Annotated in this window: 45 protein-coding genes and 1 riboswitch (1 of these 46 only partly in view); of the genes, 20 read left to right on the top strand and 25 right to left on the bottom strand. The window is 73.0% G+C overall.

Annotated elements, in window-relative coordinates; translation table 11 throughout:
• The 3 genes from RZ50_RS20395 to RZ50_RS20385 all read right to left on the bottom strand — a co-directional run.
• A protein-coding gene (locus RZ50_RS20395; RefSeq protein WP_196949025.1) for a YoaK family protein crosses the window boundary here: on the bottom strand, window positions 1-648 show its 5' portion. 30 nt of this gene lie to the left of the window's left edge; the window shows 648 of its 678 coding nt (coding positions 1-648); its start codon is at window positions 646-648; its stop codon lies beyond the left edge, outside the window.
• A gap of 46 nt (window positions 649-694) precedes the next feature.
• Window positions 695-1,429: an MgtC/SapB family protein gene (locus tag RZ50_RS20390; RefSeq protein WP_196949026.1), complete on the bottom strand. Its 735-nt coding sequence runs from the start codon at window positions 1,427-1,429 to the stop codon at window positions 695-697.
• Between the two features lie 85 nt (window positions 1,430-1,514).
• Complete coding sequence (locus RZ50_RS20385; protein ID WP_217680675.1) at window positions 1,515-3,185, bottom strand: NRAMP family divalent metal transporter; 1,671 nt, start codon at window positions 3,183-3,185, stop codon at window positions 1,515-1,517.
• A 356-nt stretch (window positions 3,186-3,541) separates the two neighbouring features.
• Window positions 3,542-3,719: riboswitch (M-box (ykoK) riboswitch) on the bottom strand.
• 168 nt (window positions 3,720-3,887) lie between these two features.
• Here RZ50_RS20385 and RZ50_RS20380 point away from each other — a divergent pair.
• The 4 genes from RZ50_RS20380 (at window position 3,888) to RZ50_RS20365 (ending at window position 8,842) form a co-directional block, all read left to right on the top strand.
• Window positions 3,888-4,652 carry an ABC transporter ATP-binding protein gene (locus tag RZ50_RS20380; RefSeq protein ID WP_308271938.1) on the top strand — a complete coding sequence of 255 codons (765 nt, stop codon included), beginning with the start codon at window positions 3,888-3,890 and terminating at the stop codon, window positions 4,650-4,652.
• Window positions 4,649-7,384, top strand: a complete 2,736-nt coding sequence (locus RZ50_RS20375) for an FtsX-like permease family protein (protein ID WP_196951953.1) — start codon at window positions 4,649-4,651, stop codon at window positions 7,382-7,384. Before RZ50_RS20380 ends, RZ50_RS20375 begins: the two co-directional genes overlap by 4 nt.
• 193 nt (window positions 7,385-7,577) lie before the next feature.
• A complete protein-coding gene (locus tag RZ50_RS20370; RefSeq protein WP_196951954.1) occupies window positions 7,578-7,949 on the top strand; it encodes a BlaI/MecI/CopY family transcriptional regulator in 372 nt (123 codons plus the stop codon).
• On the top strand, window positions 7,946-8,842 hold the full coding sequence (locus RZ50_RS20365) for a M56 family metallopeptidase (RefSeq protein ID WP_196951955.1): 897 nt from the start codon (window positions 7,946-7,948) through the stop codon (window positions 8,840-8,842). Before RZ50_RS20370 ends, RZ50_RS20365 begins: the two co-directional genes overlap by 4 nt.
• 18 nt (window positions 8,843-8,860) lie before the next feature.
• Here RZ50_RS20365 and RZ50_RS20360 read toward each other — a convergent pair whose 3' ends face one another.
• The 3 genes from RZ50_RS20360 to RZ50_RS20350 all read right to left on the bottom strand — a co-directional run bounded on the left by RZ50_RS20360 (window position 8,861) and on the right by RZ50_RS20350 (window position 12,570).
• The gene (locus tag RZ50_RS20360) at window positions 8,861-9,880 is read right to left on the bottom strand and encodes an acetamidase/formamidase family protein (protein WP_196951956.1); all 1,020 of its coding nucleotides are present in this window, start codon (window positions 9,878-9,880) and stop codon (window positions 8,861-8,863) included.
• Window positions 9,877-11,322 carry an APC family permease gene (locus RZ50_RS20355; protein WP_196951957.1) on the bottom strand — a complete coding sequence of 482 codons (1,446 nt, stop codon included), beginning with the start codon at window positions 11,320-11,322 and terminating at the stop codon, window positions 9,877-9,879. Before RZ50_RS20355 ends, RZ50_RS20360 begins: the two co-directional genes overlap by 4 nt.
• 174 nt (window positions 11,323-11,496) lie before the next feature.
• Window positions 11,497-12,570, bottom strand: a complete 1,074-nt coding sequence (locus RZ50_RS20350) for an ABC transporter substrate-binding protein (protein WP_196951958.1) — start codon at window positions 12,568-12,570, stop codon at window positions 11,497-11,499.
• 76 nt (window positions 12,571-12,646) lie between these two features.
• On the opposite strand from RZ50_RS20350, the gene RZ50_RS29935 reads away from it, so the two are divergent.
• Window positions 12,647-13,078 carry a MarR family winged helix-turn-helix transcriptional regulator gene (locus RZ50_RS29935; protein ID WP_196951959.1) on the top strand — a complete coding sequence of 144 codons (432 nt, stop codon included), beginning with the start codon at window positions 12,647-12,649 and terminating at the stop codon, window positions 13,076-13,078.
• A 78-nt stretch (window positions 13,079-13,156) separates the two neighbouring features.
• Here the strand turns inward: RZ50_RS29935 and RZ50_RS20340 are convergent, their stop codons facing one another.
• Complete coding sequence (locus RZ50_RS20340; protein WP_196951960.1) at window positions 13,157-14,239, bottom strand: C40 family peptidase; 1,083 nt, start codon at window positions 14,237-14,239, stop codon at window positions 13,157-13,159.
• A gap of 426 nt (window positions 14,240-14,665) precedes the next feature.
• Here RZ50_RS20340 and RZ50_RS20335 point away from each other — a divergent pair, with 426 nt between their 5' ends.
• From RZ50_RS20335 to RZ50_RS20320, 4 genes are all read left to right on the top strand, one after another.
• Window positions 14,666-16,534, top strand: coding sequence for a methylmalonyl-CoA mutase family protein (locus RZ50_RS20335; protein WP_196951961.1), 1,869 nt, complete (start codon window positions 14,666-14,668; stop codon window positions 16,532-16,534).
• Entirely contained in the window at window positions 16,531-18,732 is a 2,202-nt protein-coding gene (gene scpA / locus RZ50_RS20330) for a methylmalonyl-CoA mutase (RefSeq protein ID WP_196951962.1), read from the top strand. Before RZ50_RS20335 ends, scpA begins: the two co-directional genes overlap by 4 nt.
• 12 nt (window positions 18,733-18,744) lie before the next feature.
• On the top strand, window positions 18,745-19,737 hold the full coding sequence (gene meaB / locus RZ50_RS20325; RefSeq protein WP_196951963.1) for a methylmalonyl Co-A mutase-associated GTPase MeaB: 993 nt from the start codon (window positions 18,745-18,747) through the stop codon (window positions 19,735-19,737).
• Between the two features lie 236 nt (window positions 19,738-19,973).
• Window positions 19,974-21,179: an alpha/beta hydrolase family protein gene (locus RZ50_RS20320; protein WP_196951964.1), complete on the top strand. Its 1,206-nt coding sequence runs from the start codon at window positions 19,974-19,976 to the stop codon at window positions 21,177-21,179.
• Window positions 21,180-21,299: 120 nt separating this feature from the next.
• Here the strand turns inward: RZ50_RS20320 and RZ50_RS20315 are convergent, their stop codons facing one another.
• Together RZ50_RS20315 and RZ50_RS20310 are read right to left on the bottom strand one after the other, a co-directional pair.
• Complete coding sequence (locus tag RZ50_RS20315; protein ID WP_196951965.1) at window positions 21,300-22,331, bottom strand: glycosyltransferase family 2 protein; 1,032 nt, start codon at window positions 22,329-22,331, stop codon at window positions 21,300-21,302.
• 243 nt (window positions 22,332-22,574) lie between these two features.
• Entirely contained in the window at window positions 22,575-23,177 is a 603-nt protein-coding gene (locus tag RZ50_RS20310; protein WP_196951966.1) for a superoxide dismutase, read from the bottom strand.
• Between the two features lie 163 nt (window positions 23,178-23,340).
• Here RZ50_RS20310 and tsaD point away from each other — a divergent pair, with 163 nt between their 5' ends.
• Both tsaD and RZ50_RS20300 read left to right on the top strand, forming a co-directional pair.
• Window positions 23,341-24,393 (top strand): tRNA (adenosine(37)-N6)-threonylcarbamoyltransferase complex transferase subunit TsaD, encoded by a 1,053-nt coding sequence (gene tsaD, locus RZ50_RS20305; protein WP_196951967.1) that lies wholly within the window; start codon window positions 23,341-23,343, stop codon window positions 24,391-24,393.
• Between the two features lie 176 nt (window positions 24,394-24,569).
• A complete protein-coding gene (locus RZ50_RS20300; protein ID WP_196951968.1) occupies window positions 24,570-26,825 on the top strand; it encodes a M9 family metallopeptidase in 2,256 nt (751 codons plus the stop codon).
• Window positions 26,826-26,924: 99 nt separating this feature from the next.
• Here the strand turns inward: RZ50_RS20300 and RZ50_RS20295 are convergent, their stop codons facing one another.
• From RZ50_RS20295 to RZ50_RS20280, 4 genes are all read right to left on the bottom strand, one after another.
• Window positions 26,925-27,878: a hypothetical protein gene (locus RZ50_RS20295; protein ID WP_196951969.1), complete on the bottom strand. Its 954-nt coding sequence runs from the start codon at window positions 27,876-27,878 to the stop codon at window positions 26,925-26,927.
• 96 nt (window positions 27,879-27,974) lie between these two features.
• Entirely contained in the window at window positions 27,975-28,490 is a 516-nt protein-coding gene (locus RZ50_RS20290) for a hypothetical protein (protein ID WP_196951970.1), read from the bottom strand.
• Between the two features lie 427 nt (window positions 28,491-28,917).
• Window positions 28,918-31,302: an ABC transporter permease gene (locus tag RZ50_RS20285; RefSeq protein ID WP_196951971.1), complete on the bottom strand. Its 2,385-nt coding sequence runs from the start codon at window positions 31,300-31,302 to the stop codon at window positions 28,918-28,920.
• Window positions 31,299-32,009: an ABC transporter ATP-binding protein gene (locus RZ50_RS20280; protein WP_196951972.1), complete on the bottom strand. Its 711-nt coding sequence runs from the start codon at window positions 32,007-32,009 to the stop codon at window positions 31,299-31,301. The genes RZ50_RS20285 and RZ50_RS20280 overlap by 4 nt, the downstream gene beginning before the upstream one ends.
• Window positions 32,010-32,215: 206 nt before the next feature.
• Here RZ50_RS20280 and RZ50_RS20275 point away from each other — a divergent pair, with 206 nt between their 5' ends.
• Both RZ50_RS20275 and RZ50_RS20270 read left to right on the top strand, forming a co-directional pair.
• On the top strand, window positions 32,216-33,457 hold the full coding sequence (locus RZ50_RS20275) for a sensor histidine kinase (protein ID WP_308271935.1): 1,242 nt from the start codon (window positions 32,216-32,218) through the stop codon (window positions 33,455-33,457).
• The gene (locus tag RZ50_RS20270; RefSeq protein WP_196952556.1) at window positions 33,454-34,137 is read left to right on the top strand and encodes a response regulator transcription factor; all 684 of its coding nucleotides are present in this window, start codon (window positions 33,454-33,456) and stop codon (window positions 34,135-34,137) included. Before RZ50_RS20275 ends, RZ50_RS20270 begins: the two co-directional genes overlap by 4 nt.
• Before the next feature lie 65 nt (window positions 34,138-34,202).
• Here RZ50_RS20270 and katG read toward each other — a convergent pair whose 3' ends face one another.
• On the bottom strand, window positions 34,203-36,419 hold the full coding sequence (gene katG, locus RZ50_RS20265) for a catalase/peroxidase HPI (protein ID WP_196952555.1): 2,217 nt from the start codon (window positions 36,417-36,419) through the stop codon (window positions 34,203-34,205).
• A 218-nt stretch (window positions 36,420-36,637) separates the two neighbouring features.
• Between katG and RZ50_RS20260 the strand changes: the two genes are divergently transcribed.
• The 3 genes from RZ50_RS20260 (at window position 36,638) to RZ50_RS20250 (ending at window position 38,892) form a co-directional block, all read left to right on the top strand.
• Window positions 36,638-37,060: a Fur family transcriptional regulator gene (locus RZ50_RS20260; RefSeq protein ID WP_196952554.1), complete on the top strand. Its 423-nt coding sequence runs from the start codon at window positions 36,638-36,640 to the stop codon at window positions 37,058-37,060.
• A gap of 63 nt (window positions 37,061-37,123) precedes the next feature.
• Window positions 37,124-37,603: an Rrf2 family transcriptional regulator gene (locus RZ50_RS20255; RefSeq protein ID WP_196952553.1), complete on the top strand. Its 480-nt coding sequence runs from the start codon at window positions 37,124-37,126 to the stop codon at window positions 37,601-37,603.
• A gap of 71 nt (window positions 37,604-37,674) precedes the next feature.
• The gene (locus RZ50_RS20250; RefSeq protein ID WP_196952552.1) at window positions 37,675-38,892 is read left to right on the top strand and encodes an MFS transporter; all 1,218 of its coding nucleotides are present in this window, start codon (window positions 37,675-37,677) and stop codon (window positions 38,890-38,892) included.
• Between the two features lie 131 nt (window positions 38,893-39,023).
• Here RZ50_RS20250 and RZ50_RS20245 read toward each other — a convergent pair whose 3' ends face one another.
• The 6 genes from RZ50_RS20245 to RZ50_RS20220 all read right to left on the bottom strand — a co-directional run bounded on the left by RZ50_RS20245 (window position 39,024) and on the right by RZ50_RS20220 (window position 47,394).
• A complete protein-coding gene (locus tag RZ50_RS20245; RefSeq protein WP_196952551.1) occupies window positions 39,024-39,698 on the bottom strand; it encodes a CBS domain-containing protein in 675 nt (224 codons plus the stop codon).
• A gap of 37 nt (window positions 39,699-39,735) precedes the next feature.
• Window positions 39,736-40,197, bottom strand: a complete 462-nt coding sequence (locus RZ50_RS20240) for a universal stress protein (protein WP_196952550.1) — start codon at window positions 40,195-40,197, stop codon at window positions 39,736-39,738.
• A gap of 157 nt (window positions 40,198-40,354) precedes the next feature.
• Window positions 40,355-41,176, bottom strand: coding sequence for a pyruvate formate-lyase-activating protein (gene pflA / locus RZ50_RS20235; protein ID WP_196952549.1), 822 nt, complete (start codon window positions 41,174-41,176; stop codon window positions 40,355-40,357).
• An 88-nt stretch (window positions 41,177-41,264) separates the two neighbouring features.
• Entirely contained in the window at window positions 41,265-43,577 is a 2,313-nt protein-coding gene (gene pflB / locus RZ50_RS20230) for a formate C-acetyltransferase (protein WP_196952548.1), read from the bottom strand.
• A 14-nt stretch (window positions 43,578-43,591) separates the two neighbouring features.
• The gene (gene adhE, locus RZ50_RS20225) at window positions 43,592-46,228 is read right to left on the bottom strand and encodes a bifunctional acetaldehyde-CoA/alcohol dehydrogenase (protein WP_196952547.1); all 2,637 of its coding nucleotides are present in this window, start codon (window positions 46,226-46,228) and stop codon (window positions 43,592-43,594) included.
• Between the two features lie 305 nt (window positions 46,229-46,533).
• Window positions 46,534-47,394: a universal stress protein gene (locus RZ50_RS20220; protein ID WP_196952546.1), complete on the bottom strand. Its 861-nt coding sequence runs from the start codon at window positions 47,392-47,394 to the stop codon at window positions 46,534-46,536.
• Window positions 47,395-47,805: 411 nt separating this feature from the next.
• Here RZ50_RS20220 and RZ50_RS20215 point away from each other — a divergent pair, with 411 nt between their 5' ends.
• Both RZ50_RS20215 and RZ50_RS20210 read left to right on the top strand, forming a co-directional pair.
• A complete protein-coding gene (locus RZ50_RS20215) occupies window positions 47,806-48,684 on the top strand; it encodes a universal stress protein (protein ID WP_196952545.1) in 879 nt (292 codons plus the stop codon).
• Between the two features lie 122 nt (window positions 48,685-48,806).
• Window positions 48,807-49,505 (top strand): response regulator transcription factor, encoded by a 699-nt coding sequence (locus tag RZ50_RS20210; RefSeq protein WP_196952544.1) that lies wholly within the window; start codon window positions 48,807-48,809, stop codon window positions 49,503-49,505.
• 28 nt (window positions 49,506-49,533) lie between these two features.
• On the opposite strand, the gene RZ50_RS20205 is transcribed toward RZ50_RS20210, so the two are convergent.
• From RZ50_RS20205 to RZ50_RS20195, 3 genes are all read right to left on the bottom strand, one after another.
• Complete coding sequence (locus tag RZ50_RS20205) at window positions 49,534-51,219, bottom strand: GAF domain-containing protein (RefSeq protein ID WP_196952557.1); 1,686 nt, start codon at window positions 51,217-51,219, stop codon at window positions 49,534-49,536.
• Window positions 51,220-51,517: 298 nt separating this feature from the next.
• Entirely contained in the window at window positions 51,518-52,357 is an 840-nt protein-coding gene (locus tag RZ50_RS20200) for a helix-turn-helix domain-containing protein (protein WP_196952543.1), read from the bottom strand.
• A 92-nt stretch (window positions 52,358-52,449) separates the two neighbouring features.
• A complete protein-coding gene (locus RZ50_RS20195; protein WP_196952542.1) occupies window positions 52,450-53,238 on the bottom strand; it encodes a glucose 1-dehydrogenase in 789 nt (262 codons plus the stop codon).
• A gap of 163 nt (window positions 53,239-53,401) precedes the next feature.
• Between RZ50_RS20195 and RZ50_RS20190 the strand changes: the two genes are divergently transcribed.
• Complete coding sequence (locus RZ50_RS20190; protein WP_196952541.1) at window positions 53,402-54,064, top strand: NADPH-dependent F420 reductase; 663 nt, start codon at window positions 53,402-53,404, stop codon at window positions 54,062-54,064.
• A gap of 7 nt (window positions 54,065-54,071) precedes the next feature.
• On the opposite strand, the gene galK is transcribed toward RZ50_RS20190, so the two are convergent.
• Together galK and galT are read right to left on the bottom strand one after the other, a co-directional pair.
• The gene (galK, locus tag RZ50_RS20185) at window positions 54,072-55,220 is read right to left on the bottom strand and encodes a galactokinase (RefSeq protein ID WP_196952540.1); all 1,149 of its coding nucleotides are present in this window, start codon (window positions 55,218-55,220) and stop codon (window positions 54,072-54,074) included.
• On the bottom strand, window positions 55,217-56,323 hold the full coding sequence (gene galT / locus RZ50_RS20180) for a galactose-1-phosphate uridylyltransferase (protein ID WP_196952539.1): 1,107 nt from the start codon (window positions 56,321-56,323) through the stop codon (window positions 55,217-55,219). The genes galK and galT overlap by 4 nt, the downstream gene beginning before the upstream one ends.
• Before the next feature lie 114 nt (window positions 56,324-56,437).
• Between galT and RZ50_RS20175 the strand changes: the two genes are divergently transcribed.
• The gene (locus tag RZ50_RS20175; RefSeq protein WP_196952538.1) at window positions 56,438-57,247 is read left to right on the top strand and encodes a DeoR/GlpR family DNA-binding transcription regulator; all 810 of its coding nucleotides are present in this window, start codon (window positions 56,438-56,440) and stop codon (window positions 57,245-57,247) included.
• Window positions 57,248-57,426 lie beyond the last annotated feature (179 nt).

Genomic DNA, 57,426 nt, shown 5'->3' with positions numbered 1-57,426 from the left:
GGTCCGCCTGGCGGCGTTGTAGGTGAGGACGGCGACCCCGACGAGGAGGACGAGCGCCAGGGCGAGCGCCGTGGGGACGCCGGTGTGGAGCACGAGGAGTGCGCCGACCAGCGCCCCGGCGAACATCCAGACGGCGGAGGCGAGTCGGCGGGGGCCGCTGCGGTCCGCGGCGAGGGCCGTGATGGTCATGGTGAGCACGGTGGTGGTGAGGTCGGGGACCTTGAGGGAGCGGACCACCGCGTTCTGCCCACCCATGGCGAAGCCGAGCAGCCCGATCAGGGTGTAGCGGGCGGGGTCGGAGGCGTGCCCGGCGACGGCCGCCAGGACGGTGCTCACGGCGACCAGCACCGATTGGACGGCGACGGCCGCGGTCAGCAGGTGGCCCCGGTGGCCGGGCAGGCGCCGGGAGAGGTGGCCGCCCGCCATGGCGCCGAGCACGAAGGCTGCGAGGGCGGCCAGCGAGGCGGTGGCGGAGAGGTTCGCCGCGCCAGCCAGGGCGAAGCCGAGGAACACCACGTTGCCGGTCATGTTGGCGACGAAGACGTGGCCGAGTTCGAGGTAGCTGACCGCGTCCACCACTCCGGTGACCACGGTCAGCACCAGCAGCATCGGCACCAGCGGCCCGTGCCTGGGGTCGGGTTTCAGCATCGGGCCTCCCGGTGGAGTCGAATGACGGCCCCTCCGTTCTACTCCCTCAGGCCAGCGCGGTGTTGCCCTGCTCGTCGGAATCGTCGTCCAGGTGCCAGTGCAGGTCGCGCACGCCCGGCTCCAGCGACAGCCGGGTGACGACCTGCTCCAGCGCGGGGGTCACCTGGCCGGTGATGGAGACGGTGGCCCGCAGGTTGGTGGCGTCGCCCTGCTCGGTGCGGCGGGCGCGCAGGCCGGTGGGGGCGAGGCCGGAGGCGGCCAGCGCCTGGAGCAGCAGGGCGCGGATGTGGGTTTCGGCCTTGCGGTCGCACTCCAGGTGGACGGTGGCCCGGCTGGTGGAGTCCGGGTCGCTGCCGGACTGCGGGGCCCGGTCGAGCAGTCGGCCGGCCGGGCGCAGCACCAGGTGGACGACGAGCACGGCGAGCGTGCCGAGGCCGGCCAGCTCCAGCTTGCCGGAGGCGGCCAGCACCCCGACGGCGGCCGAGCACCACAGCGTGGCGGCGGTGTTGAGGCCGCGCACGCCGGCGCCGTCGCGCAGGATGACGCCACCGCCGAGGAAGCCGATGCCGGAGACGACGTACGAGGCGACCCGGGTGGGGCTGCCGGTGTCGCCGACGACCTCGCTGTACAGCACGAACAGGGTGGCTCCGGCGGCGACCAGGGCGTTGGTGCGCAGGCCGGCCATCCGGGCCCGCCACTGGCGCTCGACGCCGATCAGCGCGCCGCAGGCGATGCCGGTGGCGAGCCGGACCAGGAAGTCGACGGTGGTCAGGGTGTGCACGGCGGCACCTCCTTCACGGGAGAAGGGAACGGACGGGTGGCGAGCCGCTGCCCACCACCCGTCCGTACGGGCTGTGATCGGTGGCTCAGTGGTTGAGCGCGGTCTGGACGACCTTGATGATGACCATGATCATCGCGATCAGCAGGTAGGCGCGCAGGGCGCCCATGCCGACCTTGCGCGCGGTGGACATCACCGGCTTGGCGAGGGTCTCCAGCGGGGGCATCCGCCACTCCTCCCGGCCGGTGCGGTCGATCGGGTCCTCCTTGGTGCCCCGGCGGCCGGCGGTGAAGAAGTACCCGGCGACGAGCACCCCGGTCACGCCGCAGCCGGCCATGATCCAGAGGATCGCCGCCGAGCTGATGTCCGGCCAGACCACGGCCGCCGTGAGGATCAGGGACAGCATGACCAGCACGCCGACGACCGCGGAGGTGAAGGCGTTGGTCTTGGGGCCGTTGACCCAGGGGCCGAGCACGGCCTTGTCGTTGCAGAGCAGCAGCAGGAACACCGTCGCCGAGGGCAGCAGCACACCGGCCAGCACCTGGACGAACTGGGTCATCAGGCCCTGGGTGTAGCCGTTCGACAGCAGGGTGATCGCCGCGGCGACCGCCACCAGACCGGCGTAGACCGCGTAGAAGCCCTTGGCACCCTTGACCCCGCGGTGCAGCGAGTGCTTGATCCCGAAGACGTCGCCGATCGCGTAGGCCGTGGAGAGCGAGACCGCGAAGGCGCCGATGATCGAGGCGTCCAGCAGCGCGATGGCGAAGAGGATGCCCGCCAGGTGGCCCGCCTTGTCCTCGATGCCCTTGGCCACGGCGGCGGCGTCGGAGAACTGGCCGAAGCCGTCGGTGCCCGCGAAGGCCGCGGCGGTGAAGCCGATCATCGCGGCGGCACCGACGATCACGATCACGATGCCGATCCACAGGTCGACCTTCTCGTACTTCATGAAACGCGGGGTGATCCGCTTGTCGATGACGTACGACTGCTGGAAGAACAGCTGCCACGGGGCCACGGTGGTGCCCACGATGGAGGTGATCACCAGCATGACCGCCGCGAGCTGGCCGGAGCCGCCCGGCATGCTCGGCACCACGAAGTCGTGGGCCATCTGCGAGGTCCTGGGGTGGATCATGAAGTAGATCGGCACCAGCAGCAGCGAGCCCACGCACAGCGTCACCGCCACGCGCTCGAAGCGCTGGAAGGAGCCGGTGAAGGCCGAGGCGATGATGATCGCCGCCGCCAGGACGACCGAGGCGACCTTCGGCAGGCCCAGGTACCCGGCCGCCAGCGTGACGCCGATGAACTCGGTGACCAGGGTGAGCGCGTTGAGCAGGAACAGGTCGATGACGCTGAACGCGCCCCAGAACTTGCCGAAGCGCTCCAGGATCAGCCGGGCGTGCCCGACGCCGGTGACGGCGCCCAGGCGCAGCACCATCTCCTGGTTGACGTACAGGACGGGGACCAGCATGAGCAGGGTCCACAGCAGCTGGGTGCCGTAGTTCTGACCGGCCTGGCCGTAGGTGGAGAAGGCGCCCGCGTCGTTGTCGCCGACCATCACGATCAGGCCGGGGCCGATGATCGCGAGCAGGGTCTTGAGGCGGGCGGAGAGGCCGTGGCGGGGGGTCGTGTCGTCGAGCCTGATGGTGCCGAGCGCGCCCTTGATGTCGCCGACGTGGGCGTCGTCGAGCACGGCGGACTGGGCGGCGGCGATGGGAGCGGTGGGGGCGGCGGGAACCTTGGGGTTCAGCGTCACGTTGGTCATGGCGGGGCCTCCCTGCCCTCCTTCTGGAGAGGGCGACAGGGGGCACGCAGCAGCGATCCTCCCTGCGGGCGCATGGCATCCACTCCGCACGGCGACGCTGAGCGGCGGCGGCCGTACGGACATGACGATGCGTCAGGCGGCTTGCGTCGAGGCATGGTTGAGCGCAGGACGAAGCGCCGGGTGAACGCGCAGGGAAGGTTGTTACCGCGTGCCGGAGGTGTTCGAGAGCATGCGGGGGTAGGGGCAACTGTGGCCCGGACTACTGCAGTCCATGTCTCTCGCCTCCTCCCGGCCGGGGGCGCACCGTCTGTGCGCCGCATCGCGACACGGCAAGGAGCACGCCGCCCCGAAGGGTCGGCACACCCCAACTCGTCAGAGCTTTGGCACTCCACGGCGTGTCCAACCCTCATGGGCCGGAAGCCACTTCGGATCAACCCTTAGGTCGGGAGGATCTGTCCTAACCCTGGGCGTCTCTCGACGTCGTCGGATCAGTGGCCTGTGTCCGTGAAGACGCCTCACCGAACGAGGTGCCTTTTCAAACCTCAAAAAGCATAGACCCGTCACGGCCGGACGGAGTCACCTTTTCGGCCCATCTTCGACAGCTTTGTAGAAGCTTGACCAAACCCGGACCGCCTTGTGCACCGCCACGCGGCATATATAGTTCACCGACATATGCAGCTGAACAGCTCACGAGGGGGAAGTGTGTCCCACACCGATCCGCGCCGGACCGCAGCGGTCCTGCAGTTGGCCAAGGTCTCCCGGGTGCACGGCCGCGGCGCCGCCGAGGTGCACGCCCTGCGCGGGGTCGACCTGGCCGTCCATCCGGGCGAGTTCGTCGCCGTGATGGGGCCCTCCGGCTCCGGGAAGTCCACCCTGTTGACCCTGGCGGGCGGGCTGGACCTGCCCAGCCAGGGCGAGGTGCTGGTCGAGGGCGTCGCGCTCGGCGGCCTCAGCCGCGGCCGGCTCGCCGACCTGCGGCGGCGCTCCGTCGGGTACGTCTTCCAGGACTACAACCTGATCCCCGCGCTCACCGCCGCCGAGAACATCGCCCTGCCGCGCGAACTCGACGGCGTTCCGGGCCGCACCGCCCGCCGCGAGGCGCTGACCGCACTGGAGGAACTCGGCATCGGGGAGCTCGCCGACCGCTTCCCGGACGACATGTCCGGCGGCCAGCAGCAGCGCGTCGCCATCGCCCGCGCCCTGATCGGCGACCGCCGGCTGGTGCTCGCCGACGAGCCGACCGGCGCGCTCGACTCCGCCACCGGCGAGGCCGTGCTCGCCGTGCTGCGCGCCCGCTGCGACGCCGGGGCGGCCGCCATGATGGTCACCCACGCAGCGGAGCACGCCGCCTGGGCGGACCGGGTGGTCCACCTGCGCGACGGCGAGGTCGCCTCGGAGAGCGTCGGGCGCCGCTTCGGCGGCCACCCGGTGGCCGTCCCCCACCCCTCCGGTGAGGTGGTCCGGTGAGGCTGGGAGCCTGGAAGGTCGCGCTGCGCATCGCCCGACGCGACGCGCTGCGGGCCAAGGGGCGCAGCGCCCTGATCGTGGCGATGGTCGCGCTGCCCGTCCTCGGCGTCACCGGCGCCGACGTCGTCCATCGCAGCGGGCAGCTCAGCCCGGCCGAACGGGTCGAACGGGTGGTGGGCGGCGCGGACGCGCTGGTCACCGCGCTGGCCCCGGGCCGGGCCGTCGAACAGGCCCCGGTCGCCGAGGACGGCGCCTTCACCGTCTACTCGCCCCCGGGGCAGCAGCCCACCGCCGACCGGCAGAGCGCCGCGAGCACCGACCCGGCCGTCCTGGTCGCCTCGCTGCTGCCGCCCGGCAGCGCGCTCACCCCCGCCCGGACCGGTCCGGAGACCGGCGCGACCTCGCCCGAGGGCCTGGTCCGCACCCTCACCACCGAGGCGGACCTGGGCGACCCGGTCTGGCGCGGCCGGCTCGACCTGGTCGAGGGCCGCGCCCCGAACGCCCCGCACGAACTGGCCGCCACCCGGGCCTTCCTGGACCACGCCGGGCTCTCGCTCGGCGGCACCACCACCGTCCAGGGCCTGGAGCGGACGACGTACACCATCACCGGCGTGGTGGAGCACCCGGACGAGCTCGGCCGGGTCGAACTCGTCGCCCGCCCTGGCGAGTTGCTCGACCAGCTGGCCGCCGCCCAGGACCCGGGCCTCCCCGCCGCCGAGCGGGACGCGGGCGGGCACCCCGCCTGGCTGGTCCACCTCCCGGCCGGAGCCGCCGTCGACTGGGCGAAGGTGCAGGAGTTCAACACCCACGGCTACACGCTGACCGCGCGTTCGGTCGCGCTCGACCCGCCGCCGTACGGGGCCGTCCCCTACTACCGCGACAGCCGGAGCTACAGCGACCCCGCCGCGGGCAACAGCACCAAGGTCGTGGTCGCCACCGTCACCGGGATGGCGCTGCTGGAGGTCGCCCTGCTCGCCGGGCCCGCCTTCGCCGTCGGTGCCCGCCGCTCACGCCGCCAGCTCGCCCTGCTCGGCGCGGCCGGCGGCAAGCGCACCCACGTCGGCGCGGTGGTGCTCGGCGGGGGCGTGGTGCTCGGCGTGGTCGGCGCGGCGCTCGGCGTGGCGCTCGGCACCGGGGTGGTGGCCGGACTGCGGCCGTGGATCGAACAGGTCGGCGGCGCGCGCTTCGGGCACTTCGCGCTGCGCCCGCTGGACCTGCTCGCGATCGCCGGGATCGGCCTGCTCACCGCGCTGCTCGCGGCCGCGCTGCCCGCCTGGCAGGCCGCCCGCCGCAGCGTCACCGCCGGGCTCACCGGGCGGGACACCGTCCGGGCGCCCAGCCGGCTGGTCACCCTGCTCGGCGTGGTGCTGGTCCTCGGCGGCGGCGCGATCGCGATGTACGGCGCGAGCGCGGTGCAGCGCGGCCTGCCGGTGGTGAGCACCTACGACGCCCGTACGCTCACCGTGCTGGGCGGCTCGGTCACCGCCGAGCTCGGCCTGCTGGCCTGCACCCCGGTGCTGGTCGCGCTGTTCGGCCGGGCCGCCGGACGGCTGCCGCTCGGGCCCCGGCTGGCGCTGCGGGACTCCGCCCGGCACCGCTCCCGCACCGCGCCGGCCGTCGCCGCGGTGATGGCCGCGGTGGCCGGAGCGGTCGCGATCGGGGTGTACAGCACCAGCACGGACGCCGAGAACCGGCGCGACTACCGGCCGCAGGCCCCGTACGGCGCCGTCCAGCTGGACAGCCACCGCGACGGGCCGCAGGCCACCCAGCTGCGCGCCGAGGTGGAGAAGCAGCTGACCGGGCTCGGCCCGCGGGCCGACATCGGCCAGCTGGTCTACCGGTTCTGCGACAACTGCTCCAGCACCGTCACGCTCAAGAGCCCGATGGACCACCGCCGGCTCTCCGACATTCCGCACGTCGCCACCGGGGACGCCACCGTGCTGCACAACCTGTTCGGCGTCCAGAACCCCGCGGCCGAGCAGGCACTGGCGGCCGGGAGGCTGCTGGTCTTCGACCCGTCGCTGATCGGCACCGACGGCAAGGCCGTCATGCTGCTGCGCGGCGGCGGCCCCGTCCAGCCGGGGCAGATCCCCACGCCCGACCTGCGGGAGGTCCCGGTCGACGCGGTGCTGGTCGACAACCCGGCGGCCGCCCGCTTCGCCCAGGGGCTGCTGCCCACCACCGCGCTGTCCGGGCTCGGGCTGTCCGCCGAGCCGAGCGGAGCGGTCTGGCGCCCGGCCACCCCGCCCGACCGCAAGGCGCAGCAGCGCGCCGAGGCCGCGGCCGTCCGGCTGGACCGCTTCGCCCGGCTGGACGTCGAGCGCGGCTACCAGCCGAAGAGCGACGCGCTCACCCTGGCGCTCAGCGGTTTTGCCGGAATCGTGGTGCTCGGCGCGGCCGGGATCGCCACCGGGCTCGCGGCCGCCGACTCCCGACAGGACCAGGCCACCCTGGCCGCCGTCGGCGCGCCGCCGCGGATCCGGCGGACCATGGCGGGCCTCCAGTGCGCGCTCATCGCCCTGCTGGGGGCGCTGCTCGGCGCGGCCAACGGCTTCGTCCCGGCGGTGGGGCTGCTCAAGTCCCGGGCGAGCGGCTTCGGTTCGCCGCCGGCGCTGATCACCGCGCCCTGGGGCGAGCTGCTGCTGGTCGTGCTGGTGCTGCCGGTGCTCGCGGGGCTGCTCGCGGCGCTGTTCACCCGCTCCCGGGTGCCGCTCGGGCGGCGGCTGTCCTGACCGGCGGGCCCGCCGCCCGAACACGCCCGACACCGCTTGGGCACCGGCCGCGCACCGGCCGGGCACCGCTCGGAATCCGCCGGGCGCCCACCTCCGCACACCGGGGGCGGGCGCCCGGCGCTCGCCGTAGCATGGGCCGCGATCCGGCGGGCGAAGGGCGCCCGCGGTCGGCTCGGCGAAGGGGACGAGGGCGGTGCTACGGGGCTTCGGCGATCTGGAGGCCGAGATCATGGACCGGCTCTGGTCCTGGGGCCGCCCGGCCACGGTGCGCGAGGTGGTCGACGACCTCCAGCGGCAGCGGGCCGTCGCGTACACCACCGTCACCACGGTCGCCGACATCCTGCACACCAAGGGCTGGCTGCGCCGGGACAAGGTCGGCCGCGCCTGGGTGTACGAGCCGACCTGCACCCGTGAGGCGTACACCGCCCAGCTGATGCACCAGGCGCTGGAGACCAGCCCGGACCGGGCCGGCGCGCTGCTGCACTTCGTCGACCGGATCACCGGGGACGAGGCCTCCGCCCTGCTCGCCGCCCTGGAGCAGGTGAAGGCCCGGGACTCCGAGTGACGCTCGCCCTGCTCGGCCTGCACCTGGCCGTGACCGGCCTCCTGCTGCCCCCCCGGCTGGCCGGCCACCCCCGGCTCCAGGCCCGTCCGGCGCTGGGCGCGGCCCTGTGGCTGGCGCTGATGGCCTCCTTCACCGTCGCCCTGGTGCTCGCCGCGCACCACGCGCTGGAGCCCGCCGCGCACGAGCCGGCCGGGCTGCTCGGGCTGCTCCCCCACCTCGAACCGGCCGGGCCGGTCGTACCGCACACCCACGACTGGTGGCTGCTGGCCACCGCCGGGGCGGCGCTCGCCGGGCTGCTGGCCACCGCCGGCGCCCGGGCCGGGCGGATCCGGCGGCGGCACCGGGCGGTGCTGGACGTGGTCGCCGTACGGGACCGGCGCTGGGGCGCGCTGGTGCTGGAGCACGCCCATCCGACCGTCTACTGCCTGCCCGGGCGGCGCTCCCGGGTGGTGCTGTCGCGCGGGGCGCTGCGACTGCTGGACGAACGGCAGCTCGCCGCGGCCGTGGCGCACGAGCACGGGCACATCCGCGGCCGCCACCACCTCCTCCGGCTGCCCGCCGATACCTTCGCGCGGCTGCTCGGGCCGCTGCCGCTGGCCCGGGTGGGGCGCGCGGAGGTGGCGCTGCTGCTGGAGATGGCGGCGGACGACGCGGCGCTGGCGGAGGTGTCCCGGGGCGAACTGGCCTCCGCGCTCTGTGCCCTGGCCTCGGGCGCCCCGGCCTCGGGCCCCGCTCCGGAGGGTTCGCTGGGGGCGGCCTCCACCGGGGTGCTGGCCCGGGTCCGCCGCCTGGCCCGGCCGGGCGGCGGCCGGCGGCGTCAACTGGCCGGGTGGCTCTGGGTGTTGACGCTGCCGGCGCTGCCCTACCTGCTGGCCTGCGCACCGCATCCCTAGCGTCCGGCCCGGCGAAGACTACCGGTGCCGCAGGTACGCCGCGGCCGTCTCGCGCAGCCGGTCGTGCAGGCCGTCGTAGGCGCGGGCCCGGCCCAGCACGTCCTTCGGCAGCTTGGCGACCATCGTGTAGTTGGTGTCGCAGACGTTCGCCGCCGGGGCCAGTCCGGCCTGGCTGACCAGCTGGTACGCGTCCAGCTGGTCCAGGCCGAGCAGCTCGCCCGTCCAGCCGACCAGGTCGTGCTGGCTGATCCGGAACGCGTCCTCCAGCGGACGGGCCGAGCCGGTGCTGATCAGGAAGTCGTCGTTCTCCAGCCGGGGCCAGGCCGGGCCGCCGCCCTTGACCAGGTCGACGATCACGGTGGTGCGCATCGCCGCCTCCACCGCCGTGCCGCACACCTCCCCCTCGCCCTGGCGGGCGTGGCCGTCGCCGATGGCGAGCAGGCCGCCGTCGACGTTGACGCCGAAGTAGGCCGTGGTGCCGGCCCGCATCTCGGGGGTGTCCAGGTTGCCGCCGTGCGCGCCCGGGGTGATCGAGGCCAGCACCTCGCCGGCCGTTGGGGCCACGCCGACCGTGCCGTGCATCGGGTCGAGCGGCAGGTCCACCGTGAAGTCGCCGCCCCGGGCCCGGAACCGGCAGGTGCCCGCCTTGACGTCCAGTTCGTAGATCCAGACCCGCTCCTCCAGCGGCGCGTGCAGCATCGCCGTGCTGTGGGTCGCGGTCAGCGCGCCGAAGTGCGGGAAGGTGCTGGAGATTCCGTGGTCCCGGGCCGGGGTGATCTCCACGAAGTGGACCGCGAGCAGGTCGCCGGGCTCGGCTCCGGCCACCGCGATCGGCCCGGTGACCGGGTTGAGGTACGGGAAGACGCACACCTGGCTGGGCAGGTCGCCGGTGCCGCGCACCTTGCCGCCGAAGCAGTCCTCGGTGGTCAGTTCGACGACGGTGCCGGGCTGGACGGTGACCAGCGGGGCGCGGCCGCCGAAGGTGTAGGAGTAGTCCTCCGGGGTCGGGGACAGCGTGACGATCTCGGGCAGGCTCACTGCTTCTCCTCGGGGGTGGTGGCACCGGCGGCGGCGGGCTCGGCGCCGATGACGGATTCGGCCTCGGTGACGGCCAGTCGGGGCTTGCGGCCGGTCGCGATCAGCCCGGCCAGCACGATCCCGCCGATCAGCAGCCAGACGAAGCCGAGCCGCTGGGCGGCGATGTTGGCGTTGTAGACGACGTAGCCGAGGATCGCGAAGCCGATGGCCGGGGCGATCAGGTGGCGCCAGTAGTCCTTGCTGCGCTTGCGGACCAGGTAGTGGACGACCACGGCGACGTGCAGGACCAGGAAGGTGGTCAGCGCCCCGAAGTTGACCAGGGTGCTCAGCAGGGTGATGCCGTCCTCGCGCGAGGCCATGTACAGCCCGAGCACCAGCGAGATGCCGGCGGTCAGCAGGGTGGCGTTGACCGGCACCCGGCGGGTCGGGTGGATCTTCGCGAGGAAGGCGGGCAACTGGCGGTCGCGGGCCATCGCGTACAGCAGTCGCGAGGTGGCCGCCTGGGCGACCAGGGAGTTGGCGAAGCCCCAGGCCACGGCGGTGGAGGCGGCGGTCAGCGTGGCGAGCCAGCCCCCGGCGGCGGTGCGGGCCGCGTCGTAGAAGGCGGTGCCGTTCGGGTCGCCGTCCCGGACCAGGGAGTCCGGATCGGCGACCAGCAGCGAGGCCACCCAGGTCTGCACGATGAACAGGGTGCCCGCCAGCAGCAGCGCGGCCACCATCGACCGGCCGATCGCCTTGGCGGAGTCCCGGTTCTCCTCCGAGAGGGTGGAGATCCCGTCGAAGCCGAGGAAGCTCAGCACCGCGACCGACACCGCGCCGAAGACCAGGCTCCACGAGAAGGTGTGCGAGTTGTAGAGCGGGGTGAAGTCGAAGCCCCGGCCCTTGCCGGAGGCGAGGGCGATCACGCCGACCACCACGAACAGGGCCAGCACGACGAGTTCGCCGATCAGCATGGCCTTGTTGACCTTGGAGGTGGTCTCGATGCCCAGGTAGTTGACCACGGTGTTGAGCAGCACGAAGCCGATCAGCCAGAGCCACACCGGGACGGACGGGACCAGGGAGTTCATCGCGACGCCCGCGATCAGGTACAGCAGGCCCGGCACCAGCACGTAGTCGAGCAGGATCATCCAGCCGGACAGGAAGCCGACCGGCGGCGCGATGCCGCGCCCGGCGTAGGTGTAGACCGAGCCGGCCATCGGGAAGGCCCGGGACATCTGGGCGTAGGACAGGGCGGTGAACATCATCGCCACCATGCCGAGGACGTAGGCCAGGGCGACCATGCCGCCCGAGCCCTGGAAGACGCTGCCGAAGATGCCGAACGGGGCGATCGGCACCATGAACACCAGCCCGTAGACGAGCAGGTCGGTGAAGGTCAGGGACCGGCGAAGCTCCTGTTGGTAGCCGTAGCTCTCGATGCTCTGGGGCGCGGGTGTGTCGGCCATGGTGCTCTCTCTCCGTGACGACCCTGCGGGTGTGTGGGGAGACTGTAGAGGCAAGTATTTCCAGATGGAAGGGTTTTGTTTCGACGTTCCGCCACGTGAGAACGGTTGACTTCCACGGGGCGCCGCCACCTTGGGGCACGGGCGCCGTCACCTCAGGGCACGGGCGCCGCCGCCTCAGGGCAGGACGGTGAACCCGAGCCCCTCGGCGCGGGCGAGGTGGACCGGGCGCCCCTCGGCGCGCAGCATCCGGCCGGCGGCCCGCGCCAGGCCGGACGGCTCCAGGGCGCGGCGGGCGGCCAGCGCGGCGAGCAGGTGCAGGCCGTCGTACAGGCCGACCGCGTAGGCGTCCAGGACCGGCGCCCACGGTCCGCACAGCGCCTGGTGCCGCTCGGCGAGGCTCTGCCGGCGCTCCTCGGCCAGGGTCGCGAAGGAGGGCATCGCGGCGTACAGCGTCCCGGTGTCGTCGCCGCCGAGGGCGAGCAGGCCGTTCTCCTCCAGGGCTCCGGACAGCCGCACCAGGCGGCGGTCCAGGCCGCTGCGCCGCAGCGCCCGGTTGAAGAGCACCAGGTCGCGCCCGATCAGGCTGAGCAGCAGGGCGTCCGCCCGGGTGGCGCGCAGCGCGTCCAGCAGCGGTTCGACCGCGCCCTCGACGCCCCCGAACGGGATCCGCCGCTCCAGCACCACCCGGGCGCCGGAGCGGGCGGCCAGCGCGGCGGCCGCGCCGTGGACGGACCGCGGCCAGATGTAGTCGTTGCCGATCAGGGCCCACCGGCGGAGATGGTGACGTACCGTCAGCTCCTCCATGGCCGCACCGAGTTGGCCCGACGGGTCGACGCCGGTGCAGAGCACGCCGGGCAGCCGCGAGCCGCCCTCGTGCGGCGGGGTGAAGACGTACGCGGTGCGCCCGGCCGCGACCGCCTCGACGGCCCGGTGCACATCGCTGGTGTGGCACCCGGCGAGCGCGTCCAGCGCGCCCGCGTCCAGCAGCGTCCGGACCTCGGCCGCGACCCGCTCCGGGGTGCCACCGCCGTCCACCAGCACCAGCTCCAGCGGGCGGCCGAGCACGCCGCCGCCCGCGTTCACCTCGTGCCCGGCGAGCAGAGCGCCGTCCAGCGCGGACGGGCCGGTCAGCCCCAGCGGGCCGGACTGCGGCACGACGAGGCCCACCCGGAACGCCGCCTCCCCCCGCTCCTCCCGCACGGAGTGCAGCGCTTCGAGCGGATCGATCAGGATCGCCTCGACGCTCACCAGTGCGAGTATGGTCGTCCTGTCGCCCCCGGGAAAGTCCGGAAGGGCCGCGGACGGACCCGAAGGGGAGGACCAGATGACCGCACCGGCGGAGGACATCCGTACGACCCCGGAACCGCTGCTGGTCGAACTGCTCACCCTGGCCCACCGCCGCCTCTCCACCGGCCTGGCGGCCGCCCTGGCCGAGGAGGACTGCACCGTCGACCAGTGGCGGGTGCTGCGCGCCCTCGCCGACGGCCGGGGCCACCCGATGGGCGAACTCGCCCAGACCCTGCTGGTGCCGCAGGCCAGCCTGAGCCGGCTGGTGGACGCGCTGGCCGACCACGGCTGGGTCTACCGCCGCCAGGGCGACCAGGACCGCCGCCGGATCACCGCCCACCTCTCCCGCCAGGGCCGCACCCGCCTCACCCGCCTCGACGCGCTGGCCGCCGCCCACGACGCCGCGGTGCGCCAGGCCTGCGGCCTCACCGACCCGGCCCGGCTGCTGGAGCGCCTCGCCGGGCTCTGACCGGCACCCGCCGGCACACCCCCGAGAACGACGGTGGCCCGCCCCCGCCGGAGCGGGAGCGGGCCACCGGATGGCGCGTCAGGCCGGGCGGACGGCGCCGACGTAGGGCATGGCGCTGATCGGCAGGACCTCGACGTTCTTGCCGGTGCGCGGGGCGTGGATCATCTTGCCGTCGCCGATGTAGATGCCGACGTGGTGGATGTCGCCGTAGAAGAAGACCAGGTCGCCGGGCTGGAGGTTGGCACGGTCGATGCGCGGGCCGTCGTTCCACTGGTCCTGGGACATCCGGGAGAGCTTGACGCCCGCCGCGCGGTAGGCGGCGCCGGTCAGGCCGGAGCAGTCGAAGCTGCTGGGGCCGGTGGCGCCCCAGCCGTAGGGCTTGCCGAGCTGGGCCTGGGCGAACGCGATGATGCTGGCGGCCCGGCCGCTGGCCGGCGGCGGCGGGGTGCTCATGTCCGGGCGGTCGGCGGAGCGGGAGGCGCGGTCCGCGGCGGCCGCGCTGGCGGCCTGCTTGGCCTCGGCCTTGGCCTTCTCGGCGCTCTGCTGGGCGTTGATCTTGGCCCGGTCCTCGGCGCTGAGCTTGTTCAGCATCGCCTGGGCCTGGGCCAGCTTCGCCTGGATGTCCTTCTTCTTCGCCGCCAGCTCGGTGCCCACCGAGTCGAGCTGGGCGAGCGTGGTGGCGGCCTCGGTGCGGTCCTGGTCGAGCTTGCGCTGCTCTTCCTGGGCCTGCTTGAGCAGGGAGGTCTGGGTGTCGGCGACCTGGTTCTGCACCGCGGCGCGCTCCAGGTAGGCGGCCGGGTCGGAGTCGAGCATCAGCTGGACGGACGGGTCGATGCCGTTGGTGCGGTACTGGTCGGCGGCGACCGCGCCGAGCCGGGTGCGCAGCTCGTTCATCGCCTCCTGCCCGCGGGCGACCTTCTCCTGGATCTGGTTGGCGTCGCCCTGGAGCTTCTGCTGCTTCTCCTGGAAGCCGTTGTACTGCTCGATCGCCTGCTCGGCCTGCTCGTTGAGGTTGTCCACCTGCTCCTTGACGGTGGCGAGCGAGGGGGTCGGCTCGGCGTGGGCGGTGCCGGAGGCGAGCACCGCGCCGCCGGCCATCGCCGTGGTGAGGACCGCCAGGCGGGCCCGGCTCGGGGGGCTGGGCTTGCGGCGCTTTCCCATCGCGGTGGGCTCTCCTTCGGGGGACGTCCGGACGTCGGGGAAACGTTCGGGGGACGTTCGCAGATTCGTTCGAGGCGTCCGGGGACGCGAAGGCACGACGAAGGGCGGGCGGGGACGTACGGGGGATGCCGCCCCCGCCCACCTTTCTTCGAAGTAACTTAATAGATGAGCACCGGGGTTCCGCAATCCCCCTGATCCGGGCACTTCCGGGCGATCGATCGCGTTCCGTGACAACGGCGTTGACAACGGCTCCGCCGCCACACCTCGACACCCGCCTGGTGCCACCGGTGACACCAGTCCCGACCTCGGGTGCCACCCCTCGCGGCACCCCCGGCCGGAGGGAGTGCGAGGGCCACGTCAAAGCGAGAACTAGGTCACACACCGTTCCCCTCCTGCGGGTGCGCTAACGGGCGCTAACCTGCGCACATGAAGGTCCCACCCGAAGGGCTCCCCCTCGCCGCCGAGTTCCCGGCCGCGCACCGTGAGCAGTGGCAGCAGCTCGTCGAAGGCGTGCTGCGCAAGTCCGGTGCCCAGCCCGAGGACGGCGCCGCCGCCGAGCAGGCGCTCACCACCCCCCTCCAGGACGGCCTGCGCGCCCGCCCGCTGTACACCGCCGAGGACGGCACGACCGAGCCCGGCTTCCCCGGCTTCCCGCCGTTCGTCCGCGGCGGCCGCCCGCAGGGCTCCGCGGTCACCGGGTGGGACGTCCGCCAGCGGCACGCCGACCCGGACCGGCGGCGCACCAACGAGGCGGTGCTCGCCGACCTGGAGCACGGCGTCGGCTCGCTCTGGCTGGAGCTGGGCGACGAGGGCCTGCCGGTGGACGCCCTGCCCGAGGCACTCGCCGGGGTGTACCTGGACCTGGCCGCCGTGACGCTCGACGCCGGCCCCGAATTCACCGACGCCGCCGAGCAGTTGTTCAAGCTGTACGAGGCGCGCGAGGTCTCCCCCGCCTCCGCCGCCGGCAACCTCGGCGCCGACCCGCTCGGCCTCCAGGCCCGCACCGGCGACACCGCCCGCACCGGCGCGCTGCTCGCCGAGGCCACCGCGCTCGCCACCCGCTGCACCGCCGGCCACCCGGGGCTCCGGGCGCTCACCGTCGACGCCCTGCCGTACCACGAGGCCGGCGCCTCCCCCGCCCAGGAGCTGGGCTGCTCGCTGGCCACCGGCCTCGCCTACCTGCGCGCGCTGACCGCCGCCGGGCTGTCGGTGGACGCCGCGCTCGGCCAGCTGGAGTTCCGCTACGCGGCGGACGCCGACCAGTTCCTGACGATCGCCAAGTTCCGTGCCGCGCGCCGCCTGTGGGCCCGCGTCGCCGAGGTGTCCGGCGCCTGTGCCGAGGCCTCGGCGCAGCGCCAGCACGCCGTCACCTCCCGGGTGATGATGACCGCCCGCGACCCGTGGGTGAACGTGCTGCGCACCACGGTGGCCTGCCTGGCCGCCGGGGTCGGCGGCGCCGACGCCGTCACCGTGCTGCCCTTCGACAGCGCGCTCGGCCTGCCCGACGCCTTCGCCCGCCGGATCGCCCGCAACACCCAGGCGATCCTGCTGGAGGAGTCCCACCTGGCCCGGGTGATCGACCCGGCCGGCGGCTCCTGGTACGTCGAGCGGCTGAGCGAGGAGCTGGCGCAGGCCGCCTGGGCGTGGTTCCAGGAGATCGAGCGGGCCGGCGGCCAGCAGGCGGCGCTCACCGACGGCCTGGTCGGCGAGCGGATCGCCGCGACCTGGGCCGAGCGGTCCGTCAGGCTCGCCAAGCGGCGTGAACCCATCACCGGCGTCAGCGAGTTCCCGCACCTGGACGAGCAGCCGCTGGTCCGCGAGCCGGCTCCGGCCGCGCCCGGCGGCGGCCTGCCGCGGGTGCGCCGCGCCGAGGCGTACGAGGCGCTGCGGGACCGCTCGGACGCCTTCGTCGCGGAGACCGGCGAGCGGCCGAGGCTGTTCCTGGCCTCGATCGGCACCGCCTCCGCGCACACCGCGCGCACCACCTTCGCGGCCAACCTGTTCCAGGCGGGCGGCATCGCGACCTCGTCGGCCGAGGGTGTCGACCCGGCGGCCTTCGCCGAGGCGTTCACCGCCTCCGGCGCCACCGTCGCCTGCCTGTGCTCCAGCGACGCCCTGTACGGCGAGCACGCCGAGGCCGTCGCCGGCGCCCTGAAGGCGGCCGGCGCCCGGCGGGTGCTGCTGGCCGGGCGGCTCGCCGAAGTACCGGCCGGAGTGGACGAGTTCATCTACGCGGGCGGGGACGCGGTCGCCGTCCTCACCTCCCTGCTGGACCAGATCGGAGCGGAGCGATGATCCCCGACTTCACCGGAATCGGGCTGGACGGCGGCGCCGGCGGCGGTACCGACGACCAGTGGCGGTCCGCCTGGCGGCAGACCACCGGCAAGGACGTCGACGAGTTGGTCTGGGACACCCCCGAGGGCATCGGCGTCAAGCCGCTGTACACCGCGGCGGACCTCTCCGGCCTGGACTTCCTGGAGACCTACCCCGGCATCGCCCCGTACCTGCGCGGGCCCTACCCGACCATGTACGTCAACCAGCCGTGGACCGTCCGCCAGTACGCGGGCTTCTCCACCGCCGAGGAGTCCAACGCCTTCTACCGACGCAACCTGGCGGCCGGTCAGAAGGGCCTCTCGGTCGCCTTCGACCTGCCGACCCACCGCGGCTACGACAGCGACCACCCGCGCGTCACCGGCGACGTCGGCATGGCGGGCGTCGCCATCGACTCGATCTACGACATGCGCCAGCTGTTCGACGGCATCCCGCTGGACCGGATGTCCGTGTCGATGACCATGAACGGCGCCGTGCTGCCCGTGCTCGCGCTGTACATCGTCGCCGCCGAGGAGCAGGGGGTGCCGCCCGAGAAGCTGGCGGGGACCATCCAGAACGACATCCTCAAGGAGTTCATGGTCCGCAACACCTACATCTACCCGCCGCAGCCGTCGATGCGGATCATCTCGGACATCTTCGCGTACACCTCGCAGAAGATGCCCCGGTACAACTCGATCTCCATCTCCGGCTACCACATCCAGGAGGCGGGTGCGACGGCCGACCTGGAGCTGGCCTACACCCTGGCCGACGGGGTGGAGTACCTGCGCGCGGGCCTGGACGTGGGGCTGGACGTGGACGCCTTCGCGCCACGGCTGTCGTTCTTCTGGGCGATCGGCATGAACTTCTTCATGGAGGTCGCCAAGCTCCGCGCGGCCCGGCTGCTGTGGGCCAAGCTGGTCAAGCAGTTCGACCCGAAGAACACCAAGTCCCTTTCGCTGCGCACCCATTCGCAGACCTCGGGCTGGTCGCTCACCGCCCAGGACGTGTTCAACAACGTCACCCGCACCTGCGTCGAGGCGATGGCCGCCACCCAGGGCCACACCCAGTCGCTGCACACCAACGCCCTCGACGAGGCGCTCGCCCTGCCCACCGACTTCTCGGCCCGCATCGCCCGCAACACCCAGCTGCTGCTCCAGCAGGAGTCGGGCACCTGCCGGGTCATCGACCCGTGGGGCGGCTCGGCGTACGTCGAGAAGCTCACCCACGACCTGGCGAGCCGCGCCTGGCAGCACATCCAGGAGGTCGAGGCGGCCGGCGGCATGGCCAAGGCCATCGACGCGGGCATCCCGAAGATGCGCGTCGAGGAGGCCGCCGCCCGCACCCAGGCGCGGATCGACTCCGGCCGCCAGCCGGTGATCGGCGTCAACAAGTACCGGGTGGAGAGCGACGAGCAGATCGAGGTGCTCAAGGTCGACAACTCCTCGGTGCGGACCCGGCAGATCGAGAAGCTGCGCCGGCTGCGCGAGGAGCGCGACGAGGCCGCTTGCCGCGGTGCGCTCGACGCACTGACCCGGGCCGCCGAGGCCGGCCCGCAGCGCGGCGGCTCGCTGGACGGCAACCTGCTGCACCTGGCCGTCAACGCGGCCCGGGCCAAGGCCACCGTCGGCGAGATCTCGGACGCCCTGGAGAAGGTGTACGGCCGCCACTCCGGCCAGATCCGTACCATCTCCGGTGTGTACCGAGACGAAGCGGGCCCGTCGGCCTCCCTCCAGCGCACCCGCGACCTGGTCGAGCGGTTCGAGCTCGCCGAGGGCCGCCGCCCGCGCATCCTGGTCGCCAAGATGGGCCAGGACGGCCACGACCGCGGCCAGAAGGTGATCGCCACCGCCTTCGCGGACCTGGGCTTCACCGTCGACGTCGGCCCGCTGTTCCAGACCCCGGCCGAGGTCGCCCGCCAGGCCGTCGAGGCGGACGTGCACATCGTCGGCGTCTCCTCGCTGGCCGCCGGCCACCTCACCCTGGTGCCCGCGCTGCGCGCCGAACTCGCCGAGGCCGGGCGGGAGGACATCACCATCGTGGTGGGCGGAGTGATTCCGCCGCAGGACTTCGACGCCCTGTACGAGGCGGGCGCGGCGGCGGTCTTCCCGCCCGGCACGGTCATCCCGGACGCGGCGTACGACCTGCTGAAGTCGCTGGCGGCCGACCTCGGCCACGAGCTGTGATTGTCTGATCGTATGCCTCCGCGGACGATCGACCTCGACAGCTATGTGACGGGTGTCCTGGACGGCTCGCGCGCCTGGATCGCGCGCGCCGTCACCCTCGTCGAGTCCACCCGGGCCGACCACCGCGCGCTCGCGCAGCAGCTGCTCCAGCGGCTGCTGCCGCACGCGGGCGGGGCGGTCCGGGTGGGCATCACGGGCGTGCCCGGGGTCGGCAAGTCGACCTTCATCGACTCCTTCGGAACGATGCTGACGGGCCTGGGGCACCGGGTCGCGGTCCTCGCCGTCGACCCGACGTCCAGCCGGACGGGCGGCTCCATCCTGGGCGACAAGACCCGGATGGAGCGGCTCGCCGTCGACCCGCACGCCTTCGTCCGGCCCTCGCCGACCTCGGGGACGCTGGGCGGGGTCGCCAAGGCCACCCGGGAGTCGATGGTGGTCATGGAGGCCGCCGGGTACGACGTGGTCCTCATCGAGACGGTGGGTGTGGGGCAGTCCGAGACGGCGGTGGCGGGGATGGTCGACACCTTCCTGCTCCTCAGCCTGGCGCGGACCGGCGACCAGTTGCAGGGCATCAAGAAGGGCGTGCTGGAGCTCGCGGACGTCATCGCCGTCAACAAGGCCGACGGCCCGCACGAGCGGGACGCTCGGGCCGCAGCCCGCGAACTCGCGGGCGCGCTGCGACTGTTGCAGGCGCCGGACGCGGCGTGGACCCCGCCCGTGCTGACGTGCAGCGGCCAGGAGGGCGCGGGGCTGGACGTGTTGTGGGAGCGGCTGCAGCAGCACCGCAAGGTTCTCGACGCGACGGGCGCGCTGGCGGCGAAGCGGCGGGAGCAGCAGGTCGAGTGGACGTGGTCCATGGTCCACGACCAGCTGTTCGCGCGGCTCCACGAGCACCCCGAAGTCCAACGGCTCGCCCCGTCGTTGGAAGCCCAGGTCCGCGACGGATCCCTGCCGGCCGGCCTCGCCGCCCAACAGATCCTCGACAGCTTCTTCGGCACCTCCTAGGAGAGAGCCATCGCCACCATCATTCAGGACGTCGTCGTCTACGCCCGCCGGCACAGCGTCCCGGTCGAGGTGCTGTGGCCGCAGGGGGCACGCCGGTAGCTCGGAACCGTGTTGTTCCCGTCGCATCAGGAGTCGTCGACAGACCCACCAATTGACAGTCCGTCTGATTCGCGTACGGCGATATTCCTCAGGCGCTAGCGTCGGTTTTCGGTATCCCGTCGATTTCAAGGACGCTGATGACATCACGACTGGCCGCCTGGCGCTCCCGCGCGCACGCGGTTCTGGCATGCGTGGTGGTGGCCGCGGCGACTCTGCTCGCCGCGCCGCCCGCCGCCCACGCGGACGCCTCCGGTCCGCCGACGCTCAGCGACAACTTCGGTCTGACCCAGGTCGACGATCCCTCGCTGCGGAACCCGGGTGTTCCGGGCGCCACTGCCACCGACTTCACCATCACGGTGACGACGCCCGCCGTGGCCAACGACCCCGGCACGGTCGGGCACCACGTCCGGATCATCCTGCCCGCCGACTACAACAGCAGCCCGACCAAGCGCTATCCGGTCCTGTACCTGCTCCACGGCTCACCCGGCGACCCGTGCGACTACTTCGCCGGCGCCTACTTCCCCCAGTTCGACGCGGTGAAGAGCTCGTTGGGGATGATCACGGTCATTCCCGACGGGGGCGCGCGCGGCTGGTACTCCAACTGGCGGGACCAGTCCACCGCGGCCGGCGCGCAGCGGTGGGAGGACTTCGAGATCAACCAGGTCGTCCCGTTCATCGACGCGAACCTGCGCACGATCGCGGACAAGCAGCACCGCGCCATCGCCGGCATCTCCATGGGCGGCTTCGGCGCGTTGCACCTCGCGCAGCTCCACCCGGACCTGTTCAGCCAGGTGGCGACCATGTCCGGAGAGAGCGACCTCTCCAGGAACGAGATGGTCCTGCGCGAGGTCGTCATCGCCTCGCTCATCGACGCGCAGGGGGCCCTGCCCGTCGTCACGAGCGGGATCCTTCCCGGCGTCAGCAAGTGGAGCGCCTGCCATCCGGTCAGCGATCCCTACCAGCCCGCGGTCGACAGTGACGCCCTGTTCGGGTCGCCGTATCCGATCTCGATCACCCCGCCGTTCAACGACTCCCTGTGGAACGCCGCCGACCCCACTCAGCACGCCTCGGCGTTCGCGGGGATGAGCGTGTCGATCTACGTCGGCAACGGCGACATGAACGGCAACACCAAGGACATCAGGGAGTGGTGGCTGGAGAGCTCGTCGCAGCACCTCGCCGCCGCCTTGACGAACGCCGGGCAGACGCCGCACTTCGTGGACTACGGCACCGGCGCCGGTTGGGGTCGGTGCGACGGCGGCCATGACGTCCTGTGCTGGGACCAGGATCTCGCCGACCTGATCCCGCGCCTCCAGCAGGCCTTCGCCGCCGCCGGGGGTGCGTGAACGGCGCATGAGCGGCACATGAGCGGCCGTGGGGACCAGCCGGCAGCCCGCTGGTCCCCGCGGCCGACGGCCCGCTCGTGCGACGGGACGGACGTGGCACCGGCGGCACCGAGCCCGGGTTCAGCGCCGGGTGGCGGCCTGGCGGGTGCGGCGGACGAGGCGGTGGAGGCGCTGGACGGCGACGAAGCGGTTCAGGTGGTCGCCCAGGGTCAGGCGGTACTTGAGGCGGAGCTGCGGGTTCAGGGCGGCCAGGCGGGCGGGGCCGATGGCCCGGAGGAGCCGGCTGACGTGCCGCTGGTAGACCTCCCAGTAGGCACGGTCGCCGTCCGGGATGGACCAGAAGAACATCGGGATCTCCTCGACCAGGCAGTTGTGGTCGTAGGCGCGCAGGTGCTCGGCGAACTCGGGTTCGGGGCGGGCCAGCAGCCATTCCCGGACGAGTTCCATGGAGCGGACGCGGTCGATCAGGCCGCGCGGGTCGGTCTTCTTCTGGGTGATGGACAGGTCGCCGCCTTCGCGGACCCGCCAGTGGTAGATCGGGTCGGCGAGGACGTCGACGCGCTCGGCGAGGAAGTGGTGGGGCACGCTGACCGGGGCGTCCTCGTACAGGATGCCCTCCGGGTAGAGGATGCCGGCGGCGTCGAAGAAGGAGCGCCGGTAGACCTTGTTCCAGGCGGTGCGGTCGGTGACCAGGGCGGGCAGTTCGCGGATGTGGGTGCGCAGCCGGGTCTCGCGGAACGGGCGGCGGTGGGCGTGCGAGGGGGTGAGGCCGGTGGTGCGCAGGCGCATCGCGTTGCCGGCGGCGAAGTCGGATCCGGTCTCGTCCAGGGTGCCGATCATCAGCTCGTACGCGTGCGGCGGCAGGGTGTCGTCGCTGTCGACGAAGGCCAGGTACTCGGTGCCGGGGGTGAGGTGGCGCCAGCCGGTGTTGCGGGCGGCGCCGAGTCCCTTGTTCTCCTGCTGGACCAGGCGGAAGCGCCGGTCCCGGGCGGCGTACGCCTTGGCGATGACGGGGCCGTCGTCGGTCGAGCCGTCGTCGACCATGACGCACTCGAAGTCCTCGAAGGTCTGGGCCGCGATCGAGTCCAGACACTCCCCGAGGTAGCGCTCGACGTTGTAGACCGGGACCACCAGGGAGAGACGCGGGGCCATCGCGCGGCCTTTCGCTCAGGACCGGACGGGCCCGGGCGGCCGTCGACCGCCGGTCACCGACAGTGGGCCGATCATACGGACCGTGCGCGCCGCGCGGGCGAACGAGGGGTTGAATCGAGCCAGCGGATCCGTGGATCAGCCGTGGCCGACGTCAACACACCTGCGCGGGAAGCCCCTTGGGCCGCAAGGGGAAGGCCCCGGACCACCCGACCGGTCCGGGGCCTTCCGGTCACCTGGACCGGGTCAGGCGCTCTTCACCGCCGCGAAGCGGTCCGAGACGTCCTGCCAGTTGACGACGTCCCACAGGCGGGTGACGTAGTCCGGGCGGACGTTGCGGTACTGGAGGTAGTAGGCGTGCTCCCAGGCGTCGAAGGCCAGCAGCGGGGTGGTGCCCTGGCCGACGTTGCCGTGGTGGTCGTAGACCTGCTCGACGATCAGGCGCTTGCCGAGCGGCTCCCAGGAGAGGATGCCCCAGCCGGAGCCCTGGACGCCGGTGGTGGCGTTGGTGAGCTGCTTCTTGAAGGCCTCGAAGCTGCCGAAGTGCTCGGTGATCGCGTCGGCCAGCTCGCCCTCGGGGCGCTCGCCGCCCTCGGGCGACAGGTTCTGCCAGAACAGCGAGTGCAGGACGTGGCCCGACAGGTGGAAGGCGAAGGTCTTCTGCAGGCCGACGAGGCCGCCGAACTGCTCCTTGTCGCGGGCCTCGGCCAGCTGCTCCAGGGTGTCGTTCGCGCCCTTGACGTAGGCGGCGTGGTGCTTGGAGTGGTGCAGTTCCAGGATCTCGGCCGACATCGCCCGCTCCAGCGCGGAGTAGTCGTACGGCAGGTCGGGAAGCGAGTAGGTGCCCATCAGGACACGGCCCCTTTCAGCGGGTTGAACGATGACGATCGTGCCGGGACAACACTATTGCGTATGGGTTGCAGGAACGAAGCATGGGCTCCTGCTTATTCCTCACGTCTTGTCGGGCACAATGGTCACCAGTCCATGTAATGACCGATGAGGGTGAGTGACCATGACAGAGTCGCCGGTGGTGCTGGGGATCGAGTCCTCCTGCGACGAGACCGGCGCCGGCGTGGTCCGGGGCGGCGTGCTGCTCGGCCAGGCGGTGGCCTCCTCGATGGACGAGCACGCCCGCTACGGCGGGGTGGTGCCCGAGATCGCCGCCCGGGCACACGTCCACTCGATGGCGCCGGTGGTCCAGGAGGCGCTCCGCCGGGCCGGGCTGACGCTCGCGGACGTCGGCGCCGTCGCGGTGACGACCGGTCCGGGACTGTCCGGCGCCCTCCAGGTCGGGGTGGCCGCCGCCAAGGGCTACGCCTTCTCGCTCGGCGTCCCGCTGTACGGGGTGCACCACCTCGCCGGGCACGTCGCCGCCGCGACCCTCGACGGCGGGCCGCTGCCGGACCCGTGCGTCGTCCTCATCGTCTCCGGCGGGCACACCTCGCTGCTCCTGGTCCGCGACCTCGCGCGGGACCCGATCGTCCACCTCGGCGACACCCTGGACGACGCGGCCGGCGAGTGCTTCGACAAGGTCGCCCGGATCCTGGGCCTCCCCTACCCCGGCGGGCCCGCCATCGACCGCGCCGCCCGCGACGGCGACCCGACGGCCGTCCGGCTGCCGCGCCCGCTGACCGGACCCCGGGACGATCCGTACGCCTTCTCCTTCTCCGGCCTGAAGACCGCCGCCGCCCGCTGGGTCGAGGCGCAGCACGAGCCGCACGTCCCCGACGCGGCGGCCGCGCTGCAGGAGGCGATCGCGGACGTGCTGACCCGCAAGGCGGTGCGGGCCTGCACCGACCACGGGATCGGCACGCTGGTGGTGGTCGGCGGGGTGGCGGCCAACTCCCGGGTGCGGGCGCTGGCCGAACAGCGGTGCGCGGCCGCCGGGATCGCCCTGCGGGTGCCGCCGCTGCGACTGTGCACCGACAACGGCGCGATGGTGGCGGCGATCGGCGACCTGCTGGTCAGGTCGGGGGCGGAGCCCGCCCCGGCGGACCTGTCGGTGGACCCGTCGGCGCCGCTGGAGTACGCCGCGCTCACCCCGGTGATGCGCGAAGCAGCCTGACGAACCGTCCACTCGGGCGGCGGGCACCCGACAACGGATCGGTCTCGCCGATCGGAACTGCAGCCCAGGGTCTTCCTTTACTTCACCAGGTGTGCCATTTTACATGTCACACATCAGGCCCGTCCGTGCGCCCCAACACGCACGGCCACCCTCACGGCCCTGGAGGCCCCCACCCCATGCGTCCCTTCCGGATAGCGAAGGCCCGCGCGCGCAGTCTCCCCGCGCTCGGCGCCGCCTTCTTCCTCGCCCTCGGACTCCTCTCCCCCCAGGCCCACGCGGCACCCACCGCCCCCACGCCCCCAACTCCCGCCCCCGCCAAGGCCGCTCCGCACTCGATCCCCCTGCCCAAGTCCCCCGACACCCCCAAGGACCCCCGCCCCCTGCCGTCGGACCTCCGGACCAAGGGCAGCGCCCCGACGGCGGGCAGTGCCGTCGGCGCCGCGAGGACGGCGAAGCAGCTCACCGCCTCCGCCTGCGACACCTCCGCCTTCACCGGCAACTCCGGTGCCGCACTGGTCCAGCAGGTCAAGGCCGCGAGCCTCGACTGCGTCAACACCCTGTTCAAGCTGACCGGCAACGACGCCAAGGCCGCCTTCAACGAGGCCCAGATGGCCACCGTCGCCAACGCCCTGCGCGACACCGCCACCACCTACCCCGGCGACGACTCCACCTCCGCCGGGCAGCTGGTGCTCTTCCTCCGCGCCGGCTACTACGTGCAGTGGTACAACAAGGACACCGTCGGCCCGTACGGCGCGACCCTGCAGACCGCCATCCGCGGCGCGCTCGACGGCTTCTTCGCCGCCCCGCACAGCAAGGACGTCACCGAGGCCAACGGCGCCACCCTCGCCGAGGCCGTCACCCTGATCGACAGCGCCCAGGAGAACGCCCGCTACACCGGCGTCGTCAAGCGGCTGCTGAACGACTACACCGGCGCCTGGACCGGCTCGATGGCCACCGCCGTCGCCAACACCGAGACCGTCATCGAGCGCGGCTTCGACCAGCCGGCCTTCGTCTCCGCCCTCCAGGCCGACCCGTCCTTCGCGACCACGATGGCCTCCTTCGTGACCCGCAACAGCACCCAGATCAACGGCGCCGACCCGGTCACCTCGATCGGCATCCAGCTCGGCAACCTGGTCGCCAACGACGCGCTGCGCGCCCAGGGCCGCCCGATCCTCAAGGACCTGATCAACCGCTACCCGCTGGTCGGCAACACCGGTCCGCTCACCATGAACCTGCTCTGGTTCACGGAGAAGAAGGACGCGGGCAACTGCTCCTACTACGGCACCTGCGACGTGCCCGCCAAGCTCGTTCCGCTGGTGCTCACGTCCAACCACACGTGCAACGCCAACCTGAAGATCCGCTCGCAGAGCATGACCGCGCAGCAGTTCGCCGACACCTGCATCAGCCTGGTCAACCAGGACGCCTTCTTCCACACGATCGTCAAGGACAACGGGCCGGTCGCGAACGACAACAACACCAGCCTGGAGGTCGTCGTCTTCGACAGCTACTACGACTACAGCCTCTACGCCTGGGAGATGTACAACATCGCCGTGGACAACGGCGGTGACTACGAGGAGGGCGACCCGTCCACGGTCGGCAACCAGGCCCGCTTCATCGCCCACCAGGCCACCTGGCTGCCCGGCTTCCAGATCTGGAACCTCAACCACGAGTACACCCACTACCTCGACGGCCGCTACGACATGTACGGCGACTTCAACGCCGGCATGAGCACCCCGACCGTCTGGTGGGTCGAGGGCCTCGCCGAGTACGTCTCCTACAGCTACCGGGGCGTCCACTACGACGCCGCCGTCGCCGAGGCCGGCAAGGGCACGTACGCGCTGAGCACGCTCTTCGACAGCACCTACGACAACTCCGACTCCACCCGGGTCTACAACTGGGGCTACCTGGCGGTGCGCTACATGCTCCAGTCGCACCCGCAGGACGTCGACGCGCTGCTCGCCAAGTACCGCGCCGGTGACTGGGCCGGCGCCCGCACCCTGCTCAAGACCACCATCGGCACGAAGTACGACGCCGACTTCGCCACCTGGCTCAAGGCCTGCGCCGCCGACAACTGCGGCTCGCTGCCGACCACCCAGGCGCCCCTGTGCTCCGCGTCCGACACCCGGCAGTACGACAGGAACTGCCGCCGTGACAACGTCGCCGCCACCACCGGCAACTACAGCTACAACTTCCTCAACCTGCCGGCCGGCGTGAAGCAGCTGACCATCACCACCAGCGGCGGCACCGGCAACGCCGACCTGTACTACAACGGCGGCGCCTGGGCCAGCACCGGCTCGTACCTGGCCAAGTCCACCAACAGCGGCAACGGCGAGACCCTCACCATCGCCAACCCGCCCGCCGGTTACGTCTACTTCAGCCTCTACGCCCAGCAGGGCTTCAGCGGCGTCACCGTCACCACCACGTACAACTGACCCGTCCCGCTCCGCTCCGGAGGGCCCCGCGGCGACGCGGGGCCCTCCGCCGTTCCCGGGCCCGGCGCTGGGGCCGCCGAGCCGAGTCGTTCGATGCCGTCAATTACTCGCAGTGACGGCCGACTTGACGGCCGCAGTGATCCGCTCGCGGGTCTGGGTCAGCGCGAGCTGGTTCTGCTCGATCTGCTTGCGCTGGACTTCGCTCTCGACGTCGAACCAGACCTTGACCAGGCCGGTCCGCTCCTTGCAGTCGAGGTCCGCGGTGGCGACCGCGATCTCCTCCTTGGCCGGACCGCTGCCGGCCACCCGGGGTGCCAGCTTGAAGGCGTCCGCCGGCAGGGCGACCTGGTACCCCTTCTCCGCCATGCACCCGGACCACTGCTGAATGGCCTGCTGCACCCGGTCGTCGGCCTTGGCGGTGTCGAAGCTCTCGGCGTCCAGCCGGTCCGGCACGGAGGTGTCGAGCTGCCCGCCGACCTTGTCCAGGCTCTCCCCCATGCAGCCGCCGCGGGGAACGGCCGTTCCCTTGGCGGTCGTCGACACTTCGGGAGCGTCCGGCCTGGGCTCGCTGCGCCCGGTGAGCACCACCAGCTCCTCGGGCGACATCTTCGGGGCGGGCGGCGGGCTCCAGCCCTCGTCCGCGAGGTCGTAGCCGTACCGCTCCACCTGGGACCGGTCGGTGAGCCCGTACCGGCGCGCCATGTTGGTGTTGTCCCAGATGCTCGCCGGATTGGCGGTGCGCTCAGGGGCGTTGTAGGTGAAGCCGAACCGCGCCATGCAGTCCTGCGTCAGCTTGTCCACGGCCCGCTCGATGGCCCGGTTGTCGTCGTAGGTCTCCATGTAGGCGGAGAGCGGGAGCTTGAGCCCCGCGGCGAGTCCGGACTGCGGCGTGGTCGGCGGCGGCGATCCGTTGGCCGCGCCGTGCGCACCGGACGCGGGCTCGGGCGAGTCCGAGCAGGCGGCGGCCCCCAGCAGGGTGCAGCCGGCGATCAGGACCGCCGTGGCGGTCCGGAGGAACCCGCGGGAACGCGGGCGGCGCGGAACACCGGTCACTGCATCACTTCCTCATCACTTCCTCGGGGACGAACTCCGCCCGGCCCCGGGCCCGAACGGCCCCGGACCGGGCGGAGCGGGTGGTGCTCGGGCCGGTCAGCCCCAGTGCTGGGAGGCGTTGTTGTTCTTCAGCGTCGAGTCCAGGTTCGTCCCGGCGTAGCAGCCCCAGCTCCCCGGGATCAGCTGCGAGTGGCCGCCGTAGTTGGAGTTGTAGTAGACGCGGTAGTTCACCGTGCTCGGGCAGCCCTTCGCGGCGGCGGCGTTGTTCTTGACGGCCACCCCGTTCCCGCTCCCGTTCCCGCCCGAGAACACGTAGCGGTAGAAGGTGTAGCCGCTCTGGTTGCCGTTGAGCACGTTCTCCCCGGCGTAGTCCGGGACGTTGCCGAAGAACTTGGCCGAGGAGCTGCTGTTGCCCCCGTCGCCGGCGTTCGAGTTGTAGGAGATGATCAGTACGTTGTTGTCCGTGCGGCAGTCCGAACTCGACTGCCACCCGCAGTTGTTGGACACGTAGACGTCGGCGTGGGCCTGGCCCGCGAGGACGAACGGCGCGGCGACGGCGAGCGTCACGACGGCCGCGCGGGCCGCCTTGGCGAACTTGGCGGTGGTGCTCATACAGGTCTCTCCTTCTGCGGACGGAAGGTGCTGGACGAACTGTTGGCCGGGCCGCGTGAAATATGTCAGCAACAAAGATCTGATTGCAATGTCTTTACTGTTTCCTGCATCCCGGCATACGACCTGATTCGGCCTCAACTACGCGTCGAACGTAGTCGGTTTGCGATGGAACTGCCCGAAGTGGACGAGGTGGGTTCAGGCCGAACGAAGCGCTTTCAGCCGTTCGCGGCCGAATCCCACCCCGGCCGGTCGGGTGCGAATGGCCGTTCCGTCTGACCTGAAACAGTGGAACGGGCCCGCACCGGGGGGCCAGGATGGAAACCCGGCAGAGCCCGGGAACGCGAAGGAGCCCGGGCCCGAGTAGGCCTGGGCTCCCGCCCGGGGCGTCGGCGCCGTCACCCGTCGGCCCCGTCACCCCGTCACCCCGTCATTCGGCGCGCAGCGCGTCCGCCGTCCGCGCCCGCGCCGCCCGTACGGCGGGCAGCAGGGCGCCGAGCAGGGCGATCACCACGCCGCCGAGCGCGAGCAGCACCAGGACCGGTGTGCCGAAGACGTCCAGCGCGTCGGCCGGGAAGTTCAGTCCGGCGCTGTGGCCCATCGCGGGCACCGTCCGGCCGTGCAGGAGCAGCCCCAGCGGCAGGCCGATCACACCTCCGGCCGCGCCGGTGAGGAGCACCGAGGCGAGCACCGTGCCGACGGTCTGCGCCGGGGTCATGCCGAGCGCCTTGGTGACGCCCGTGTCCCGGGTGCGCTCGCGGATCTCCAGGACGACGGTGTTGAACACCCCGAGCCCAGCGACCGCGACCAGCAGGACGGTCAGCGTGGCGGTGAGCGAGTTCAGGGCGAGGATCGAGTCGCCGGAGGAGTGCACCGCGTCGGCCGTGGCGGCCATGTGCACCGGTGCGAGGGCGCCGCCCAGGGCGGTGACGTAGGCGGCGCGGTCGGTGCCGGGCTTCAGCTTGACGAACCAGATCTCCGGCTTCGGGGCCGTGCCGGACGGGTAGGTGGCGGCGTCGGTGAACAGTTCGTCGGTCTGCACGTGCGGGTCGAAGACCTCGCCGACGATCCGGACGGTGACCTCCCGGCCGTGGGTGGTGAAGGTCACCTGGTCACCGAGCCCGACCGAGGCCTCGGTCAGGAAGGTGGCGGGGGCGACGGCCTCCCCCGGGCCCTGGTACCAGCGCCCGGAGACCATCCGGTAGCCGGCCCAGCCGCTGTCCCCGGTGAAGGCGGTCACCGTGGTGCTCCTGGCCACGCCGGGGACGGTGACGTCCTCGGTGCCGACGCCGTAGTACGCGGCGGCGCCCGGCTGGGCGGTCAGGGCGGTGGTGACGGCCGCCGGGTCGGCGGCCGTCGGCCTGGGCGGCGGAGCCCCCTGACCGGGCGGACCGGAGGGCTGCTGGGGGTGCACGAAGACGTCCGAGGCGTCGTGGCTCTTCGCCTCCTGCACCCAGTTCATCGTCCCGCCCATACCCACCGCGAAGACCACGGCCGTCGTGCCGAACAGCACGGCCGCGAACATCCCGGCGGCCCGGGCCGGGCGGGCAAAGGGCTGGGCGAGGCCCAGGCTGAGCGGCCGGGGCAGTGGCAGCCGGGCGGCCAGCGCGGCGGCGCGGGAGGCCAGGGCGTCCCTCCGGGTGCCGCCGGCCGTCCGGCCGACGGCCAGCGCGTCCACCGTGCGCAGCCGTCCGGCGCGGGCGGCGGACGCCCAGGCGACCAGGGCGACGGCGGCCGGCGTGCCGCCCGCCACCGCGACGTCCACCCAGGGGGCGATGCCGGAGGCGTTGGTGCCGTAGAGGTTCCCGGCGGTGGCGAGCACCGGGACGGTCAGCACGTTGCCGACGACCACCCCGAGCAAGGTGCCGACGGTGGCCGGGACCAGCGCCTGGGCGACGTAGGCGCGCACCACCTGGGCGGGGGTGCAGCCGATCGCCTTGAGCACGCCGATCCGCCGGGTGGCGGTGCCGACGGCGCCGGCCACCACGTTGCCCGCCACCAGCACCGACATCGCCAGGCCGAGCAGGCCGAAGGCGACCATGAAGGGCAGGAACATCGCGGTGTTGCGGACCGAGCCCTGCTTGGCGTCGAGCCAGGACTGCGCGCCGGTGAGCGCCCTGGCGGGCGCGGCGGCGGCCACGGCGGCCCGGTCGGCGGCCATCGCGTCGGCGGTGCCGGACTGGGAGAAGCGGTAGAGCATCTCGTAGCCGGGGGTGGTGCCGGGCGCGGTGAGGGCGGCGATGCCGTCCGGGGTGACCCAGGCGTCGGACGTACCGCTGACGGACCGGGCGAGGCCGACGACCGTCAGGGTGGGCGCGCCCGGCAGACCGGGCAGGCGCAGGGTTCCGCCGATCGGCACGCCCGGGTTCCCGTACCCGGCGCCGAGCATCACCTCGCCCGGCCTGGTCGGCCAACTGCCCTGCACGATGGTGATGTTGTCGACACCGCCGGTGGCCGAGGCCCGACCGGCGACCGTCATCGGGCTCATGACCATCCCCGCCGGGACCGTCGAACCGGGGCCCGGCTCCGGGTCGACGGTGACGGTGCGGAAGGGACCGGCGGCGTCCGTCACCCCGGCGGCGTGCGCGGTGGCGGCGAGCTGGTCGGCGCTTGCCCGGGTGCCGTCGAAGCGGGCGGTGAGGTGGGCGCCGTGCTGGCCGTCGAAGGCCTGGTCGAAGGGGGCCTCGGAGGCGACCAGCAGGGAGCCGCCGAGGACGGAGCAGGTGGTGGCCACCAGGGCGGCCAGGCCGACGGCGATCGACTGGGTCCGGTGACGGCGCACACCGGCCCGTACGACGCGACCGAGAGCACTCATGCGTCCACCTCGCTTCGCTCGGCATGCGCCGCGCTGTCCGACTCGACCCGGCCGTCCCGCATCCGGACCGTGCGGGTGGCGCAGTCCTCGGCGAGGGTCAGGTCGTGGGTGACGATCAGGATGGTCTGACCGTCCTCGTGCAGCTCGCGGAACAGCTCCTTGACGTCCTCGCCGGAGGCCGAGTCCAGCGCACCGGTCGGCTCGTCGGCCAGCAGCAGGGTCGGCCGGTTCATCAACGCCCGTGCCACGGCGACGCGTTGGCGCTCGCCGCCGGAGAGCCGGCCCGGGTGGGCGCGGGCGTGCCGGTCGATGCCGAGCGCCTCCAGCAGTTCGGCGGCCCGCCGCCGGGCCTCGGCGCGCGGGACGCCCGCCAGTTCGCCGGCCAGCACCACGTTGTCGGCCACCGTGAGGTCGTCCAGCAGGTTGAAGAACTGGAACACCATGCCGATCGTGCCGCGCCGGTAGCGGGCCGAGCCCGCCTCGTTCAGCCGGTCCACCCGCGTCCCGGCCACGGTCACCGTCCCGGCGCTCGGCCGGTCCAGCCCGGCGACCAGGTTCAGCAGGGTGGACTTCCCGCTGCCGGAGGGCCCGAGCACCGCCACCGACTCCCCCGCCCGCACGCTCAGCGTCACCCCGTCCAGGGCCGCCCGCGCGCCCTCGTAGTGCCGGCTCACACCGCTCAGCTCGATCACCGGATCGCCGCTCATTCCCCGCTCCTCGCACGTTCCCGCCTGGTGGACGGCACGAAGGTACGGACGGCCCGGGCCCGCCCGCGTCCGCCGACCGCGGCAGGTTCGGTACCGCCCCCGGCCGACCCGGTGCGAGGTCATCCTTCCGACGTAGTCGCCCGGTGTACGGGCCGCCGCCGTCCGCCGGGCTGTCCCGGGTGGCGGCCGGGCGCCAGAATGTCCCGGTGATCAACCACCCGACGGTGCGGCGGCTGCGCGCGGCGGCCCGCCCGGCCGAGGCGCCGGGCGCCGCTCCCCCGCCCCGGCCGACCAGGCGCGGCCAGGCCTTCGACGCGGCCCTGGCCCTCTACCTCGCCCTGACCTCCGGCCGCTACGCCACCATCGCGGGCGACGTTCGCCACCCCACCTGGAACGCGCTGTTGCTGCTGGTGCCGCTCGTCCCGCTGCCGCTGGTGCTGCGCCGCCGCCACCCGCTGGCGGTGCTGTGGACGGTGCTGCCGGCCGCACTGCTGGTCCGGCACCAGTCGCAGGACATCGCGTACTCGGCGGGCGTGGCGGTGATCGTCGCCGCCTACAGCGCGGCCGCGTACGGGCGGCGCCCGAAGGCCGTCCTGCTGAGCCTGCCGGCCGCGACCGCCGCCCTGGTGGTGCTCTTCGACGACGCCAAACTGCCGCACTTCCCCAACGGGGTGATGGCCGTCCTCGTCCTGGTGCCGGTGCTCGCGGTCGCCTACGAGCTGCGGATGTGGCGCCGCCGGGTGGACGAGGGCCGGGAGCGGCTGTCCGCCCTGGAGCGCGATCAGGTGGCCGCGCTCCAGCACGCGGTGGAGCACGAACGGGCCCGCATCGCCCGGGAGTTGCACGACGTCGTCACCCACAACGTGAGCATGATGACGATCCAGGCCGGCGCCGCCCGCAAGATCCTGGACACCGCCCCGGACAAGGCCCGCGAGGCGATGGCCGCGGTGGAGTCCGGCGGACGCGCGGCGATGACCGAACTACGGCAGGTGATGGGCCTGTTGACCATCGACGCGGGCCCCGGCGAGGACCTCGCCGGGGCCGCCGACCTCAGCCCGCAGCCGGGCCTCGGCCGGCTCGACGCCCTGGTCGAGGGCGTCCGGCAGGCCGGGCTGTCGGTGGAGCTGACCGTGCGCGGCGAGCACCGGGCCGTCCCGCCCGGGGTCGAACTCGCCGCCTACCGGGTCGTCCAGGAGGCCCTCACCAACACCGTCAAGCACGCGGGCGGCGCCGACGCCACGGTGACCGTCGAGTACGCCCCCGACCGCCTGCGGGTGGAGGTCGCCGACACTGGCGGCCGCCCCACCGGCGCCGCCGCCACCGGCAACGGGCGCGGCCTGCTCGGCCTGCGCGAACGCCTCGCCGTCTACGGCGGCACCCTGCACACCGGCCCCCGGCCGCGCGGCGGCTACCGCGTCACGGCCCAGATACCGCTGGAGAGTTCATGAGCGCGCTGCGCGTGGTGGTCGCCGACGACCAGGCCCTGGTCCGGACCGGGTTCCGGCTGATCCTGGAGTCCGAGGGGATCGAGGTGGTCGCCGAGGCCGAGGACGGCGAGCAGGCCGTCGCCGCCGTCCGCCGGACGGTGCCGGACGTCGTGCTGATGGACATCCGGATGCCCGGCCTGGACGGACTGGAGGCCACCCGCCGGATCCTCGCCGACCCGCCGGCGGAGCCGCCCCGGATCATCATGCTGACCACCTTCGACCTGGACCACTACGTCTACGCGGCGATGGCCGCCGGGGCCAGCGGCTTCCTGCTCAAGGACGTCACCCCCGAGCACCTGGCCGCCGCCGTCCGGCTGGTCCGCACCGGCGACGCCCTGCTCGCCCCCGCGATCACCCGCCGGCTGGTCGAGCGCTTCGCCCGTCCGACCGACCCCGGCGCCGCCGCCCCGCACCGCGAACTGGCCACGCTCACCCCGCGCGAGCTGGAGGTGACGGCACTGCTCGCCCGGGGCCTGAGCAACGCCGAGCTGGCCGCCCGGCTGCAACTGTCCGAGGCGACGGTGAAGACCCATGTGGCCCGGATCCTGGGCAAGTTGGGGCTGCGGGACCGGGCCCAGGTGGTGGTCGCGGCGTACGAGACCGGGCTGGTCAGCGTGGGATCGTCGCCGGAGGCCCGGTAACGCACGGCGGGAGCCCGGGGGTTGAGGCCCCGGGCTCCCGCTGGTGACTCCTGGCCGCGTGGGGATCAGGCGAGGTCGAAGCGGTCCGCGTTCATGACCTTCACCCAGGCCGCGACGAAGTCCTCCACGAACTTCTCCTTGGCGTCGTCGGCCCCGTACACCTCGGCGACGGCGCGCAGTTCGGAGTTGGAGCCGAACACCAGGTCGGCGCGGGTACCGGTCCACCTGACCCGGCCGGAGGCGTCACGGCCCTCGAAGGTGTGCGCGTCCTCCGAGGTGGACTTCCAGCTGGTGTCCAGGTCCAGCAGGTTGACGAAGAAGTCGTTCGTCAGCACGCCCGGCGTCTCGGTGAACACGCCGTGCGCGGACTGCTGGTGGTTGACGCCCAGCACGCGCAGACCGCCGACCAGCACGGTCATCTCGGGCGCGCTGAGGCCCAGCAGGTTGGCCCTGTCCACCAGCAGGTACTCGGCCTGCAGCCCGTTGCCCTTGCCGACCCAGTTGCGGAAGCCGTCGGCCCGGGGCTCCAGCGCGGCGAAGGACTCGACGTCGGTCAGCTCCTGGGGCGCGTCCACCCGGCCGGGCGCGAACGGCACCTCGACGGCGAGGCCCCCGGCCTTGGCCGCCTGCTCGATGCCGACGCCGCCGGCCAGCACCACGAGGTCCGCCAGCGAGACCTGCCTGCCGCCGGCCTGCGCGTTGAACTCCTGCTGCACGCCCTCCAGCGCCCGGAGCACCCTGGCCAGCCGGTCCGGCTCGTTGACCTCCCAGCCGGCCTGCGGCTGGAGCCGGATCCGGCCGCCGTTGGCGCCGCCGCGCTTGTCGCTGCTGCGGAAGGAGGAGGCGGCCGCCCAGGCGGTGGAGACCAGCTCGGAGACCGACAGCCCGGTGGCGGCGATCCGCCGCTTGAGGTCGGCGACGTCCGCGTTCTCGACGGTCCCGTACGAGACCGACGGCAGCGGGTCCTGCCAGAGCAGCGCCTCGCTCGGGACCTCCGGACCGAGGTAGCGCACGACCGGGCCCATGTCGCGGTGGGTCAGCTTGAACCACGCGCGGGCGAAGGCGTCGGCGAACTCCGCCGGGTTCTCCATGAAGCGCCGGGAGATCGGCTCGTAGACCGGGTCGAAGCGCAGCGACAGGTCGGTGGTGAGCATGTTCGGGGCGTGCCGCTTGTTCGGGTCGTGCGCGTCCGGGACGGTGCCCTCGCCGCCGCCGTTCTTGGGCTTGTACTGCCAGGCGCCGGCCGGGCTCTTGGTGAGCTCCCACTCGTAGCCGAACAGCGTCTCGAAGAAGCTGTTGTCCCAGGTGGTCGGGGTGGCCGTCCAGGTGACCTCGATGCCGCTGGTGATCGCGTCGGCGCCCACACCGGTGCGGAAGGTGCTCTTCCAGCCGAGGCCCTGCTGCTCCATCGGGGCGTCCTCGGGGTCCGGGCCGACGTTGTCCGCCGGGCCGGCACCGTGGGTCTTGCCGAAGGTGTGGCCGCCGGCGATCAGCGCGACGGTCTCCTCGTCGTTCATCGCCATCCGGTAGAAGGTCTCGCGGATGTCGCGGGCGGCGGCGAGCGGGTCCGGGTTGCCGTTGGGGCCCTCGGGGTTGACGTAGATCAGGCCCATCTGGACGGCGGCCAGCGGGTTCTCCAGCTGGCGGTCGCCGGTGTAGCGCTCGTCGCCCAGCCAGGTGGTCTCCGGGCCCCAGTAGACGTCCTCGTCCGGCTCCCACTCGTCGACGCGGCCGCCGCCGAAGCCGAAGGTCTGGAAGCCCATGCCCTCCAGGGCGACGTTGCCGGACAGGATGATCAGGTCCGCCCAGGACAGGTTGCGCCCGTACTTCTTCTTCACCGGCCACAGCAGGCGACGGGCCTTGTCCAGGCTGGCGTTGTCGGGCCAGCTGTTCAGCGGGGCGAAGCGCTGCTGGCCGCCGGAGGCGCCGCCGCGCCCGTCACGGATCCGGTAGGTGCCGGCGCTGTGCCACGCCATCCGGATGATGAACGGACCGTAGTAGCCGAAGTCGGCCGGCCACCAGTCGTGCGAGGTGGAAAGCGCCTCCTGGATGTCCCGCTTGACGGCCGGGAGGTCGAGCGCGCTGAAGGCTGCGGCGTAGTCGAAGTCGCCTCCGAGCGGGTTGGCCACGGCGGGGTTCTTGGCGAGGATCTTCAGGTTCAACCGCTCCGGCCACCACTGGCGGTTCCCCCCACCCTGGGTGGGGTCGAGTGCGCGCCCGTGGTTCACGGGGCAGCCCTCCGCCTTGGCCTCTACGCCGGTTGCATCGTGGTTCTCAGACATGGGAATCCTTCCCTACAAGGCGGATCACGGTGTCTTCTCTGCTACCTACGGCACCAACTGCACCTATCTGCTTCCCAGGCTAGCGCCGGGGCCGATCCTACGGTGGACGCAATCCAAGTCAAGAAAGACACCAATCCCATATCCGATCGGGAACCGGACGACCATGGATGTGAATTGATAAACTCCGGTCTTCCCATTGACCTGAATAGGTGAACCGTATGAGTGACCTGCTGGAGCGGCTGCGCGGACGCGGCTGGCGTCTCACCTCCCAGCGGCGTGTCGTGGCCGAGGTGCTGGACGGCGAGCACGTGCACCTGACCGCCGACGAGGTGCACGCCCGGGCGGCCGAGCGCCTCCCGGAGATCTCCCGGGCGACGGTCTACAACACGCTCGGTGAACTGGTCACGCTCGGCGAGGTCATCGAGGTGTCCACCGACGGGCGCGCCAAGCGCTACGACCCCAACGCGCACCGCCCGCACCAGCACCTGGTCTGCACCGGCTGCGGCACCATCCGCGACGTCCACCCGGCCGACGACCCGCTCACCGCCCTCCCGGCCGACCAGCGCTTCGGCTTCACGGTCTCGGGGGCCGAGGTCACCTACCGCGGGCTCTGTCCGGCCTGCGCGGGCAGCGCGGGCTGATCGCTCCGGTTCCCCGCTCCACGGGCCTTTCGCGCCGGAACCTGGATGTGTAGTGTCCTGGTTATGCGGATGGGCGAGGGAGTCGAGTGGGGCCTGCACTGCTGCCTCACGCTGGCCTGGCTGGGCGAGGACCAACCCGTACCGACGGCCCGGCTGGCAGCGTGGTTCGACCTCCCCCCGGCCTACCTCACCAAGCGCCTACAGGCGCTGGTCCGGGCCGGCATCCTCAGCTCCACCCCCGGCGCCCGGGGCGGCTTCCGACTGGGACGGCCGCCCGGGCAGATCACCCTGATGGACGTGGTCGCCGCCATCGAGGGCCCCGAGGAGCTCTTCCGCTGCACCGAGATCCGGCAGCGCACCGAGGGCGCCGCGGCCGCCTCCGACGACTTCCGCCGCCCGTGCGGGGTGTCGACGGCGATGCGCCGCGCCGAACTGGCCTGGCGGCGCGAGCTCGCCGGGCAGACCGTCGCCGACCTGATGGCGGCGGCCCCCGCCGGGGCGGCCGAGCGCACCCGGCGGCACTACGCCCGACTGACCGGCTGAGCCTCCCGTCCGCCCTCGTCGCGCCGTTCCCACTCCAAGACCTGCCTGACTCCCCCACGAGGAGAACCTGGATGTCTGATGTCCTGATTTCCAGCGCCCCGCCGAAACCCGCCGCCGGCGGCCTGTCCTCCACCCTCGTCCTCGCGCTGGGCACCTTCGCGGTCGGCACGGACGCCTTCGTGGTGGCCGGCTTCCTGCCGTCCATGGCCGAGGACCTGCACGTCTCCCCGGCGACGGCGGGCCAGTCGATCACCGTCTTCGCCGCCGCGTACGCCGTCCTCTCCCCCGTCCTCGCCACCCTGCTGGCCCGACTGCCACGCCGGACCCTCCTGGTCACGGCGCTCGCCGCCCTCTGCCTCGCCAACCTCGGCTCCGCACTCGCGCCGAACCTGGCCGTCCTGCTGGCAAGCCGGGTGGTGGCGGCCGCCGGCGCGGCGGCGTACACGCCCAACGCCGGGGCCGTCAGCGCCTCGCTGGTCCGGCCCGAACTGCGGGCGCGGGCCCTGGCGGTGGTGATCGGCGGGCTCACCGTCGCGACCGCGCTCGGCGTGCCGCTCGGCGACGCCGCCGGCCACTGGTTCGGCTGGCGCACCGCACTCGGCGTCGTCGCCGGGCTCTGCCTCGTGGTGGCCGCCGTCCTGCGCGTCACCATGCCGTGGCTGCCGGGGAACGCCCGGGTGCCGCTGCGCGCCCGCCTCGCCGTCCTGAGGCGGCCCGCCGTCCTGACCGTCCTGCCGCTCACCGTCCTCGGCATGGGGGCGAGCTACACCGCCTACGCGTACAGCGTCCCGGTGCTGGACGCGGTCGGAGTGCCGGAGAGCTCCGCGCCGTGGATGCTCCTCCTCTACGGGCTCGGCGCCGTGGCCGGCAACCTGGGCGCCGGGTGGGCGACCGACCGCTGGGGCTCGGTGGCGGTCCTGACCGTCGGCTACACGGCGATGGCGGCCACCCTCGGCGCGCTCGCCTGGCTGGCGGGCGCGGGCACGCACGTCGTACCGCTGGTCGGCCTGCTGGTGCTGCTGTGGGGAGCGAGCAGCTGGTGCCAGACACCACCGCAGCAGCACCGGCTGATCCAGGCGGCTCCGCAGGAGGCGCCCCTGGTCGTCTCCCTCAACGCCTCGGCCATCTACGCCGGAATCGGGCTCGGCACGGTGCTCGGTGGCGCCACCCTGGACTCCGGGGCCGCGGTCGTCCACGGGCTGGGCGCGGGCATCGCGGCGGTGGCACTGGGCTTCCTGCGGTGGAGCTCGGCCTGCGGTCCGACCGGTGACGGACGAGTGCGTCGGTGACGCACTAATCCCGCGTGCCCGGTACGGAATCCGTACCGGGCACGCGGGAGGGGGTCAGGCCAGACGTGGAGGTCGAACGAGGTGGCCGACGCCCAGTGGTGGGCGCCGGGCTCCGGCCGGTGTGTGCCGACTCAGCGGGCCGGGTGCGGGGCCGCGCTCTCGTCCGTGCGGTGGCCGAGGCGGCAGGTGACGTCGACGACGCCGTCCACGCTCCGGCACAGCCGCTCCACCACCGACACCAGGGCACGGCGCTCGACCGTGCCGGTCAGGGTGACCCGGCCGTCCTTCACCTGGACGTCGACGCCGTCCGGGGACAGCCCCAGGGTGCGGTCGAGGACGTCCTGGCGGATCTCCTCACCGATGGCCCGGTCGTGCCGGAGGAAGACCCGGAGCAGGTCGCTGCGGCTGACGATGCCGATCAGCCGTCCGGCCTCGTCGACGACGGGCAGGCGCTTGAGGCCCCGGGCCTGCATCAGGCGGGCGGCCTCCACCACGGTCCACTCGGGCCGGGCGCAGACGGCCGGGCTGGTCATCAGGCCCCTGGCGGTGGTCGCCCGGCTGCGGGCGCTGTCGCGCGGCGGCAGGGCCGGGGTGAGCAGCAGGCCCGTGGGGTCCTCCTGGGCGGCCTCGTTGAGCAGCAGGTCGGCCTCGGAGACCAGGCCGAGCGGCCGGTCGTCCCGGTCCAGGACGGGAACGGAGGTGATGTCGTGCTCGGCGAGGAGCCGGGCGATCTCCTTGAACCCGGTGTCGGGCCGCACGTGGACGACGGCGTGGGTCATCAGTTCCCCCACGATCCGGTGCTTCATGGCCGGTCATCTCCTTCCGGTGGGTTCGGTGGGGCCGTCACTTGACGGGGCGCGGGTCCTCGCGGTGGCGGACGACGACGACCGGGCAGGGCGCGTGCTGGACGCAGTGCTGGCTGACGGACCCCAGCAGGGCGCCGGCGAAGCCGCCGTGCCCCCGGCTGCCGACGACCAGCAGGTCGGCGTCCTGCGCCGCGGTCAGCAGGGCGGCCGCGGCGAGACCCTCCACCACGTGGGGGTGGATCTCGACGGGCTGCTCGGCGTCGGCCACCTCGGCGATCGCGTTGTCGAGGACCTCGCGGGCGATGGCGGAGAAGTCCCCCTCGGGTACGACCGGCACGGTCCAGCCGACGGCCACCTGGTACTGCCAGGCGGAGACCGCCTCGACCACGGCGCCGCGCACACGGGCCTCATGGACGGCCCAGCGCAGTGCGTCGACCGAGGACGGCGATCCGTCCACACCGACCACGATCCTGCGCGGCGTCCCACTCTGCTCGGTCATGGTGTTCCTCCCTCTCGCTGTTGCCTCCACCCTCCTCCCACCGGGGCCCGCCACCGAAGGGCCGGAGGGGACCAGCCGACGGGACCTTCAGCCCCGATCCGCCCGGGCGCGGCCCGGGACCGTCGGGTCACCCCGGGCAGACGTTCCTGACGCTCAGTCAGACGGCGTGCAGGCCGTGAGCGGTGAAGACCGCCCGGGCGGCGGCCGTCTGGTCGGCGGTCGGTGCGGGGGTGTCGGCGAGCGTGAAGTCGAGGCCGAGCGCGCGCCACTTGGCGGCGCCGAGCTTGTGGAAGGGCAGCACGTCGACGCGGGTGACGTTGCCGAGGGAGGCGGTGAAGGCGGCGACGCCCTCGATGTTCTCGGTGGCGTCGGTCAGGTGGGGGACGAGGACGAACCGCACCCAGACCTCCTTCCCGAGGTCGGCCAGGCGGCGGGCGAAGTCCAGGGTGGGGGCGAGCTTCTGGCCGGTCAGGTGCCGGTAGAGGGCGCGGTCCCAGGACTTGATGTCGAGCAGGACGAGATCGGTGTCGGCGAGCAGCGCGTCGGTCGCACGGGCACCGAGGAAACCGGAGGTGTCCAGCGCGGTGTGCAGGCCGAGTTCATGCTTGAAACGGTGGAGCAGTTCGCCGCTGAGGACGGGCTGGAGGAGCGGTTCACCGCCGCTGATGGTGGCGCCGCCGCCGGAGGCGTGGATGAACTCGGTGTACTTGGCGGCCTCCTGGACGAGCTCGTCGACCGAGGCGCGGCGGCCGTCGCGCATGTTCCGGGTGTCGGGGTTGTGGCAGTACAGGCAGCGCAGCGGGCAGCCGGACAGGAAGGCGACGAAACGGGTGCCGGGGCCGTCGACGCCGGTGGACAGGTCCCAGGAGTGCAGCATGCCCGTCACCGCGCGCCGGGTGGCGGCGCCGGCCGGGGTGACGGCTGGTTCGGCGGGTACGGCTGGCTCGGCAGGCGCGGCGGGCACGGCGGGTTCGGCCATGGTGGCGGTTCTCCTTGCGCAAGAGCGCGGTGCCGACGCCCGTGGTCGGGGGGGCGTCGGCACCGCGTGCTGGTGGTGGTGGGCGCCGCTACAGCGCGTCGTGGAAGGTGCGGCCGATCACGTCGAGCTGCTGCTCGCGGCTGAGCCGGACGAAGTTGACCGCGTAGCCGCTGACACGGATGGTCAGCTGGGGGTACTTCTCCGGGTGGTCCATGGCGTCCAGGAGGGTGTCCCGGTCGAGGACGTTGACGTTCATGTGGAAGCCGCGGCAGGTGACGTAGCCGTCCAGGATGCCGACCAGGTTGGCGGTCCGCTCCTCGTCCGTGCGGCCGAGCGCGTCGGGCGTGACGGTGTTGGTGAGCGAGATGCCGTCCTCGGCGTGGTCGTACGGGAGTTTGGCGACCGACAGCGCACTGGCGACGTAGCCGTGGCGGTCGCGTCCGTTCATCGGGTTGGCGCCGGGGGAGAACGGCTCGCCGGCCCGACGGCCGTCGGGGGTGTTGCCGGTCTTCTTGCCGTAGACGACGTTGGAGGTGATCGTCAGCACGGACTGGGTGTGCTCGGCGCCCCGGTAGGCGGGGTGCTTGCGCACCTTCTCCATGAATTCCTCGACCAGCCGGACGGCGATCCCGTCGACCCGGTCGTCGTTGTTGCCGTACGCCGGGTAGTCGCCGTCGACCAGGTAGTCGACCACCAGTCCGGTCTCGTCCCGCACGGGCCGGACCTTCGCGTACCTGATCGCCGAGAGCGAGTCGACGGCCACGGCGAGGCCGGCGATGCCGCAGGCCATCGTGCGGCGGACGTCCCGGTCGTGCAGGGCCATCTCCAGCCGCTCGTAGGCGTACTTGTCGTGCATGTAGTGGATGACGTTCAGCGCGTGCACGTACGCCTCGGCGAGCCACTCCATCTGCTCGTCGAAGCGGGCGAGCACCTCGTCGTAGTCGAGCACGTCGCCGGTGACCGGCGCGGTGGCCCGGCCGACCTGAGCGCCGGAGATCTCGTCGCGACCGCCGTTGATCGCGTAGAGCAGGGTCTTGGCGAGGTTGACCCGGGCGCCGAAGAGCTGCATCTGCCTGCCGACCGGCATCGCGGAGACGCAGCAGGCGATGGCGGTGTCGTCGCCGAAGTGCGGGCGCATCAGCTCGTCCGACTCGTACTGGATGCTGGAGGTGTCGATGGACACCTTGGCGCAGAACTCCTTGAACCCGCCCGGAAGTTGGGGTGACCAGAAGACGGTCAGGTTCGGCTCGGGCGCCGGGCCGAGGTTGTAGAGGGTCTGGAGGTAGCGGAAGGAGGTGCGGGTGACCAGGGTGCGGCCGTCCTCACCGATGCCGCCGATCGACTCGGTGACCCAGGTCGGGTCCCCGGAGAACAGCTCGTCGTACTCGGGGGTGCGCAGGAAGCGGACGATCCGCAGCTTGATGACGAAGTCGTCGATCAGCTCCTGCACCTGCTGTTCGGTCAGGACGCCTTCGGCCAGGTCGCGCTGGAGGTAGACGTCGAGGAAGGTCGAGGTGCGGCCGAGCGACATCGCGGCGCCGTTCTGCTCCTTGACCGCCGCCAGGTAGGCGAAGTACAGCCACTGGATCGCCTCCCGGCCGGTGCGGGCCGGGCCGGAGAGGTCGTGACCGTAGTTCGCGGCCATCTGCTTGAGCTCGCCCAGGGCCCGGATCTGCTCGGCGAGTTCCTCGCGCTCGCGGATGACCTCCTCCAGCCGCGCCGGGTCGGCGGGCGCGGCGTCCAGCCCGGCCTTCTCGGCCCGCTTGGCCTCGATCAGACGGTCCACGCCGTAGAGCGCGACGCGGCGGTAGTCGCCGATGATCCGCCCCCGGCCGTACGCGTCGGGCAGGCCCGTGATGATGCCGGCCTTGCGGGCGGCGAGAATCTCGGGGGTGTAGGCGTCGAACACGCCGTCGTTGTGGGTCTTGCGGTACCGGGTGAAGACCTTCTCCAGCTCGGGCGGGACGGGGTAGCCGTACGTCCTCAGCGCGCCCGCGACCATCCGCCAGCCGCCGTAGGGCATGATCGCCCGCTTGAGCGGGGCGTCGGTCTGCAGGCCGACGATCAGCTCCCGCTCGCGGTCGATGTATCCGGGCGCGTGTGCGGTGATGCCGGCGGGGATGTCGTACGCGACGTCGTACACCCCCTTGGCGCGTTCCTCGGGGAAGCGGTCGGTGATCTGCCGCCACACCGCCAGGGTCCGCTCCGTCGGGCCGGCGAGGAAGGCCGCGTCGCCCTGGTACGGCGTGTAGTTGTGCTGGATGAAGTCGCGGACGTCGATCGCGTCGCGCCAGAGTCCGCCCTTGAATCCGTTCCAGGCGTCCGTGGTCCGCTCGTGCTGCGAGTCGTGCCGCGGGTCGTGCCGCGAGTCCTGCTGCGAGTCCTGCTGCGAGGTGGTCATCTCCGTGTCCTCTCTCAGGCCTGGTCGCCGTAGTAGGCCTGGCGCATCAGCTGCTGCATGTCGGCGAGCATGGGCATCCGGGGGTTGGCGGGGGCGCACTGGTCCTCGTAGGCGTTCATCGCCTGCTGGGGCAGGGCCGCGAGGAAGGCCTCCTCCTCCACCCCGGCCTCCTTGAAGGAGCGCGGGATGCCGGCCCGGTCACGCAGTTCCTCGACCGCCGCCGCCAGGGACTCGACGCCCTGTTCCGGGGTCGCGGCGGGCAGGCCGAGCATCCGGGCGATCGCCTGGTAGCGCTCGGGGGCCGTGTAGTGCTGGTACTTGGGCCAGCCGGTGACCTTCGCCGGGGCGGAGCCGTTCCAGCGGATCACGTGCGGCAGCAGGAGCGCGTTGGTCCGTCCGTGGGCGACGTGGAAGGTGGCGCCCAGGGTGTGCGCCATGGCGTGCACCGCACCCAGGAAGGCCGAGCCGAAGGCCATCCCGGCGATCGTCCCCGCGTTGTGCATCTTCTCCCGCGCCACCGGGTCGTTCGGCCCGTCGGTGACGGCCCGCTCCAGGTTCTCGAAGATCAGCCGGATGCCCTGGAGGGCGAGACCGTCGGTGAAGTCGTTGGCGTAGACGGACACGTAGGTCTCGATGCAGTGGGTGAGGGCGTCGAAGCCGGTGTCGGCGGTGACGTGCCGCGGCAGGCCGGCGGTGAGCGCCGGGTCGACGATGGCCACGCTCGGGGTGAACGCGTAGTCCGCGAGCGGGTACTTCTGGCCCGTGGCCGTGTCCGTGATGACCGCGAAGGGGGTGACCTCGGCGCCCGTGCCCGAGGTGGTGGGGATGCACACCAGCTTGGCCTTCTCACCGAGGTCGGGGAAGGTGAAGGCGCGCTTGCGGATGTCGAAGAACTTCTCCTTCAGGTCCGCGAACTCGACCTCCGGGTGCTCGTACATCAGCCACATCACCTTGGCCGCGTCCATCGGGGAGCCGCCGCCCAGCGCGATGATCGTGTCCGGCTCGAACTCCCGCATCAGCTCCGCGCCCTTGCGCACGGTGTCGATGCTCGGGTTCGGCTCGACGAAGTCGACGACCCGCACCTCGACCGGCTCGCGGCGCCGGTCGAGCACGCCCCGGATCCGCTCCAGGTGGCCGATCTCCACCATCGTCCGGTCCGTGACGACGACGATCCGGTGCGCGTTCGGCATGCTCGCCAGGTACTTGACCGAGTTGCGCTCGAAGTAGATCTTCGGGGGGACCTTGAACCACTGCATGTTGGTGTTGCGCCGCCCGATCCGCTTGATGTTGACGAGGTTCAGCGCCGAGACGTTCCCGGACACGGAGTTGTGCCCGTAGCTGCCGCAGCCCAGGGTCAGCGAGGGCGTGAAGGCGTTGTAGACGTCGCCGATGCCGCCCTGCGAGCTGGGCGCGTTCCAGATGATCCGGCAGGCCTTGACCGCGTGCCCGAACTCCTCGACGAACGCCGCGTCCTCGGTGTGCACCGCCGCCGAGTGCCCGAGCCCGTTGAACTCCACCATCGCGCAGGCCAGTTCGACACCGGCGCGGCGTGAGTCGGCGGTCAGGACCGCCAGGACCGGGCAGAGCTTCTCCCGGGTCAGCGGCTCCTCGGGCCCGACCCGCTCGCAGTCGGCCAGGATCACCGAGGTGTCACCCGGCACCTCGAAGCCCGCCGCCTGCGCGATCTGCGCCGCCGAGCGGCCCACCACCTCGGCGTTCAGCCGGCCCCCGGCGCAGTCGGTGCCGTCACCGGCCCCGAACAGGTACCGCTCCAGCAGCGCCTTCTCGTGCGCGCTCGCGTGGTGCGCCTTCAGCTTGCGGAACTCGGCGAGCGCGGCGTCGCGGATCTCGGCGTCCAGGATCACGGCCTGCTCGGAGGCGCAGATCATGCCGTTGTCGAAGGACTTCGACAGGACGACGTCGTTGACCGCCCGCTTCAGGTCCGCGGTGCGCTCGATGTACGCCGGAACGTTGCCGGCGCCGACGCCCAGCGCCGGCTTGCCGCAGGAGTACGCGGCCCGGACCATCGCGTTGCCGCCGGTGGCGAGGATCGTCGCGACGTCGGGGTGGTTCATCAGCGCGCCGGTGGCCGCCATCGACGGCTCCTCGATCCACTGGATGCAGTGGGCCGGGGCCCCGGCCGCCACCGCCGCGTCCCGGACGATCCGGGCCGCCTCGGCGGAGCAGCGCTGGGCCGAGGGGTGGAAGGCGAAGACGATCGGGTTGCGGGTCTTGAGCGCCAGCAGGCACTTGAAGATCGTGGTCGAGGTCGGATTGGTCACCGGGGTGATGCCCGCGACCACGCCGACCGGCTCGGCGATCTCCACGATGCCGTCGATCTCGTCCCGGTACACCACTCCGACCGTCTTCGTCCGGGCCATCACGTGGGTGACGTTCTCGCAGGCGAAGACGTTCTTCACCGCCTTGTCCTCGAAGACCCCGCGCCCGGTCTCCTCCACCGCCAGCACCGCCAGTGCGGTGTGCCGCTCCAGGGCGGCCAGCGAGGCCTTCTTGACGATGTGGTCGACCTGTTCCTGGGTGAAGTCGGCGTACTCCCGAAGGGCCGTCAGCGCGTCGGCGACGAGCGCGGCGACGGCCGCGGGGACATCGCTCGGAGCGGGAGGCTCCTCGGTCTGCGGGCGGCGGGTCATGGCTGGACCACCTTTCGGTTACCTCGTCCGAAGAATCGGGTGCCGGCGGATGTCCGCTCAGGCTTCCCACCAACAGCCTCCCCCGCCGGCACCGCCCGGGGGCCCGGCCAATGGGGCACACCTTCGGGCCGAAGGTCCCTCATCCGCGCGGTCCCACGGTCGGTCCGCCACCGGACGTGCCGATGGCCGTGGCGCGGACCGGTAACGGCCCGTGCCACGGCCATCGGCGACGCGGCAGGTCTCAGTCGTGACCGGTGTCAGTCACGGCCGGGCCCAGTCGCGGCTGGCCCCAGTCGCGGCCGGTCTCAGTCGTGCGGCACCACCGCGACCGGGCTGTGCGCGTGGTGCAGCACGGCGTGGGCGACGGTGCCGAGCCAGGACCCGGTCGCCCTGTTGCGCGGCGTCCGACGTCCCACCACGACCAGCGAGGCCGTGCGGGAGGCCTCCACCAGTGCCCGCGCGGCCGGCCAGGCGGTCACCTCGGCCTGGACCCGCACGTCGGGGAACTTCTCCCGCCACGGCATCAGCGCGTCCTGGAGGCGGAGCAGCTCCGCCGCCGTCAGGGAGTCCCTGATCTCCCGCTGGTCCACCGGAGCCTCCGTCACGTACGGCCCGGCGGGCAGGGTCCGGCTGTTCATCACCCGCAGCGTCGCGCCGCGCCCGGACGCCTGCTCGAAGGCGAAGGCGAGCATCTCGTCGCAGGGGCCACCGCCGTCCACTCCCACCACGACGTCGCCTGGCGCGCCGCCCTCGCCGTCCGCCCCGGCCCGGACCAGGACCACCGGGCAGGCGGCGTGGGCCGCCGCCCGCAACCCGATCGAGCCGACCAGCAGCCCGGTGAACCCGCCGAGCCCGCGCGAGCCGAGCACCAGCAGGCCTTCCCGCTCTCCGGCGGCGATCAACTGGTGGGCCGGATTGCCGGGCACGTGCTCGCAGGAGATCTCCAGATCCGGCAGCGCGGCGGCGAGGTGGCCGTGCAGCGCACGGACCGCCTCCGGCAACGGCTCGGCCCGGCTCCCGGGCTCCTCCGGCAGGGCGGCCACCGCTCCCCCGGCGTGGACCATCCGCAGTGCCCGGCCGCTGCGGTGGGCCTGAGCGGCCGCCCACTCGGCCGCGGCCGCGCTCTGCGCGGATCCGTCGACTCCCACCACCACGGAATGAGACATGATCACGATCTCCTTCGGTCAGTGGCCGCGGCACGACGCGCGGCCTCGGGTCCGTCCTGACAGGTTCGCTGCCGACGGCCGGCGGGCCACAGGGGCCGGGAAGCCCTGAACCCGTCCCGAAGGTCCCGGGTCCCAGGGCCGTTGCTCACACGTCCGGCACGACGGCCACGGGACGGACCGGCCGGACGGGACCTGCGGCCCCAGGGATTGGGGACTGCAGGGCCCTGCCCGGCGAGGTCCGGGTGCCGGAGGCTGGGCGTCGCCCGCTGAGCGGTGCGGTGCGGTGCGGACGAACCCGATGAGGACGGGGACGAGACGTGATCGACGGCGGACGCAGCACGAAGGCGTACCCGACTCCGAACCCGGCCCCGCACCCGGCCCCGCACCCGACTCCGACCGAGGAGAACCACGATGACCAGCCACGTCCTGACCGGAATCGACGGATCGGCGCGGAGCGAGGCCGCCGCGCTCTGGGCCGCCGAGGAGGCGGTACGCCGGGGCGTCGGCCTGCGCATCCTGCACGCCTGGCCCTGGCTGAGCAGCGAGTACGCCGACGGGTCCCTGGCCGGTGACCTCCGCCCCAAGGCGCTGGCCACACTGGCCGACACCGCCGAGCGGATCCGCCGCTCCCACCCCGGGCTGCCCGTCGAAACCGCCATGGTCGGCGACGACCCCGTCGACGCGCTGGTCGCCGAGGCCGAGGGCCGGGAGCTGCTCGTCCTCGGCTCCCGCGGGCTCGGCGGCTTCGCCGCCCTGCTCGTCGGGTCGGTCGGCCTCGCGGTGGCGGCGCGCGTCACCACCCCACTGGTCATGGTCCGGGCCGACGGGAACGACGGGCCGCCGGCCGGCACGCCGGACCGCCGTGACGTCGTCGTCGGGGTGGACGCCCGCCACCCCTCCGACGCCGTCCTCGACTTCGCGTTCACCGAGGCGGCCAGGCGGCGGGTGCGCCTGCGGGCCGTGCACGGCTGGGACGTGATACCCGCCTGGTCGGCCGCCGGCTGGGTGCCGCCCCAGGTGGACGCCTCCGCTCAGGAGGCCTCCGAGCAGGCCGCTCTGGCCGAAGCACTCGCCGGTGCCCGCGCCGCACACCCGGACGTCGAGGTGGTCGCCACGACCCGGCTCGGCGGAGCGGCCAACGCCGTCGTGACCGCCGCCGCAGACGCCTGCCTCGTGGTCGTCGGCCGGCGGGACCACCGGCACCACCCGCTGGGCAGGCGGCTAGGCCCCGTCGCCCACGCCGCCCTCCACCACGCCGAAGCACCGGTCGCGGTCGTCCCGCACGTGTGAGGACGGTCCTCGTCGGAGGAACGGGGACGTCCGGCCCTGGTGTGCGCGTCCGCGCGCACGGCAGAATGCCGGATGTCCCGTCCGCCTCGTTCCCGTGGCGGCCCCACGAACACGGAGAAGCGATGGTGGACAGCGCAGCGGCCCGGGCGAGCGCCCCGGTCAAGGTGTTCCTCCTCGACGACCACGAGGTCGTCCGCCGGGGCGTGCACGACCTGCTGGACGGCGAGCCCGACCTGACCGTGGTCGGTGAGGCGGCCACCGCCGAACAGGCACTGACCCGCGTGCCGGCACTGCGCCCGGACGTCGCGGTCCTGGACATGCGGCTGCCGGACGGCGACGGCGTGACCGTCTGCCGCGAACTCCGCGCCCGCATGCCCGAGCTGGCCTGCCTCATCCTCACCTCCTTCGACGACGAGGACGCCCTCCTGGACGCGATCATGGCCGGCGCCTCCGGGTACGTCCTCAAACAGATCAGCGGCACCGACCTCGTCTCCGCCGTCCGCACCGTCGCGTCCGGCCAGTCCATGCTCGACCCCGGCGCCACCACCCGCCTGATGGCCCGCCTGCGCGGCGACGCCGCCCCGCAGACCGACGGACTCCCCCAACTGACCCCACGCGAGCGGGAGATCCTCGCCCTCATCGGCGAAGGCCTGACCAATCGGCAGATCGGCCAGCGGCTCTACCTCGCCGAGAAGACCGTCAAGAACCACATCTCACGGCTCCTCGCCAAACTCGGCGTCGAACGCCGCGTCCAGGCCGCGCTCCTCGCCAGCGAGACGCTCAGTGCCCATGGCAACCCGTCCGGCCGGCGCGTCGGCTGACACCTCGCCCGACCCCGGCGGCACCGGGTCAGAGCACCAGGGGCGCCGTCCAGAGAAGCCGGGTCCCGCCGCCCGGCGGGCTCGACAGCTCCAACTCGCCGCCGAGGCCCTCCGCCCGCTCCGCCATGTTCCGCAGTCCGCTGCGCCGCCCCTGCTCGGGGATGCCGACGCCGTCGTCCTGCACGTCCAGCACCACCTGCGTGGCCGTCGCGCGCAGCGAGACCTCCACCCGGCGGGCCCGGGCGTGCCGCGCCGCGTTGCTCAGCGCCTCGGCCAGCACCGCCACCACGTGGTCCGCGGCCTCGGCCGGCACGTCGGTGTCCAGCAGGCCCTCCATGCTCAGCCGCGGCGCGAAGCCCAGCGTGGGCTGCGCCTGCTCCACCACCCGGACCACCCGTGCGCGCAGGCCGTGCCCGGTGGCGTCCGCCCTGGCCCGGAGACCGAAGATCGTCGACCGGATGATCTTGATGGTCTCGTCCAGGTCGCCGACCGCGCGCAGCACCCGGTCCGACGCTCCTGAGTGATCGATGAGCCGGGCGGCGCTCTGCAGCGTCATGCCCGTGGCGAACAGCCGCTGGATGGCGAGGTCGTGCAGGTCGCGGGCGATCCGGTCGCGGTCCTCCAGCATCGCCAACTGCTCGGCGTCACGGCGTCGCTCCGCCAGTTCCAGCGCCAGGGCCGCCTGGTCGGCGAAGCCCAGAAGGGGCCCGATCTCCTGCTCGCTGAACGGCTGCCCGCCACCGCGCCGGGCCAGCAGCAGCACCCCCTCGACCAGACCGCCCGCCCGCCCCAGGGGCACCGCCACCGCGGCACCCAGGTCATCGAAGCAACGCGGCCCGGCGGACAGTCGCGGATCGCCCGCGAGGTCCAGGGTGGTCACCGGCTCCCGCTCGGCGACGGCCTCCCCCGACAGCGTGCCGTCCGCCGGAACCACGAGGCCCAACCGCTCCGCGACGTCTCCGCCGAGCGCCAGCTCCACCCGTAGCGACTCCGTCCCGGCCACCGGCACGGACACATCGGCCACGTCGGCTCCGGTGATGTCCCGGGCCCGCTGCGCGATCAGCTCCAGCACCTCCGAGCGGGAACCCCCCGACAGCAGGGCCCGGGTGATCTCCGCGCTCGCGCTCAGCCAACGCTGCTGACGCTGCGCCTCCTCGTACAGCCGGGCGTTGTCGATCGCCACCCCGGCCGCCACGGCCAGCGTCGAGATCACCGCCTCGTCGTCGGCGTCGAACTGCTCCCCGCCCCGCTTGTCGGTCAGGTAGAGGTTCCCGAAAACCTCCTCGCGCACCCGCACCGGCACACCGAGGAAGGTCCGCATCACCGGGTGGTGCACCGGGCAGCCCACGGACGACGCGTGCTCGGAGAGGTCCACCAGCCGCAGCGCCTCCGGCCGGTGGATCAGCTCGCCGAGCAGCCCCCGCCCGGTCGGGTACGGACCGATCCGGGCGATCTCCTCCTCCGACAGGCCCACCGTGAGGAACTGCGAGAGGGACTCCCCGTCCGGCCCGATCACCCCGAGCGCCGCGTAGCGGGCGTCCACCAGGACGGCGGCGGCTTCCACGATCCGCCGAAGCACCTGCGTCAGGTCCAGCTCCCGGCCGACCGACAGCACCGCCTCCAGCAGGCTGTGCACCCGGTCCCGGGTGCCCCTGGCCGCGTCGATCCGGGCCTGGAGCTCCTCCAGCAGCTCGTCCAGCCGCAATTGCGGCATCCGCGACCGAACTTCGTTCCCGCCCACGCGAGGCCTCCTCGTCCCAGTTGTCGGCCGGTCGATTCTGGCAGACGCCCCCTAACGGGTGACGACGGCCCGAAGCACACCCGGCCACGAGGACCTTGACGAATCCGCAGGTCACACCCCTTTCGGAGTTCCGGAAGGCACCCCCGTCGCCGTCCGCCTCGACTTCTCCGTTCGCTCCGTGTTCAATGTCGGCTTCGCTATGTGGACGCCCGTGCCGCAGCCCGATGTCGTGCCTGCGTAGGTCGCGGTTCCCTGTCCGCGCGGAGCGGCCTCAGCGACTCGCCGCCCAGGACAGCAGGAGTCGCAGGGCGTCGTCCGACGGGGTGTCCGGGTCCGCGGTGTAGGTGACGAGGGCCTGGTCGGGGTCGTCGGCGGGGCGGAGGGTGTCGTAGGTGAGGTCGAGGAGGCCGACGACGGGGTGGTGGAAGAGCTTGTGGCCGGAGGTCTTGTCGGCGACGGGGTGGTCGGCCCACATCTGGCGGAACTCTTCGCTGGCCAGGCAGAGTTGGCCGACCAGGGTGGCGAGGCGGGGGTCGTCGGGGCGGCGGCCGGCTTCGAGGTGGAGGAAGGCGACGTTCTCCCTGGCGCAGGCCGTCCAGTCCGCGTAGAGCTCGCGGGAGGTCGGGTCGAGGAAGGTGATGCGGGCGATGTTGCGGTCCTCCTCCGGCAGGGCGCCGTAGTCGCCGAACAGCGCGGCGGCGGCGCGGTTCCACGCGAGGACGTCCATCCGGTGGCCCATCACCACGGCGGGGGTGTGGTCGAGTTGTTCGAGCAGGCGCAGCAGGGAGGGGCGGGGCTGCTGGCGGGCGGGGGCCGGGTGGGGTGTGCGGCCGGTGGGGCGGGCGAGGCGGTGGAGGTGGCCGGACTCGTCGGGGGCCAGGCGCAGGGCGCGGGCGACGGCGTCGAGGACGGCGTCGGAGGGGTTGCCGACGCGGCCCTGTTCGAGGCGGGTGTAGTAGTCGACGCTGACGCCGGCGAGGTGGGCGAGTTCCTCGCGGCGCAGGCCGGCGACGCGGCGGCGGCCGCCGTAGTCGGGGAGGTCGACGTCCTCGGGTCGCAGCCGGGCGCGGCGGGTGCGGAGGAAGTCGCTGAGGGCGCTGCTCGGGTTCACGGGGTGATTGTCACCCGGACGGGCGGGTGCGTGCCTGGTCCTGGCAGGACCAGGCACGCACCCGGCACACGCCCGACACGCACCCGACGAGCTCAGCCGGCGAGGGCCGGGGTGGCCGGGACGAGGCCGCCGTCGATCACGATGTCCTGCGCGGTGATGTACGAGGAGCGGTCGGAGAGCAGGAAGGCGACCGTCTCGGCCACGTCCTCGGCCTGCCCGAGGCGGCCGAGCGGGACCTGGGCGCGGATGGGCTCGTGGCCGGCCGGGTCGGGGACGGCCGCGTGGAACATCTCGGTGGCGATGTAGCCGGGGCTGACGGAGTTGACCCGGATGCCGCGACCGGCCAGTTCGGCGCCCAGGGTGCGGGCGAGGCTGAGGACGGCGGCCTTGCTGGCCGCGTAGACGGCGGCGCCGGGGAATCCGCGGTGCGGGGTCCAGGAGGCGTTGAGGACGACGGAGCCGCCGCCGGCCGCCTCCAGCAGGGGCAGGGTGTGCTGGACGGTGAAGAAGACGCCCTTGAGGTTGGTGTCGACGATCCGGGCGAACTCGGCCTCGTCGACCGCCTCCACCGGGTGGAATCCGGCGACGCCCGCGTTGGCGAAGACGCCGTCGAGCTTGCCGTACCGCTCGCGGACGGTGTCGGCGAGGCGGGCGAGGTCCGCGGGCGCGGCGGCGTCGGCACGCACGGTGAGGAGGCGGTCGCCGCCGCCGAGCCGCTCGGCGGCGAGGGCGAGCCGGGCCTCGTCCCGGCCGGTGATCACGACCTGGGCTCCGGTGGCGAGGAGGAGGCGGGCGGTGGCGAAGCCCATGCCGCTGGTGCCACCGGTGATCAGGACGGTGGAGGACGTGGAGGACGTGGACGGAGTGTGGTTCGCGTTCATGTGCCCCACCCTCGCGCCGTGCGCCGGGCGGGTACCAGGCCCGCCTCGACCATGGGTCCCGGAGAACCACCCTCCCGGGTGAACGAAGCGGGAATCGGACCGGCCACCGTGTGGTTGGCCCAGGGCGACGGGTTTTGTGGCACTCCCAGACGAGGGGCTTTCCATGAAGATCGGCATCATCGGCGCGGGCAACATCGGCGGCAATCTGACCCGACGGCTGACCACGCTCGGGCACGAGGTCTCGGTGGCGAACTCGCGCGGCCCGGAGTCGCTCAAGGCCCTGGCGGAGGAGACGGGCGCGAAGGCGGTGCCGGCCGCCGAGGCCGCGCGGGGTGCGCAGGTCGTGGTGGTGACGGTCCCGCTGAAGGCCGTGCCGGACCTTCCCGCGGGCCTGCTGGACGGCGCCGCCGAGGGCGTGGCGGTGATCGACACCGGCAACTACTACCCGAAGGAGCGCGACGGCCGGATCGACGCGATCGAGGACGACGGGCTCACCGAGAGCCGCTGGACGGAGGGGCACCTCGGCCACCGGGTGGTGAAGGTGTTCAACGGCACCTACGCGCAGGACCTGCTGGAGCGGCCGCGCCCTGCGGGGGACCCTGAGCGGCTCGCCGTGCCGGTCGCGTCGGACGACGAGGCGGCCAAGCGGGTCGTCCGGGAGCTGGTCGAGGAGCTGGGCTTCGACACGGTGGACGCGGGCGGGATCGACGAGTCCTGGCGGCAGCAGCCCGGCACCCCGGTGTACGGGCTGCGCGCCGGGGTGGAGGCCGTCACCCGGGCGCTCGCGGAGGCGTCTCCGGAGCGCCCGGCCGCCCACAAGGCGTAAGGCGAAGTCACCCGAGCCGCCGTGCCCCCTCGGCCGGTACGGCGGTGAGGGTGCGCGGCGCGGTGTACCCGGCGGCGCGGAAGGCCTCGGTGACGGCGGCAGCGACGCGGTCGGCGGCTGCGGTGTCCACCAGGGCGATGACGGAGCCTCCGAAGCCGCCGCCGGTCATCCGCGCCCCGTAGGCGCCCGCCGCCAGCGCCGCCTCGACGGCGAGGTCGGTCTCCGGGCAGGAGACCTGGTAGTCGTCGCGCAGTGAGGCGTGCCCGGCGGTGAGGATCGGGCCGAGCGCGGCGGGGTCGCCGGCGTCCAGGTGGGCGACGGCCTCCTCGACGCGCGCGTTCTCGCCGACCACGTGGCGCACCAACGGGCGCAGTTCCGAGGGCAGTCGGGGCAGGGCGGCGGGGAGGTCGGCGGCGTCGAGGGCCCGCAGCGCGGGCAGCCCGAGCAGGGCGGCGGCCCGTTCGCAGCCGGCCCGCAGGGCGGCGTAGGCGCCGTCGCCCAGGTCGTGCTTGACCCGGGTGTCGAGCACCAGCAGGGTCAGGTCCGCCGCCGCCAGGTCGACGGGCACCTGGCGCGTCGACAGGTCGCGGCTGTCCAGGAACAGCGCGGCACCGGGGCGGCAGCACATCGAGGCCATCTGGTCCATGTTCCCGCACGGCACGCCGACGAAGGCGTTCTCCGCCCGCTGCGCCAGCAGGGCGAGTTCGGGCGCGGCGAGGCCCAGCCCGTACAGGTCGTTGAACGCGACGGCCACCGCGCACTCCAGTGCGGCGGAGGAGGACAGCCCGGCGCCGGAGGGCACGTCGCTGTCCAGCCGGATGTCGGCCCCGCCGACCTCGTGCCCGGCGTCGCGCAGCGCCCACACCACGGCGGCCGGGTAGGCGGCCCAGCCGGGCACCGCGCCCGGGGCGAGGTCGGCGACCCGCAGTTCGGTGACCTCGCCGCCGCCCTGGGCCGACCAGACCCTCAGCAGCCCGTCCGTCCGCCGGGCGGCCTGGATGCGGACGGCCTGCGGGAGGGCGATCGGAAGGGCGAACCCGAGGTTGTAGTCGGTGTGTTCGCCGATCAGGTTCACCCGGCCGGGGGCGGCCCACTCCCCCTCGGGAGCCCGGCCGTAGAGGTCGGTGAAGGTGGTCGTACCGGTGGACGTCGTCACGAGGCGACCTCCCGCAGCCGGCGGGCCGCGTCCTCGGGGGTGACATCGTTGACGAAGGCGTCCATGCCGGACTCCACTCCTGCCAGGTACTTGAGCTTGTCGGCGGTGCGCCGGATGGTGAACAGCTCCAGGTGCAGGGCGAGTTCGTCGCGCTGCCCGGTGGGTGCCTGGTGCCAGGCGGAGATGTACGGGGTGCGGCCGCCGCCGAAGAGCCGGTCGAAGCGGCGCAGCAGCTCCAGGTAGAGGGCGGGGAACTCCTCCCGCTGCGCGTCGTCCAGCCCGGTCAGGTCGGGCACCCGGCGGTGCGGGTAGAGGTGGACCTCGTACGGCCAGCGGGCGGCGAAGGGGACGAAGGCCGTCCAGTGCCGCCCGGCGAGCACCACCCGCTCGCCGTGGGCGCGTTCGGCGGCGAGCAGGTCGTCGAAGAGGTTGCGGCCGGTGGCGGCGCGGTGTTCGGCGGCGCGGTCGGCCATCCGGGCGGTGCGCGGGGTGGTGAAGGGGAGGGCGTAGATCTGGCCGTGCGGGTGGGCGAGGGTGACGCCGATCTCGGCGCCCCGGTTCTCGAAGCAGTAGACCTGTTCGACCCCGGGCCGGGCGGAGAGTTCGGCGGTGCGGTCGGTCCAGGCGTCCAGGACCAGCCGGGCGCGGTCGGGGGTGAGGTCGGCGAAGGCGGCGTCGTGGTCGGCGGTGAAGCAGACCACCTCGCAGCGCCCGGTGCCCGGACCGCTGGTCCACAGGCCGTCGGCCTCCTCGACCGGCGGGGCCGGCGGGCCGGCCAGCGAGGGGAAGCGGTTCTCGAAGACGGCCACCTGGTAGTCGGCGGCCGGGATCTCGCTGAGCCGCCCGTCCCGGGACGGGCAGAGCGGGCACTCCTCCGCCGGGGGCTGGTAGGTGCGGGCCTGCCGGTGGGCGGCGATGGTGACCCAGGCGCCGGTGGCCGGGTCGAGCCGCACCTCGGAGCCGTGGGACGGGGGGTCGAGCGGTCGCCGGTCGACGGTGTCCCGGGGAGCAGCGATGCCGCTGTCGTAGTAGATGAGCTGCCGCCCGTCCGCGAGCGTGGTCACGGTCCTGACGGTGGGCTGGGTCAGGGTCGTCCCGGCCATGGCCTTCTTCCTCTGAGCGACGCCATTAGAATCAACATGGGAATCAACAGAAAGCTACAATCTCAAACATTATCCATCATGGCTACCGTTCGAAAGTGGTCGAAGGAGGATCCGATGGCCGACAGCGCCCAACCGCTCGCCGGGCAGCGCCGCGTACTGATCCTGGAGCAGGTCCGTGCCCGCGGCGGGGTCCGGGTGACCGAGCTGGTCCGGGACCTGGGCGTGTCCGACATGACGATCCGCCGCGACCTGGACGCCCTGGCGAGGCGCGGCCTGGTCCAGAAGGTGCACGGCGGCGCAGTGCGGACCGACGCCCCGGCCACCGGCGAGCCCGGCTTCGAGACCAAGGCCGGCTGGGAGCTGCCCGCCAAGGAGGCCATCGCCCGGGCGGCCGCCGCGCTGGTGCAGCCCGGCGCGGCGGTCGGACTGGCCGGCGGCACCACCCCCTACGCGGTCGCCCGGCACCTGCACGCCGTCGAGGGCCTGACCGTCGTCACCAACTCCCTGCGGATCGCCGAACTGCTGGAGCAGCCGCACGAGGACGGCACGCCCGCCACCACGACGGTGATCCGCACCGGCGGCGTCCGTACCCCCTCGGACACGCTGGTCGGGCCGGTGGCCGACCAGGCGCTCCGCTCGCTGCACGTCAACGTGCTGATCCTGGGCTGCCACGGCCTCTCCGACGCGACCGGGCTGACCACCCCGAACCTGGCCGAGGCGGAGACCAACCGCACCTTCATCCGCTCCGCCCGCCGGGTGGTCGTGGTCGCCGACCACACCAAGTGGGGCGCGGTCGGCCTGGCCTCCTTCGCTCAGCTGGACCAGGTGGACGTCCTGGTCACCGACGAGGAGCTCCCCGAGGAGCAGCGGGAGGCGGCCGCCCGACTGGTCGGCGAGCTGATCATCGCACCGGCGGCCGACTAGGCCTGCCCGCCGCTGCTCCCCCGTAGCGGCGGCCGACTAGGCCCTGTCCGTCCGATCTTGCCGGATCAGCGCGCGGCGTCGGGCGCCCGGCTGGGCGTGTGGCCGGACCGTCCTCGTACTGGGCGTACTTGGGCGGTTCGGCCGTGCGTCCAGGCGGGATGATCCGGCGTCGCGCGCCC

The sequence above is a fragment of the Kitasatospora sp. SUK 42 genome, assembly GCF_015776785.2.
Lineage (GTDB): Bacteria > Actinomycetota > Actinomycetes > Streptomycetales > Streptomycetaceae > Kitasatospora.
The sequence above is the reverse complement of the archived record's forward strand: the minus strand, read 5'-3'. Positions and strand labels throughout refer to the sequence as shown.

Bases quoted from the DNA above. Each gene is read 5' to 3' on its own strand.
- RZ50_RS20245 (WP_196952551.1), bottom strand. From the start codon at position 39,698: ATGAAGCACCGGATCGTGGGGGAACTGATGACCCACGCCGTCGTCCAC.
- RZ50_RS20285 (WP_196951971.1), bottom strand. From the start codon at position 31,302: ATGAGTGCTCTCGGTCGCGTCGTACGGGCCGGTGTGCGCCGTCACCGG.
- RZ50_RS20250 (WP_196952552.1), top strand. From the start codon at position 37,675: ATGTCTGATGTCCTGATTTCCAGCGCCCCGCCGAAACCCGCCGCCGGC.
- scpA (WP_196951962.1), top strand. From the start codon at position 16,531: ATGATCCCCGACTTCACCGGAATCGGGCTGGACGGCGGCGCCGGCGGC.
- tsaD (WP_196951967.1), top strand. From the start codon at position 23,341: ATGACAGAGTCGCCGGTGGTGCTGGGGATCGAGTCCTCCTGCGACGAG.
- RZ50_RS20220 (WP_196952546.1), bottom strand. From the start codon at position 47,394: ATGTCTCATTCCGTGGTGGTGGGAGTCGACGGATCCGCGCAGAGCGCG.
- RZ50_RS20175 (WP_196952538.1), top strand. From the start codon at position 56,438: ATGGCCGACAGCGCCCAACCGCTCGCCGGGCAGCGCCGCGTACTGATC.
- RZ50_RS20205 (WP_196952557.1), bottom strand. From the start codon at position 51,219: ATGCCGCAATTGCGGCTGGACGAGCTGCTGGAGGAGCTCCAGGCCCGG.
- RZ50_RS20215 (WP_196952545.1), top strand. From the start codon at position 47,806: ATGACCAGCCACGTCCTGACCGGAATCGACGGATCGGCGCGGAGCGAG.
- RZ50_RS20300 (WP_196951968.1), top strand. From the start codon at position 24,570: ATGCGTCCCTTCCGGATAGCGAAGGCCCGCGCGCGCAGTCTCCCCGCG.
- RZ50_RS20385 (WP_217680675.1), bottom strand. From the start codon at position 3,185: ATGACCAACGTGACGCTGAACCCCAAGGTTCCCGCCGCCCCCACCGCT.
- RZ50_RS20240 (WP_196952550.1), bottom strand. From the start codon at position 40,197: ATGACCGAGCAGAGTGGGACGCCGCGCAGGATCGTGGTCGGTGTGGAC.
- RZ50_RS20340 (WP_196951960.1), bottom strand. From the start codon at position 14,239: ATGGGAAAGCGCCGCAAGCCCAGCCCCCCGAGCCGGGCCCGCCTGGCG.
- RZ50_RS20270 (WP_196952556.1), top strand. From the start codon at position 33,454: ATGAGCGCGCTGCGCGTGGTGGTCGCCGACGACCAGGCCCTGGTCCGG.
- RZ50_RS20335 (WP_196951961.1), top strand. From the start codon at position 14,666: ATGAAGGTCCCACCCGAAGGGCTCCCCCTCGCCGCCGAGTTCCCGGCC.
- RZ50_RS29935 (WP_196951959.1), top strand. From the start codon at position 12,647: ATGACCGCACCGGCGGAGGACATCCGTACGACCCCGGAACCGCTGCTG.
- RZ50_RS20255 (WP_196952553.1), top strand. From the start codon at position 37,124: ATGCGGATGGGCGAGGGAGTCGAGTGGGGCCTGCACTGCTGCCTCACG.
- RZ50_RS20355 (WP_196951957.1), bottom strand. From the start codon at position 11,322: ATGGCCGACACACCCGCGCCCCAGAGCATCGAGAGCTACGGCTACCAA.
- pflB (WP_196952548.1), bottom strand. From the start codon at position 43,577: ATGACCACCTCGCAGCAGGACTCGCAGCAGGACTCGCGGCACGACCCG.
- RZ50_RS20280 (WP_196951972.1), bottom strand. From the start codon at position 32,009: ATGAGCGGCGATCCGGTGATCGAGCTGAGCGGTGTGAGCCGGCACTAC.
- RZ50_RS20260 (WP_196952554.1), top strand. From the start codon at position 36,638: ATGAGTGACCTGCTGGAGCGGCTGCGCGGACGCGGCTGGCGTCTCACC.
- RZ50_RS20315 (WP_196951965.1), bottom strand. From the start codon at position 22,331: ATGGCCCCGCGTCTCTCCCTGGTGGTCCCGGTCTACAACGTCGAGCGC.
- RZ50_RS20320 (WP_196951964.1), top strand. From the start codon at position 19,974: ATGACATCACGACTGGCCGCCTGGCGCTCCCGCGCGCACGCGGTTCTG.
- RZ50_RS20190 (WP_196952541.1), top strand. From the start codon at position 53,402: ATGAAGATCGGCATCATCGGCGCGGGCAACATCGGCGGCAATCTGACC.
- RZ50_RS20310 (WP_196951966.1), bottom strand. From the start codon at position 23,177: ATGGGCACCTACTCGCTTCCCGACCTGCCGTACGACTACTCCGCGCTG.
- RZ50_RS20290 (WP_196951970.1), bottom strand. From the start codon at position 28,490: ATGAGCACCACCGCCAAGTTCGCCAAGGCGGCCCGCGCGGCCGTCGTG.
- meaB (WP_196951963.1), top strand. From the start codon at position 18,745: ATGCCTCCGCGGACGATCGACCTCGACAGCTATGTGACGGGTGTCCTG.
- pflA (WP_196952549.1), bottom strand. From the start codon at position 41,176: ATGGCCGAACCCGCCGTGCCCGCCGCGCCTGCCGAGCCAGCCGTACCC.
- RZ50_RS20195 (WP_196952542.1), bottom strand. From the start codon at position 53,238: ATGAACGCGAACCACACTCCGTCCACGTCCTCCACGTCCTCCACCGTC.
- RZ50_RS20210 (WP_196952544.1), top strand. From the start codon at position 48,807: ATGGTGGACAGCGCAGCGGCCCGGGCGAGCGCCCCGGTCAAGGTGTTC.
- galT (WP_196952539.1), bottom strand. From the start codon at position 56,323: ATGGCCGGGACGACCCTGACCCAGCCCACCGTCAGGACCGTGACCACG.
- katG (WP_196952555.1), bottom strand. From the start codon at position 36,419: ATGTCTGAGAACCACGATGCAACCGGCGTAGAGGCCAAGGCGGAGGGC.
- adhE (WP_196952547.1), bottom strand. From the start codon at position 46,228: ATGACCCGCCGCCCGCAGACCGAGGAGCCTCCCGCTCCGAGCGATGTC.